The 57,671-nt window shown below is 32.7% G+C and carries 57 protein-coding genes (2 of these 57 running past the window's edge); 14 read left to right on the top strand and 43 right to left on the bottom strand.

Annotated elements, in window-relative coordinates; all coding sequences use genetic code 11:
* Positions 1-2,323, bottom strand: the 5' end (the start) of a protein-coding gene (locus Q0876_RS02570) for an immunoglobulin-like domain-containing protein (RefSeq protein WP_299223709.1). 2,387 nt of this gene lie to the left of the window's left edge; 2,323 of the gene's 4,710 nt are visible here — the first part of the coding sequence; the start codon lies at positions 2,321-2,323; its stop codon lies off the left edge, out of view.
* Positions 2,324-2,482: 159 nt separating this feature from the next.
* Between Q0876_RS02570 and Q0876_RS02565 the strand changes: the two genes are divergently transcribed.
* Positions 2,483-4,174, top strand: a complete 1,692-nt coding sequence (locus Q0876_RS02565; RefSeq protein ID WP_299223707.1) for an ABC transporter ATP-binding protein — start codon at positions 2,483-2,485, stop codon at positions 4,172-4,174.
* A 389-nt stretch (positions 4,175-4,563) separates the two neighbouring features.
* Here the strand turns inward: Q0876_RS02565 and Q0876_RS02560 are convergent, their stop codons facing one another.
* The 7 genes from Q0876_RS02560 to Q0876_RS02530 form a co-directional block, all read right to left on the bottom strand.
* On the bottom strand, positions 4,564-5,217 hold the full coding sequence (locus Q0876_RS02560; RefSeq protein ID WP_299223705.1) for a CoA transferase subunit B: 654 nt from the start codon (positions 5,215-5,217) through the stop codon (positions 4,564-4,566).
* 2 nt (positions 5,218-5,219) lie between these two features.
* Positions 5,220-5,921 carry a CoA transferase subunit A gene (locus Q0876_RS02555; protein ID WP_299223702.1) on the bottom strand — a complete coding sequence of 234 codons (702 nt, stop codon included), beginning with the start codon at positions 5,919-5,921 and terminating at the stop codon, positions 5,220-5,222.
* A 94-nt stretch (positions 5,922-6,015) separates the two neighbouring features.
* Positions 6,016-8,370 (bottom strand): transglycosylase domain-containing protein, encoded by a 2,355-nt coding sequence (locus Q0876_RS02550; protein WP_299223700.1) that lies wholly within the window; start codon positions 8,368-8,370, stop codon positions 6,016-6,018.
* A 2-nt stretch (positions 8,371-8,372) separates the two neighbouring features.
* Positions 8,373-8,873, bottom strand: coding sequence for a gliding motility lipoprotein GldH (locus Q0876_RS02545; RefSeq protein ID WP_299223698.1), 501 nt, complete (start codon positions 8,871-8,873; stop codon positions 8,373-8,375).
* Complete coding sequence (locus Q0876_RS02540; protein WP_299223697.1) at positions 8,860-10,032, bottom strand: regulatory iron-sulfur-containing complex subunit RicT; 1,173 nt, start codon at positions 10,030-10,032, stop codon at positions 8,860-8,862. Before Q0876_RS02540 ends, Q0876_RS02545 begins: the two co-directional genes overlap by 14 nt.
* A gap of 200 nt (positions 10,033-10,232) precedes the next feature.
* Positions 10,233-11,237 carry a radical SAM protein gene (locus Q0876_RS02535; protein WP_299223695.1) on the bottom strand — a complete coding sequence of 335 codons (1,005 nt, stop codon included), beginning with the start codon at positions 11,235-11,237 and terminating at the stop codon, positions 10,233-10,235.
* The gene (locus Q0876_RS02530) at positions 11,238-12,308 is read right to left on the bottom strand and encodes a rhodanese-related sulfurtransferase (protein WP_299223693.1); all 1,071 of its coding nucleotides are present in this window, start codon (positions 12,306-12,308) and stop codon (positions 11,238-11,240) included.
* Between the two features lie 446 nt (positions 12,309-12,754).
* Here Q0876_RS02530 and recA point away from each other — a divergent pair, with 446 nt between their 5' ends.
* The 4 genes from recA (at position 12,755) to Q0876_RS02510 (ending at position 16,466) form a co-directional block, all read left to right on the top strand.
* Complete coding sequence (gene recA / locus Q0876_RS02525) at positions 12,755-13,759, top strand: recombinase RecA (RefSeq protein WP_299223691.1); 1,005 nt, start codon at positions 12,755-12,757, stop codon at positions 13,757-13,759.
* Between the two features lie 118 nt (positions 13,760-13,877).
* A complete protein-coding gene (locus Q0876_RS02520; protein ID WP_299223689.1) occupies positions 13,878-14,291 on the top strand; it encodes a hypothetical protein in 414 nt (137 codons plus the stop codon).
* A gap of 31 nt (positions 14,292-14,322) precedes the next feature.
* Entirely contained in the window at positions 14,323-14,865 is a 543-nt protein-coding gene (locus Q0876_RS02515) for an RNA polymerase sigma factor (protein ID WP_299223687.1), read from the top strand.
* The gene (locus Q0876_RS02510; RefSeq protein ID WP_299223685.1) at positions 14,865-16,466 is read left to right on the top strand and encodes a hypothetical protein; all 1,602 of its coding nucleotides are present in this window, start codon (positions 14,865-14,867) and stop codon (positions 16,464-16,466) included. Before Q0876_RS02515 ends, Q0876_RS02510 begins: the two co-directional genes overlap by 1 nt.
* Positions 16,467-16,540: 74 nt before the next feature.
* Here the strand turns inward: Q0876_RS02510 and Q0876_RS02505 are convergent, their stop codons facing one another.
* Positions 16,541-17,278, bottom strand: coding sequence for a 1-acyl-sn-glycerol-3-phosphate acyltransferase (locus Q0876_RS02505; RefSeq protein ID WP_299223683.1), 738 nt, complete (start codon positions 17,276-17,278; stop codon positions 16,541-16,543).
* Between the two features lie 111 nt (positions 17,279-17,389).
* Between Q0876_RS02505 and trpS the strand changes: the two genes are divergently transcribed.
* Positions 17,390-18,358: a tryptophan--tRNA ligase gene (trpS, locus tag Q0876_RS02500; protein ID WP_299223681.1), complete on the top strand. Its 969-nt coding sequence runs from the start codon at positions 17,390-17,392 to the stop codon at positions 18,356-18,358.
* Between the two features lie 10 nt (positions 18,359-18,368).
* Here the strand turns inward: trpS and dprA are convergent, their stop codons facing one another.
* Positions 18,369-19,469 carry a DNA-processing protein DprA gene (gene dprA / locus Q0876_RS02495; RefSeq protein WP_299223679.1) on the bottom strand — a complete coding sequence of 367 codons (1,101 nt, stop codon included), beginning with the start codon at positions 19,467-19,469 and terminating at the stop codon, positions 18,369-18,371.
* A gap of 104 nt (positions 19,470-19,573) precedes the next feature.
* On the opposite strand from dprA, the gene Q0876_RS02490 reads away from it, so the two are divergent.
* The 3 genes from Q0876_RS02490 (at position 19,574) to Q0876_RS02480 (ending at position 21,396) form a co-directional block, all read left to right on the top strand.
* Positions 19,574-20,512 (top strand): SPOR domain-containing protein, encoded by a 939-nt coding sequence (locus tag Q0876_RS02490; protein WP_299223677.1) that lies wholly within the window; start codon positions 19,574-19,576, stop codon positions 20,510-20,512.
* A gap of 93 nt (positions 20,513-20,605) precedes the next feature.
* The gene (locus Q0876_RS02485) at positions 20,606-21,115 is read left to right on the top strand and encodes an acyl-CoA thioesterase (protein ID WP_299223675.1); all 510 of its coding nucleotides are present in this window, start codon (positions 20,606-20,608) and stop codon (positions 21,113-21,115) included.
* Between the two features lie 65 nt (positions 21,116-21,180).
* Entirely contained in the window at positions 21,181-21,396 is a 216-nt protein-coding gene (locus Q0876_RS02480; RefSeq protein ID WP_299223673.1) for a DUF6515 family protein, read from the top strand.
* Between the two features lie 3 nt (positions 21,397-21,399).
* Here Q0876_RS02480 and Q0876_RS02475 read toward each other — a convergent pair whose 3' ends face one another.
* From Q0876_RS02475 to Q0876_RS02370, 22 genes are all read right to left on the bottom strand, one after another.
* Positions 21,400-22,626, bottom strand: a complete 1,227-nt coding sequence (locus Q0876_RS02475; protein ID WP_299223671.1) for a peptidoglycan DD-metalloendopeptidase family protein — start codon at positions 22,624-22,626, stop codon at positions 21,400-21,402.
* The gene (locus tag Q0876_RS02470; protein ID WP_299223669.1) at positions 22,616-23,395 is read right to left on the bottom strand and encodes a DUF4292 domain-containing protein; all 780 of its coding nucleotides are present in this window, start codon (positions 23,393-23,395) and stop codon (positions 22,616-22,618) included. The genes Q0876_RS02475 and Q0876_RS02470 overlap by 11 nt, the downstream gene beginning before the upstream one ends.
* A 17-nt stretch (positions 23,396-23,412) precedes the next feature.
* Positions 23,413-24,777, bottom strand: coding sequence for a tetratricopeptide repeat protein (locus Q0876_RS02465; RefSeq protein ID WP_299223667.1), 1,365 nt, complete (start codon positions 24,775-24,777; stop codon positions 23,413-23,415).
* A 39-nt stretch (positions 24,778-24,816) separates the two neighbouring features.
* Complete coding sequence (locus Q0876_RS02460) at positions 24,817-25,836, bottom strand: sugar nucleotidyltransferase (RefSeq protein WP_299223665.1); 1,020 nt, start codon at positions 25,834-25,836, stop codon at positions 24,817-24,819.
* Between the two features lie 41 nt (positions 25,837-25,877).
* Entirely contained in the window at positions 25,878-26,312 is a 435-nt protein-coding gene (gene dut, locus Q0876_RS02455) for a dUTP diphosphatase (RefSeq protein ID WP_299223663.1), read from the bottom strand.
* 26 nt (positions 26,313-26,338) lie between these two features.
* Positions 26,339-27,769, bottom strand: coding sequence for an oligosaccharide flippase family protein (locus tag Q0876_RS02450; protein WP_299223661.1), 1,431 nt, complete (start codon positions 27,767-27,769; stop codon positions 26,339-26,341).
* A gap of 64 nt (positions 27,770-27,833) precedes the next feature.
* Positions 27,834-28,340 (bottom strand): hypothetical protein, encoded by a 507-nt coding sequence (locus Q0876_RS02445; protein ID WP_299223659.1) that lies wholly within the window; start codon positions 28,338-28,340, stop codon positions 27,834-27,836.
* Between the two features lie 101 nt (positions 28,341-28,441).
* Positions 28,442-29,302 carry an ATP synthase F1 subunit gamma gene (gene atpG, locus Q0876_RS02440; RefSeq protein WP_299223657.1) on the bottom strand — a complete coding sequence of 287 codons (861 nt, stop codon included), beginning with the start codon at positions 29,300-29,302 and terminating at the stop codon, positions 28,442-28,444.
* A 52-nt stretch (positions 29,303-29,354) separates the two neighbouring features.
* Positions 29,355-30,935, bottom strand: coding sequence for a F0F1 ATP synthase subunit alpha (atpA, locus tag Q0876_RS02435; RefSeq protein ID WP_299223655.1), 1,581 nt, complete (start codon positions 30,933-30,935; stop codon positions 29,355-29,357).
* A 47-nt stretch (positions 30,936-30,982) separates the two neighbouring features.
* Positions 30,983-31,519 carry an ATP synthase F1 subunit delta gene (gene atpH / locus Q0876_RS02430; protein ID WP_299223654.1) on the bottom strand — a complete coding sequence of 179 codons (537 nt, stop codon included), beginning with the start codon at positions 31,517-31,519 and terminating at the stop codon, positions 30,983-30,985.
* 6 nt (positions 31,520-31,525) lie between these two features.
* The gene (locus Q0876_RS02425; protein ID WP_299223652.1) at positions 31,526-32,020 is read right to left on the bottom strand and encodes a F0F1 ATP synthase subunit B; all 495 of its coding nucleotides are present in this window, start codon (positions 32,018-32,020) and stop codon (positions 31,526-31,528) included.
* A gap of 77 nt (positions 32,021-32,097) precedes the next feature.
* A complete protein-coding gene (gene atpE, locus Q0876_RS02420; RefSeq protein WP_230934552.1) occupies positions 32,098-32,307 on the bottom strand; it encodes an ATP synthase F0 subunit C in 210 nt (69 codons plus the stop codon).
* A gap of 19 nt (positions 32,308-32,326) precedes the next feature.
* Complete coding sequence (gene atpB / locus Q0876_RS02415) at positions 32,327-33,409, bottom strand: F0F1 ATP synthase subunit A (RefSeq protein WP_299223650.1); 1,083 nt, start codon at positions 33,407-33,409, stop codon at positions 32,327-32,329.
* A gap of 129 nt (positions 33,410-33,538) precedes the next feature.
* On the bottom strand, positions 33,539-33,934 hold the full coding sequence (locus tag Q0876_RS02410; RefSeq protein ID WP_299223648.1) for a hypothetical protein: 396 nt from the start codon (positions 33,932-33,934) through the stop codon (positions 33,539-33,541).
* The gene (locus Q0876_RS02405; RefSeq protein ID WP_299223646.1) at positions 33,935-34,120 is read right to left on the bottom strand and encodes an AtpZ/AtpI family protein; all 186 of its coding nucleotides are present in this window, start codon (positions 34,118-34,120) and stop codon (positions 33,935-33,937) included.
* A 13-nt stretch (positions 34,121-34,133) separates the two neighbouring features.
* Complete coding sequence (locus Q0876_RS02400) at positions 34,134-34,565, bottom strand: polymer-forming cytoskeletal protein (protein WP_367276628.1); 432 nt, start codon at positions 34,563-34,565, stop codon at positions 34,134-34,136.
* Positions 34,566-34,608: 43 nt separating this feature from the next.
* Positions 34,609-37,164 carry a hypothetical protein gene (locus tag Q0876_RS02395; RefSeq protein WP_299223642.1) on the bottom strand — a complete coding sequence of 852 codons (2,556 nt, stop codon included), beginning with the start codon at positions 37,162-37,164 and terminating at the stop codon, positions 34,609-34,611.
* A 123-nt stretch (positions 37,165-37,287) separates the two neighbouring features.
* Entirely contained in the window at positions 37,288-37,995 is a 708-nt protein-coding gene (locus Q0876_RS02390) for an ABC transporter ATP-binding protein (RefSeq protein ID WP_299223640.1), read from the bottom strand.
* A 23-nt stretch (positions 37,996-38,018) separates the two neighbouring features.
* Positions 38,019-39,494, bottom strand: a complete 1,476-nt coding sequence (locus tag Q0876_RS02385; protein ID WP_299223638.1) for a DUF5687 family protein — start codon at positions 39,492-39,494, stop codon at positions 38,019-38,021.
* A 68-nt stretch (positions 39,495-39,562) separates the two neighbouring features.
* A complete protein-coding gene (locus Q0876_RS02380) occupies positions 39,563-40,255 on the bottom strand; it encodes a hypothetical protein (RefSeq protein ID WP_299223637.1) in 693 nt (230 codons plus the stop codon).
* Entirely contained in the window at positions 40,252-40,911 is a 660-nt protein-coding gene (locus tag Q0876_RS02375) for a hypothetical protein (protein ID WP_299223635.1), read from the bottom strand. Before Q0876_RS02375 ends, Q0876_RS02380 begins: the two co-directional genes overlap by 4 nt.
* Positions 40,912-40,913: 2 nt before the next feature.
* A complete protein-coding gene (locus Q0876_RS02370; RefSeq protein ID WP_299223633.1) occupies positions 40,914-41,249 on the bottom strand; it encodes a PadR family transcriptional regulator in 336 nt (111 codons plus the stop codon).
* Positions 41,250-41,357: 108 nt separating this feature from the next.
* Between Q0876_RS02370 and Q0876_RS02365 the strand changes: the two genes are divergently transcribed.
* Positions 41,358-42,413 carry a ferredoxin--NADP reductase gene (locus tag Q0876_RS02365; protein WP_299223631.1) on the top strand — a complete coding sequence of 352 codons (1,056 nt, stop codon included), beginning with the start codon at positions 41,358-41,360 and terminating at the stop codon, positions 42,411-42,413.
* 172 nt (positions 42,414-42,585) lie between these two features.
* On the opposite strand, the gene Q0876_RS02360 is transcribed toward Q0876_RS02365, so the two are convergent.
* Together Q0876_RS02360 and Q0876_RS02355 are read right to left on the bottom strand one after the other, a co-directional pair.
* Positions 42,586-43,620, bottom strand: coding sequence for a glycosyltransferase family 9 protein (locus tag Q0876_RS02360; RefSeq protein ID WP_299223629.1), 1,035 nt, complete (start codon positions 43,618-43,620; stop codon positions 42,586-42,588).
* A gap of 49 nt (positions 43,621-43,669) precedes the next feature.
* Positions 43,670-44,278, bottom strand: coding sequence for a DUF4254 domain-containing protein (locus tag Q0876_RS02355; protein ID WP_299223627.1), 609 nt, complete (start codon positions 44,276-44,278; stop codon positions 43,670-43,672).
* Between the two features lie 73 nt (positions 44,279-44,351).
* On the opposite strand from Q0876_RS02355, the gene upp reads away from it, so the two are divergent.
* The gene (upp, locus tag Q0876_RS02350; protein WP_299223625.1) at positions 44,352-45,011 is read left to right on the top strand and encodes a uracil phosphoribosyltransferase; all 660 of its coding nucleotides are present in this window, start codon (positions 44,352-44,354) and stop codon (positions 45,009-45,011) included.
* On the opposite strand, the gene Q0876_RS02345 is transcribed toward upp, so the two are convergent.
* Positions 45,000-45,923: a DUF6427 family protein gene (locus Q0876_RS02345; RefSeq protein WP_299223623.1), complete on the bottom strand. Its 924-nt coding sequence runs from the start codon at positions 45,921-45,923 to the stop codon at positions 45,000-45,002. The two genes, upp and Q0876_RS02345, sit on opposite strands and share 12 nt — an antisense overlap.
* A gap of 123 nt (positions 45,924-46,046) precedes the next feature.
* On the opposite strand from Q0876_RS02345, the gene Q0876_RS02340 reads away from it, so the two are divergent.
* Positions 46,047-46,274 (top strand): uracil phosphoribosyltransferase, encoded by a 228-nt coding sequence (locus Q0876_RS02340; RefSeq protein ID WP_299223621.1) that lies wholly within the window; start codon positions 46,047-46,049, stop codon positions 46,272-46,274.
* On the opposite strand, the gene purD is transcribed toward Q0876_RS02340, so the two are convergent.
* Positions 46,269-47,540 (bottom strand): phosphoribosylamine--glycine ligase, encoded by a 1,272-nt coding sequence (purD, locus tag Q0876_RS02335; RefSeq protein ID WP_299223619.1) that lies wholly within the window; start codon positions 47,538-47,540, stop codon positions 46,269-46,271. The genes Q0876_RS02340 and purD overlap by 6 nt on opposite strands.
* A 56-nt stretch (positions 47,541-47,596) precedes the next feature.
* Between purD and Q0876_RS02330 the strand changes: the two genes are divergently transcribed.
* Positions 47,597-48,928 carry an AMP-binding protein gene (locus tag Q0876_RS02330; RefSeq protein ID WP_299223617.1) on the top strand — a complete coding sequence of 444 codons (1,332 nt, stop codon included), beginning with the start codon at positions 47,597-47,599 and terminating at the stop codon, positions 48,926-48,928.
* Complete coding sequence (locus Q0876_RS02325) at positions 48,929-50,092, top strand: glycosyltransferase family 4 protein (protein WP_299223615.1); 1,164 nt, start codon at positions 48,929-48,931, stop codon at positions 50,090-50,092. It begins immediately after the preceding gene.
* Here Q0876_RS02325 and Q0876_RS02320 read toward each other — a convergent pair.
* The 7 genes in view from Q0876_RS02320 to Q0876_RS02290 are tightly spaced (at most 37 nt apart) and all read right to left on the bottom strand, a layout consistent with a single transcriptional unit that may run on beyond the window.
* Positions 50,089-51,444, bottom strand: coding sequence for an exopolysaccharide biosynthesis polyprenyl glycosylphosphotransferase (locus Q0876_RS02320; protein ID WP_299223613.1), 1,356 nt, complete (start codon positions 51,442-51,444; stop codon positions 50,089-50,091). The two genes, Q0876_RS02325 and Q0876_RS02320, sit on opposite strands and share 4 nt — an antisense overlap.
* A 1-nt stretch (position 51,445) precedes the next feature.
* Positions 51,446-52,432 (bottom strand): UDP-glucuronic acid decarboxylase family protein, encoded by a 987-nt coding sequence (locus tag Q0876_RS02315; RefSeq protein ID WP_299223611.1) that lies wholly within the window; start codon positions 52,430-52,432, stop codon positions 51,446-51,448.
* The gene (locus Q0876_RS02310) at positions 52,429-53,742 is read right to left on the bottom strand and encodes a UDP-glucose/GDP-mannose dehydrogenase family protein (protein ID WP_299223609.1); all 1,314 of its coding nucleotides are present in this window, start codon (positions 53,740-53,742) and stop codon (positions 52,429-52,431) included. Before Q0876_RS02310 ends, Q0876_RS02315 begins: the two co-directional genes overlap by 4 nt.
* A 37-nt stretch (positions 53,743-53,779) precedes the next feature.
* Positions 53,780-55,030, bottom strand: a complete 1,251-nt coding sequence (locus tag Q0876_RS02305; protein ID WP_299223607.1) for an O-antigen ligase family protein — start codon at positions 55,028-55,030, stop codon at positions 53,780-53,782.
* The gene (locus Q0876_RS02300; RefSeq protein ID WP_299223605.1) at positions 54,996-56,105 is read right to left on the bottom strand and encodes a DUF1972 domain-containing protein; all 1,110 of its coding nucleotides are present in this window, start codon (positions 56,103-56,105) and stop codon (positions 54,996-54,998) included. Before Q0876_RS02300 ends, Q0876_RS02305 begins: the two co-directional genes overlap by 35 nt.
* Complete coding sequence (locus tag Q0876_RS02295; RefSeq protein ID WP_299223603.1) at positions 56,068-57,327, bottom strand: O-antigen ligase family protein; 1,260 nt, start codon at positions 57,325-57,327, stop codon at positions 56,068-56,070. The genes Q0876_RS02300 and Q0876_RS02295 overlap by 38 nt, the downstream gene beginning before the upstream one ends.
* On the bottom strand, positions 57,324-57,671 hold the 3' portion of the coding sequence (locus Q0876_RS02290) for a glycosyltransferase family 4 protein (protein WP_299223601.1). 834 nt of this gene lie beyond the right edge of the window; the window shows 348 of its 1,182 coding nt (coding positions 835-1,182); its start codon lies beyond the right edge, outside the window; it ends in the stop codon at positions 57,324-57,326. Before Q0876_RS02290 ends, Q0876_RS02295 begins: the two co-directional genes overlap by 4 nt.

Raw genomic sequence — 57,671 nt, 5'->3', positions numbered from 1 at the left:
AAATTCCTGTAAAATCAGAATAAAACTGAGGTCCAGAACTATTATCAATTGTATTCAATTGTACTCTACTGATGTATTCATCATTTGTATTTGTACTAGCAGAATTACAATAATTCAACTGAACATCTGTAGTAGTGAAATTTATCGAATTACTGTACGCAGAGTTACTTCCACCAGAACATTTACTTCTTACTTGTGCTTCATATTGAGTTAAAGCTGTTAAACCTGTAAGGTTAGATGAAGTTCCGGTGACCGAAGTTGTAATCCAACTTGGTGCGCCTACTTCTCTATATCTTAAATCGTATGTTGCTCCTGGAACAGCAGTCCAGTTCAAGGTTGCAGAAGTAGTAACTACATTAGATGCAGCTAAACCGGAAGGAACATCCGCATTACAAACAACTGGTGCTCCAATGGTAAAATTAGCGTTTGAAATATCAAAAAAGATATTATTGCTGCCTTTAACCATAACTCTATTCTGATTGCCTTGATTATTAGGCACTATGATATCGTGAGAGCCATCATTAGTTACTCCAGATGCTAAGATTATAGGATACGTATTACCTCCATCTGTTGATAAGAAGATATCTACATTAGCAGCATTAATTCCGTTACCAGTAGTTCCTGCTACATCCCAGGTTACCGTTTGTGTGGTTCCAGCATCCAAAGTTACATTTGTATTTGGTGAATTCACAACAAATGGACCTGCAGTTCCATTTACAGTGACACGCATATCGTCACTATTGTTTGTAGCTCCTCCTGCTCTATTGTCGCGAACAGTTAATCTAAAATTCAAATTACGTGCAACATTAGGTATTGCTTCCCATTGCCAAGAAGTTGCTCCTGTTTTAATTGTAGCTAACCTTGGAAAGTAGCGTTTTGTATCTGTAGATGGATTAAAGGATCTAAATGCAACTCCGCTAGAGGCATTTACGCTTGGAAAAGTACTTGATGCATTATTTTCATCAATTTGTTCCCAACAATAGGTAAGTACATCACCGCCATCAGCATCAGTAGCAGTTCCGTCAAGAACAAATGGTGTTCCTCTAGGTATTGTATAATTACTTCCAGCATCCACTACGGGAACAGCGTTTCCTGTATTAGTGTTGGTTTGGCAACTAGTTGTTTTAATATAATCTGTGACTTGTTCTACAGAAATAGCATGAAAATAAGGATCTACATTTGGTTGTACATCTGTATTTCCAGTAATCCCAGCATAACTCATAATGGTAGAACCACTTCCAGGTTCCATTTGAACATTAGTGCCTTCATTTCCTCCATGAGTCCAAGTATGATTGGCGCCAAATTGATGTCCCATTTCGTGAGCAACATAATCTACATCAAAAAAGTCTCCTTCAGGAATTGTTGCTGAAGTCCAACCGCTACCTTTTTGATTGTTTACACAAACACAACCTATACAACCTGCATTACCATTGTTTTGTAAATTGGCAAATAAGTGTCCAATATCATAATTTGATTCTCCTATAACACTTGTGAGCGTTGATTGTAATTGACTATTAAAACCCGAACTCGTATTACCATAAGGGTCACTTCCTGAGTTTGTATAAATAACATTATCAGTATTATTGATTAATACCATGGTTACATTAAAATCTGTTTCAAAAATACTATTTACACGAGTCATTGTAGCATTGATTGCAGCCAAAGCTAATGCTTTTGTGCCTCCGTGATATGATGTATATTCTCCTGTTGTTGAAACTGCCAATCTATAAGTTCTTAGTATACTATCATCTGCATTTCTATAAGTATTTCCACTGTTTGAATTGATTAGATTATTCATACTTTCAGTTACTGAACATTCGAAATCATCATTAAAATTGTTTCGATTTGATCTAGAGAAAACTGTATAGATCAAATCATCTTCAGATATAGCTTCAATAAACGACGCTTCTTGATTTGTGGATAACTTCATACTTTGAAATCCAAGTGGAGATAGGCTAAACCTAATTATTGAAGTTGGATCGTCTAGGCCTTGACCAGCATAAGACTTAATTTCTGGATATCTGGCTGAGAGTTCAGAATCTAGTACTGAAGCTTCAACTATTTTGAATCGTTCAAACTTGCCATCAGCATTTGGAAATGATAAAATGACATTTGAGTCTGAACCACGCTGAGGCGTGTTTATCAAGGCTTGACGTAATGCTTGAATGTTTAAAACAAATGTGTGTGTTGTTGGTAAATTCTGTTTACTGAATTTAACTTTTGTGTCGTTTTTAATTGATTGTCTGTTCCAAAGTGAGTTACTTTGCGACATAACAACATTTGCACTCATCAATGCGATGAGCAATACTAATCTAATTTTCATTTTAGAGGGGTTGTAATGGTTAATTAATAGCTTAAAAAATCTAAATCAAAATATGTATTTTTTTCAAAGAAAATATCAAATTGTTGATAAGTTCGCATCTAAAATGCCATATTTACGGTTTTTCCGTATCATTTTTGAAGAAAATTACTACATTTACAAATGAAAAAGCAATTCTTACTAGACGTAAAAGATCTTTCTATTTCGTTTTTTTCAGAAGGAAAAGAACGTGAAATCATACATGATATTTCTTATCACTTGAACACAAACGAAATTCTTGGAATAGTTGGCGAATCTGGATCTGGAAAATCTATTTCTTCTCTTGCGATTTTGGGTTTGCTTCCAAAGAACATCTCTAAAATTACAGAAGGGACAATCACATTTTTAGATAAGGAGCTTACAACGATTAGTAACAAACAGTTTCAAAATATTCGGGGCAATGATATTGCAGTCATATTTCAAGAACCTATGAGTTCTTTAAATCCATCTATGACTTGTGGTAAGCAGGTTACTGAAATACTATTACAACACACGAAACTAAATAAAAGTGAAGCAAAAGCAGAGGCTTTATCATTATTTGAAAAAGTAAAGTTACCATTACCTATACGAGTATTTGATGCTTATCCACATGAGATTTCAGGTGGACAAAAACAACGTGTAATGATTGCCATGGCAATAGCATGTAAGCCTAAACTTTTAATTGCAGACGAACCAACTACAGCATTAGATGTTACAGTGCAAAAAGAGATCATCCAGTTACTAAAAACACTTCAGTTTGAAGAAGGCATGAGTATTATTTTCATATCTCACGATTTGGCATTGGTTTCTGAAATTGCAAATCGTATCTTAGTCATGTATCAAGGAGAAATAGTTGAGCAAGGTATTGTATCATCTATCTTTAACGACCCAAAACACATCTATACTAAAGCTTTGTTGAGTTCAAAGCCTTCACTAGATATTAGGTTAAAACGATTACCTACCGTTAAAGATTTTATTGAAAAGAAACCAAACAGCACAACTATCACAAAAGCACAACGTGAAGAGAAGCATACTATCCTATACAGCAAGCCTCCAATACTAGAAGTTAAAAATCTTGAAAAAGAATATTTTTCAAAATCAGGATGGTTTTCGAAACCTGAATCTTTTAAAGCTGTTAATCAAGTGAATTTTAAGCTTTATGAAGGAGAAACTTTAGGTTTAGTAGGAGAATCTGGTTGTGGGAAATCTACATTATCAAACGCTATTCTTTTGCTAGATAAACCCACATCTGGACAAATAATTTATAATGGTTTAGATATTACTAAACTTAATACACCTCAAATTCGTAATCTCAGAAAAGATATTCAAATTATTTTTCAAGACCCTTATGCTTCATTGAATCCAAGAGTTTCCATTGGAAAAGCAATTATGGAGCCGATGAAAGTTCATCATATTGGGGCCTCGGACGATGAAAGAAAAGAAAAGGTTGTGGGGTTATTGGAAAAAGTGGGTTTAGACAGTGATTGTTTTAACCGTTATCCACATGAGTTTTCTGGAGGCCAACGCCAGCGCATAGGCATTGCAAGGGCAATAGCTTTAGAACCTAAACTAATTATTTGTGATGAGTCTGTATCTGCATTAGATATTTCTGTTCAAGCTCAAGTGCTAAATTTACTTAATGACTTAAAAGATAATTTTGGGTTTACGTACATATTTATATCTCACGATTTGGCAGTCGTAAAATATATGTCTGATCAATTGTTAGTTATGAACCAAGGAAAAATAGAAGAAATAGGTGATGCAGATACAATATATAATAATCCGAACAAAGCTTATACTAAAAAACTTATTCATGCTATTCCGAAAGGATTATAGCATGAATATTTTTTTAGTTAGGGTTAAGATATTTTTGAGCAATCTTAAAGTGTTTTGAAAACCAGAAAAAAACTTGTTTTCAAAAAAAGTAGGTTTTGGTAGATGTGGGGCAAAAAAAGTCATAAGTTAAAATTCATGATAGATTTGGGGCAAATCATAAAATTAGGTTTATGGTAAATTTGGTTAATTAGGTTTCTTTCGATTTGGTTTAGCTAATATGAAGCTTTTTTTTAGTCAATCAGTTAAAATACATAATAAATCGATGAAATACATTAAATTTTAACATTTAACATGTGTTTAACAGATTTTTCTTACAAATTATATAACTCTTTAAATTTTCAGAAATAAAAAACCACTTAGAAAAGTGGTTTTATTTTTTTGATAATTATCTATAATTTCATTTCTGGAATCTCACCTTCAATAATCAAATGACCTTCGGTTGCATTTTTAACCTCCTCTATGCTAACACCTGGAGCCCTTTCTAATAACTTAAACCCAGAATCAGTAATTTCAATAACAGCTAAATTTGTTACTATTTTTTTAACACAGCCAACTCCAGTTAGTGGTAGTGAGCAAGCTTTTAAAAGTTTTGAAGCTCCTGCTCTGTTTGTATGCATCATTGCAACGATAATATTTTCTGCACTGGCAACAAGATCCATTGCACCTCCCATACCTTTGACCATTTTTCCAGGAATTTTCCAATTAGCTATATCGCCATTTTCAGCAACTTCCATAGCACCTAATATGGTCAAATCAACATGTTGACCTCTTATCATAGAAAAACTAGTTGCTGAATCAAAAAAACTTGCTCCTGGTAAAGTCGTAATCGTTTGTTTTCCTGCATTGATGATATCTGCATCTTCTTCACCTTCGAATGGAAAAGGGCCCATACCGAGTACGCCATTTTCACTTTGAAACTCCACTTCAATATCATCGCGTACATAATTAGCCACCAAAGTAGGTATTCCTATACCTAAGTTTACGTAATAGCCATCTTGAACCTCTCTAGCAATACGTTTTGCAATTCCATTTTTGTCTAACATAATTAATCTCTTTGTCTTACAGTTCGTTGTTCAATTCGTTTTTCATAATGTGCTCCTTTAAATATTCGCTGAACAAAAATACCTGGAATATGAATTTGATTCGGGTCTAGTTCGCCAACAGGAACCAATTCTTCTACCTCAGCAACAGTAACATTAGCCGCACCACACATATTGGGATTAAAGTTTCTAGCTGTACCTTTAAAAATTAAATTCCCAGCTAAGTCTCCTTTCCATGCTTTTACGAATGCGTAATCTGCTTTAAAAGCGTGTTCAAGCACATACATTTTACCGTCAAATTCTCGTGTTTCTTTTCCTTGAGCAACCTCAGTACCATAACCAGCTGGTGTGTAGATAGCTGGAAAACCTGCTTGAGCTGCTCGACAGCGCTCGGCTAATGTGCCTTGAGGAATAAGCTCAACTTCTAGCTCACCAGATAACATTTGTCTCTCAAATTCATCATTTTCGCCAACATAAGAAGATACCATTTTTTTTATCTGCTTTTTTTGAAGTAATAACCCTAATCCAAAATCGTCTACGCCTGCATTATTTGATATACATGTCACTTCTTTTACATTCAATCTCACTAATTCAGCTATGGCATTTTCTGGAATACCTGACAAACCAAAACCGCCTAACATAAACGTCATTCCATCTTTCACACCTTGCAAAGCTTCAGTAACATTTGCTACTTTTTTATTAATCATTGTCATTAAATTTTGATATCGAAAAGTACAAAATAAAAAAGCCATTCTAAAATGAATGGCTTCTGTTTTTATACCTTATTTAAAATACTCGCATTTAAAAATCTAGCACATCTTTTAACTTATCTACTGGGTCGGTATCAGCATTATCTTCTGCTCTTAATTTACTACAATCTACTTCAATTGTTAAATTCTGAGGTTTTTCAAATTCCTCTTTAGATATATTTAAATCAGTATCTTCATAACATGCTTTCATATATAAAGCCCAAATCGGCAATGCCATTGAAGCTCCTTGTCCATAAGTGATACTACTAAAATGGGCTGCTCTATCTTCAGCGCCAACCCAAACACCAGTTACTAAATTTGGAACCATACCCATAAACCATCCATCACTTTGGTTTTGAGTTGTACCTGTTTTTCCTGCAATTGGATTTGTAAGTTCGTAAGGATAGCCCGTTATTATTTCTTTATATACTGGCTGTTTAGATGCCCAACTGTGACGTAATCTTTGTCCAGATCCACTTTGAGTAACGCCTTCCATTAAATTTATAGTGGTATAAGCAACCTCATCGCTAAGCACATCTCTACTTTCTGGAGTGAATTGATATAAGACTGTTCCATTCTTATCTTCAATACGTGTAACCATCACTGGTTTGTTATACACCCCTTTATTAGCAAAAGTAGCGTATGCAGCTACCATTTCGTAAACACTTAAATCTGGTGTTCCAAGAGATATAGCAGGAACAGGTGGAATATTTGATTCTACACCCAATCCTTTAGCCATATCAATCACTGGCTGAGGACCAACTTTATCCATAAGTCGAGCTGTAATTGTATTGACTGAATTAGCTAAAGCAGCTTTTAAGGTTAAGAAGCCATCATAACGTCCATCTGAGTTTTTCGTGGTCCAAGGTTCAGGGTTACCATACTTATTGGCCTCAATAGTAATTTGTTGTCTTGGTAAAGTATCACATGGCGAAAGGTGCAATTGATCTATTGCAGTGGCATAAACAAATGGTTTGAACGTTGACCCAACCTGTCGCTTTCCTTGTTTAACATGGTCATACTGAAAGTGTCTGTAGTTCATGCCTCCAACCCAAGCCTTAACATGTCCAGTTTTTGGATCCATAGACATCATTCCTGGATGCAAGAATGATTTATAGTAACGCATAGAGTCTATAGGCTTCATAACTGTGTCTATTTCTGTGGCTTGACCGTTTTCCCAAGCAAACACACTCATTTGAGTAGGTTTATTGAATGAATCTTCAATTTCTTTTTCCGATTTACCTTGACTTTTAAGAACTCTCCAGCGTTCAGATCTTCGCATTGAGGTTCTCATCAAAGCTTTAATTTCGTTTGCATCTAGTTCTAAAAATGGTGCCGTTTTATTTCTGTCAGGTGTATTTTGATGATCAAACTCTGCTTGCAGTCTTGGCATGTGCCTTTGTACAGCTGCCTCAGCATATTTTTGCATTCTAGAGTCTATGGTGGTATAAATTTTTAATCCGTCGTTGTATAAATTGTATTTTTCTCCATCAGGTTTTGGATTATTATCTATCCAGTCTTTCATAAAACCATCAAGATAAGCTCTAAAATATGTTGCTATTCCTTCACGGTGTGACTCGGGTGAATAATTCAAATCTAACTCGGTGTTTTGAAGAGAATCTTTTTGAGCTTCAGTAATGAACTCATACTTTTCCATTTGACTAAATACAACATTTCTTCTGTTTTTAGTACCAACAGGATTTCTATGTGGTCTTGGGTTGTACAATGAAGAGTTTTTAAACATACCAACCAACATTGCTGATTCTTTCACATCTAATTCTTTAGGCTCTTTCCCAAAATAAATTCTTGCTGCGCTTCTAATACCATCTGCATTGTTTCCAAAGTCATAAATATTGAAGTACATTGCTATAATTTCTTCTTTGGTATATTGTCTTTCTAATCGTATTGCAATAACCCATTCTCTAACTTTTTGAAATAACCGTTGTAATTTGTTAGATGATACTTGCTTGGTGAATAATTGTTTAGCTAATTGTTGAGAAATGGTACTAGCACCTCCTCCACTGCCTAATTTCACGACAGCTCTTAGTGTTCCTCTTGCATCAATGCCAGCATGATCGTAATATCTGATATCTTCGGTAGCAACTAATGCATCTACTAAGTGTTTGGGAAGTTCACTATAATCAACAGGTGTTCGGTTGTCATTTAGATAAAATTTTCCGAGCGTTTTATTATCTGAAGAAATAATTTCTGTAGCCAAATGCGTTTTTGGGTTTTCTAAAATAGTATGGTCTGGCATTTCACCTAAAAATCCCCATGACGCTAATAGAAACATTAAGACAAATAGCAAGACGCCTCCAGAGAACGTCATCCAAAACCAACGAATATATTTTGAAAAATCTTCAGTTTTAGCTGAAGTAGATTTTTTTTTAACTGTTTTTTTTGCCATAATCAATTTGTATTACCTCGCTCAACTCTAAACCCAATATCGGTTATCCCTTCTAAATTTAAAACTCCATTAACTTCTCCATTCTTTCTCATAGCGTGTTGAATATTAACTTCATACGTTCCAGATTCATCAAAAACAAAAGGGGTTTCATTGCCCTTATACCATAATTTGTTTTCTTTTAAATCTGTAAAACCTGTACCTAAAAAAGTTCCGTCAGGCTCTGTCATTCTATACTCTAACGTATCCTTGATGGTTTTACCATTTGGATAGTTCAACTCAACAATTAAATATAAGTTACTGTATTTAAAATCATTTGTATTTCTCAAGTTTACAAACAAATTATAGTTGTTAATTGTGTCTGGAGGAGAAACTTTAAATGAAACTATAGAATCTTTATGCCATTTATCTGGTACAGACTTGTACACATCAAAAACATGATTGGAATCACAAGAGACACCAATAAAAAACAATAAAAAAACAATACAATAACTACTTCTTTGCATTATTATGAGGCTTATGACGTCGTCTTTGTTTCCCTTTATTATTTCTACGTTTATTTTTTCGTTTTGGACTATCAAAACGTGTTAAGCTGTCTTGACCAACAACGTTTTCAAATTCGGTTTTAGTATCTTCAACAAGTAATGATGCATATTCTTCAAGGCTAGCCACTTTTTCTTTGGCTTTATTTTTTTCAATGATTTCTGCAACCTGATCTGTAGTTAATACATGCCAATTCATCCACTCACCTTCGTAAGCATACCAAAGATGACCTTTAAAAATATCGGTTTTTTGGCATACGGCTGTTCCTTTTTCTGTGTATAATTTAGTATCATTTTTAGGAAAGGCTTTCAAAGCGTCTAAGTAGGCATCTAACTCATAATTTAAACAGCATTTTAGTTTTCCGCACTGACCTGCAAGTTTAAGTGGGTTTAAAGATAACTGCTGGTATCTCGCTGCCGATGTACTTACAGACCTAAAGTCGGTTAGCCAGGTTGAACAACACAACTCTCGACCACAAGAACCAATACCTCCTAATCTAGCAGCTTCTTGACGAAAACCAACTTGTTTCATTTCAATTCGTGTTCTAAACTCACGTGCAAAGACTTTAATAAGCTCTCTAAAATCTACGCGTTCTTCGGCTGTATAATAAAATGTAGCTTTACTTGCATCACCTTGATATTCAATATCAGAAATTTTCATTTTTAGCTTGAGGTCTATTGCAAATTGACGAGCTTTGACTTTCATAGGCTCCTCTTTGTCTCTTGCAGCAGACCAAATATCTATATCCTTTTGCGATGCTTTTCTATAGATCTTTAAGACATTTTCTTCGTCATTTATGTCTATTTTTTTTCGTTTCATTTGAACTCTTACTAATTCTCCTGTAAGAGTGACCATTCCAATATCGTGACCAGACTTTGCTTGAGTAGCAACGATATCGCCAATACTAAGAGTTAGGTTTTCAGTATTCTTGTAGTATTGTTTTCTTCCGTTCTTAAAACGCACCTCAACACCAACAAAAGGTTCTTCACCCTGAGGTAGTGACATGTTAGCCAACCAATCAAAAACAGTGAGTTTATTGCAGCTATCTGTACCGCATGTTCCATTGTTCTTACATCCTTTTGGCTGTCCGTCTTTTCCAGTTGAGCAACTGTTACAACTCATAAAATTTTATATAATAGATTCTGAAAGAAAGCTTTCAGAAGGCGATTAAAACTAATTTTAAGTAAAGATTTTCCTTACCAATTACATTCAAAACGTAAAGATAAGATTATTTATTCAGTAAACTAAAATGAAATATTTATTGAAATTATAAACACCATTTTATAGCTTTTCTCCCATATTTATATCGCTATTTTAATAAATCAACCAAATTCAATCTCGTAGTTCAACCTGTTAGATAGCGATTTGAGTTCTGCTTTAGATCTAAATATATTTGAGAATAACGTTTGGCTCCATTTTATTTTTCTAGAATATTCATTAAAGCTTTCTTCTCTCCAGTTGAAACCTTGTTTCCAAAACTTATTTGGAGATATGTAGCAAAACGTATACTCGAATATAAAACTAGATTGATTTTCTGTCTTTAAATCTGATATTGAACTAGGAGCCATTAATATGATTCCATTATTTTTACAGGTTGCTCTAGTAGAATCAATAAGTTTAGGGTAGTCCTCTTCTAATGTTGAAATATCAAAATCGTTATACTCTGTATTTCCAATCTTTTGAATAGGACGAATTTGAAGAATATCAAAGGCTTTAGCATCGAAATGGTCAAAAAAATCATTCAATTCATAAAAATTGTCTTTATTAAAGGTGTAATTGATTCTAACCTTAAAGTCATAATTTGCTTTTAATTTAGCAAAAGCTTTGAATGCATTTTGGAATTTTTCATAACTGGCTTTCTTCATAAAGCTCTCATAGCTTTCTTTTGTGACGCCATGAAGAGAAATTGTAAACTCATTTAATCCAGCTTTTAATAGTGCTTCAATTTTTTCTTCAGTTAATAAATTAGCATTGGTTGTTATTGAAATATAAGGCACATTATATTGCTTCCCTAATTCAACTATCCTTACTAGGTTTTTATACAATGTCGGCTCTGTACCACAACCTATTTGTAGCTTTAATGCTCTTTTAAAGATCGTTTTTGCTACTAAGTTTAAATCCTCATCTTTAAATTGCCCTTTAAGTGTTTTTAAATAATCGGCATCAGTGAAATAGCACATTTTACACCGTAAATTACACGCCATGACTGGATCAAGGTTTACTGCCAAATATCGTTTATTAAACTTATGAAGTAAATAAAGCGCTAAGAATTTAATTCTGTGGCTTTTAATTTTTCTATTAAGTTTTAAAAGTTTATAGACGTTCATTTACGCTTTTTTCTGAAAGGTATCAAATATATTCCTTAAATCTTTTTTATATGGTAAATGATCTGCTCTTCCTTTTTTAAAGATATCGTTACTATTGCCTTGACCTTTACGTAATGCTTTTTGTTGGTCATAAGGTAGCCTGTTAATTTCCATACAACTTGAAGAACAGCAGTTCTCCATTTTTTCTTTACAATCGTCGCATTGAATAAACAACAAGTGACATGCTTCATTGGCACAGTTTGTATGCATATCTGCAGGTTGACCGCATTGGTGACAATTAGCAATAATGTCATCTGAAATACGCTCTGAACGTCGTTGATCAAAAACAAAGTTTTTTCCTAAAAACTTATTTTCTAATCTATTGGCTTCTATTTGCCTTACATAGTTTATAATACCACCTTCTAGTTGGTATACATTCTTAAACCCTTTGTGTTTATAGTATGCGCTTGCCTTCTCGCATCTAATACCTCCAGTACAATACATTACCAGATTTTTATCTTCCTTGTGTGCTTTTAAATCTGCTTCAATAAGATCTAAAGACTCTCTAAAAGTATCAACGTCTGGTGTTATTGCATTTTTAAAATGACCTATTTCACTTTCGTAATGATTTCGCATATCTACCAATACCGTATTAGGATCTTCAATGAGCTCATTGAACTTTTCTGCATCAACATGAACTCCTTTATCAGTTACATCAAAAGTGTCGTCATTTAAGCCATCAGCAACTATCTTCTGCCGAACTTTGACCTTCAATTTCAAAAAAGCAAAATTATCATGCTCTACAGCAATATTCAACCTTACATTTTCTAAAAAAGTAATCGTATCTAGGTGCATCTTAAAGTTTTGAAAGTTGTCTGCAGGCACAGAAAGTTGAGCATTAATGCCTTCATTGGCTACATATATTCTACCTAAAACATCAAGCTCATTCCAAGCAATAAACATATGGTTTCTAAAAATTTCGACATTGCCAATTTTGGCATACTTGTAGAAAGAGATCGTCAAGCGGTCTTTTCCCGCTTTCTCAATAAGCTCAGCTCTTTCTTTAGCACTTAAGTTATTGTACAGTTGCATGCTATACTAATTTTTTTGTGTGTTAAGAAATTGAGCTGCAAAGATATAAAAAGTATCGAGTAAACAATGATTGGATTGATGGTAACAAAAAAGCTCTATGGAAACACCACAGAGCTTTTTTCAGACTAACTCGTTATTAATATTTTTAATTTATTCTTAAAAATATCTTCCGAGTTAGCCTCCATCGGCTTTACAGTTACTGTTTATATGTACGGCAACTGAAACACCTAATGCGTTGTTAAAAATAATTTTTCTAAAAAATTTCATTCTATCTAGTAAGAATTAAATTTAATTTGGATATGTCATTTTTAATGACCTTTTCATAGCAAGATTTCCCAATCTCAATTGGTAGATGCAAAAAGTTCAAAAAGGTTGCGTCATGCTATTGAAAAAATTAAAAGATGTTGTAATTTAGCAGACCTATCAAATTTAAAAACACAGAAAAAATGAGCAGTGAAAAAGACGCTAAATTGAAAGCCTTAAAGTTAACTTTAGATAAGCTAGACAAGGCTTATGGTAAAGGTACAGTAATGAAAATGAGTGACCAAGCGGTCGTAGATGTTGATGCTATATCTTCTGGGTCATTAGGTTTAGATATTGCTCTAGGTGTTGGTGGTTATCCAAGGGGTAGAGTAATAGAAATTTATGGTCCAGAATCATCAGGGAAAACAACATTAACACTTCATGCCATAGCTGAAGCTCAAAAAGCTGGAGGTATAGCTGCCTTTATTGATGCAGAGCATGCTTTTGATAGAACATATGCAGAAAAACTTAATGTTGATATAGACAACCTCATTATTTCCCAACCAGACAATGGGGAACAAGCACTTGAAATTGCGGATAACCTCATTCGCTCAGGAGCAATCGACATTGTTGTTATAGACTCTGTTGCTGCTTTAACTCCTAAAAGTGAAATTGAAGGAGAAATGGGAGATTCTAAAATGGGACTCCACGCAAGGCTCATGTCTCAGGCTCTTAGAAAATTAACAGGTTCAATAAGCAAAACCAATTGTACTGTTATTTTTATTAATCAATTACGCGAAAAAATTGGTGTTATGTTCGGAAACCCTGAAACTACCACTGGTGGTAACGCATTAAAATTTTATGCCTCAGTTCGATTAGATATTAGACGATCAACTCAAATAAAAGAAACTGATGGTAATGTTGCTGGTAATAAAACTAGAGTGAAAGTGGTCAAAAATAAAGTAGCTCCTCCATTTAAAATGTGCGAATTTGACATTATGTATGGTGAAGGAATTTCTAAAGTTGGTGAAATATTAGATCTTGCTGTTGAGCATGAAATTATTAAAAAAAGTGGGTCTTGGTTTAGTTATGGCGAAACAAAATTAGGGCAAGGACGAGACGCTGTAAAAGCTCTCATAAAAGACAATCCGGAACTCATGGACGAACTTGAAGAAAAAGTTAGAGATATCATTAAGTCTAACACATAATTTACTCCTGTAAAATTAAAATCCCATTTTTTGGGATTTTTTTTATTTTTAGACGCAACCTTTATTATAGAAATGCATCTACTTTATGAAATAAAGAGATGTCTCAAATAAATAATTTATGAAGAAATTAATATTATTTGGCTTTTTGATGTTTGGTTTATGGTCATGTAGCCCAGACGACGATAATTTGCCAAGTTTTTATTTAGAAACTTTACCTATTGAAAGTGTCAACATACCTGAAGTGTTTGTTTTTGGTTCTACTTATGAAATATCAATGACCTACTTAAGACCTACAGGCTGTCACTTATTCAATGATTTTTATTATGTAAGTGAATTAAACCAGAGAACCATTGCTATTATCAATACTGTATTTACAGATCAACCCTGTACAGATCTTGAAGATGAATTCATAACTGTATCGTTCGATTTTCAAGTGACAAGTATGGATAATTATGTATTTAGATTCTGGTTAGGACCAGATGAAAGTGGAAATGACACTTATCATATTGTAGAAATTCCTGTGATAAATTAATTAAGTTTTTGATCATTAAACACCATGACATTTGAGTTTAAAACAACTCATAGAACAATGTAAAAAAAATGATGCTCAAGCTCAAAGTCAAATATATAAGCTCTATGCGAGTAAACTGTTTTCGATTTGCTTGAAGTATTCGCGTAACTATGCAGAGGCAGAAGATAACTTGCAAGATGCATACATTACCATTTTTAAAAAAATAAAGCAATACAAAAACAAAGGCTCATTTGAAGGTTGGATAAAACGAATCACTATAAATACAGCATTACAGAGGTATAGAAGTGTTCGTGTTTTTGATATTATTAACGAAGAACAAATTGAGGATGTTTCGGTAGAGATTGATGAAGATACAGTAGATATGGGTTTTTTATTACGAATTATCCAAGAGTTGCCTGACCGTTATCGGTTAGTTTTTAATCTTTATGCCTTAGATGATTTTTCGCATAAAGAAATCGCTGAAATGTTAACCATTTCAACAGGAACATCAAAATCAAATCTTGCAAGAGCAAGACTGATTTTAAAAGAAAAAATAGAACAATACAAAGCGAATCCAAATTCGCAAAGCTTATAATGAACGAAAAAAAGAATATAGATAAACTCTTTAAAGAACAGTTCAAAAACTTTGATGTTGAGCCAAAAGATAGTGTTTGGGATAACATTTATAAAGAACTGCATGAGAAAAAGCGTAAACGTCGTGTAATTCCTATTTGGTGGAAGTATGCTGGTGTTGCGGCAGCTTTAGTATTACTTTTCACAATTGCCAATACTTTTTTTGATGAATCTCCTGAAGGTAACTCAATACCAGACATTATAGTTAATGATACTAAAACTATTGAAAGCTCTGAATCTGATAACCAAGATAAAAACACTTACAAATCTTCTGAAGAAATTATAAAAGGGGAGCAAGTAGATCAAATTGTAAATGAGAATGATATTAAAACCAAGGCCGATGATAAAACTAAAACTTCAACTAACAAGAATGAGAGTAAAGTAGTTAATTCAGCTACTAAAAACATTCTTGTTAGTGAATCTGTTAGGCAAGAAGAGTTGGTTCGTAATAACACACAAAATAAAAAAGATGCTATTGTTTCTAATACAAATACAAATCTTTCAAAGCGTCATCTAGATAGAACTAATAAGCTTTCAAAAAATGAAAAGCAGAACTCAACCACAGTTACTAATAACACTAATATCACAACTACTACATCTGAGAGCGAAGCATTATTAAGCACAAAAAAAGAAAAAGAAGCTATTGACGCACTAATAAAGTCTTCAAAAACTGAAACAGATAATGCTGTAACACAAACCAGTACTAATGAAGAAAGTCAAATTCAATCTGATACTCAAAACACAACTACGTCTGAAGATTTAGAAAAAGAAAAGAATGCTATTGAAGAAGCGATTGCAGAAGCTGAAAACGAAGTTGAAGAGGAAACAGATAAAAAATTGAATAGATGGAGTATTTCACCTAATGTAGCTCCAGTATATTTCAGTTCATTAGGGAATGGCTCTGCTTTAGACAATCAATTTGTTGATAACAATAAAGAAGGTGAAATTAACATGAGTTATGGTATTAATGGTAGTTACGCTATTAATGAAAAAATTAAAGTAAGGGCTGGCATTAACAAAGTTCAGTTGGGCTATAAAACCAATAATGTGCTTTTATTAGGAAATGCCAACAGTCTTTCTCGTAATAGTGCTCGAATTGCTAATGTAAATACTGGAGGGAATAATACAAGTAGTCCTAATGTATTCAGCGCAGAAACTTTTCAGTTCGGTACTGCTCCTGCCACTTTATTTACTAAAGAACAAGCTTCATTAGATCAACAACTTGGTTTTATTGAAATTCCTATTGAGCTAGAGTATAATTTGATTAATAAAAAAATTGGTATTAATCTTATTGGAGGATTTAGCACTTTATTTTTGAGTGATAATGAGGTGTTTGCTGTAAGGGATAATGGGGAAAGAACACGCTTAGGAGAAGCAACAAATATTAAAGATATGAGTTATAGTGCTAATTTTGGGATTGGTTTGGACTATAATTTTTCAAATCAGTTTCAATTTAATCTTGAACCTACATTCAAGTATCAAATCAATACTTTTGATAATACGTCTGGTGATTTTCAACCATTCTTTATTGGTATTTATACTGGTTTGAGTTTTAAATTTTAGGTTTTTTAGTTGGTTAGATAGTTATTGTTAAAACAATAGCAAGTTAAAGCTGCCCTGTGCCAAGGGCAGCTTTTTTATTTATTATATACATTTAACTGATTCAATAATAACAGTCTTGCCTCTTGGTTAATACGTTTAGTATCATCAATCTGTAACCCTTCGGTTGATATAAACTTATGTACTTTTACTCGCATTTTTCCAGGACTCCCACTAAAGAATGTATATGAGAATCGTTTCTTATTATCGCCAAATGTTATTGGGACTATGGAAATTTGATGATTAATGGCCATTCTAAATGCACCATCTTTAAATTCGTCCAATGCAATAGCTTCATCTGGCACACCACCTTCAGGAAAAATACAAATACTCATTCCTTGCTTAAGTCGACGTTGTGCTCTTAAAAATACGGCTTGCCTGCTTTTTGCACTACTCCTATCAACCAAAATACTTGTTCGTTTATAGAAAAAACCAAATAGTGGGATTTTGGCTAACTCTTTCTTGCCAACAAATACAAATGGATTCTTTACAGTAACCAGCATTAACATTATATCTGCCATCGATGTATGATTAGCAATAAACATGTAGCTCTTATTTATGTCTGGTGTTTGCTCTCGTTCGATCTTTACTTTGAATCCCATTCCAAAAAGAATAAACCGAGCCCATAAACGAGCCAACTTAAAAAAGAAAGGGTACCATGATTCTTTAAGAATAGAAATGACTAATATTGGAAATAATAAGAGTATGGGTAATGCCACCAAAACATAGAACCATATTCGATATAAAATCCAAAAAATGTATTTGAACGGTTTCATTTGCCTCAAAACTACTCAAATTAATTCAACAATTCTACTAAAAAAATTACCTTTGCTGACGATATAAGTTTAATCTATAAAGCAATTTTCGTTTTATACGAAAAAGTAACCATGGCAAGAATACTCACAGGCATACAAAGCACAGGAACACCACATTTGGGTAATATTTTAGGTGCCATACTACCAGCAATAGAAATGGCGAATGATGAAAAAAACGACTCATTCTTATTTATTGCCAATTTACATACACTTACTCAAATTAAAGAGGCGAACACCTTACGTGAAAACACCTACTCTACTGCTGCAACATGGTTAGCTTTTGGTCTCGATGTAAATAAAACTGTATTCTATAGACAAAGCGATATTCCTCAAGTAACTGAACTAGCCTGGTATTTAAGTTGCTTTTTTCCTTATCAACGTTTAACTTTAGCGCATAGTTTTAAAGATAAAGCAGACCGATTAGAAGATGTTAACTCAGGACTATTTACCTACCCAATGCTTATGGCTGCTGATATCTTATTATATGATGCTGAAATTATTCCTGTGGGTAAAGACCAGCTACAACATATTGAGATGACTCGCGATGTGGCTTCAAGGTTTCATGCTAAAATGGGAAACGCTTTTGTATTGCCTGAAGGTAAAGTTCAGCAAAATACAATGCTTATTCCAGGAACTGATGGTGAAAAAATGAGTAAAAGTAGAGGTAATATTATTAATATATTTTTACCAGAAAAGAAACTACGTAAGCAAATCATGTCTATCGAAACTGACAGCACACCTCTTGAAGATCCTAAAGATTGGAAAACCTGTAATTGTTTTGCTCTATATAGTTTATTAGCATCTGAAGAAGAGATTACTAAGATGAAGACCAACTATGAAAATGGTGGATATGGTTATGGCCATGCCAAACAAGCTTTATTTGAATTGATCTTAGAGAAATTTTCCAAACAACGTGAGCGTTATGACCATTACATGAGCAATCTCAATGAGGTTGATGCAGCTTTAGCAATTGGAGCTGAAAAAGCTAAAAAAGTGGCCAATGAAGTTCTGCAACGCGTAAGAGAAAAAGTTGGTTATTAGTTTAGAGATATCATATTAGTTCAAATTGTTTACCTGGTAAGGGTCTAACAATACCTTTTAACTCCATATTTAGCAATGCACTAGCAACTTTAAAAATTGGTATTTGACATTCTAAGGCAATAATATCTAGTAGTTGTTTCTCATGATCTTTGAGGTAGCTATAGATTAATTTTTCGTTTGGCGTTAATTCAACAAATAATTGTTTTTGTACACTTGGTTGTTGTTTGGTATCTAATTCCCAATTCAAGATATAAGGAATATCTAAAGGGGTTGATAAGGTGTGAGCCTGTTGTGTTTTAATTAAATTATTACAGCCTGCACTTTGACTATCTGTAACACGGCCAGGAACAGCAAAAACATCTCTGTGATATGAATTTGCAATATCGGCTGTAACTAGGCTTCCACCCTTTTCTGCAGATTCTATAACTATAGTAGCTTCACTTATACCAGCTATTATTCGATTCCGTTTTAAAAAATTAGTTCTATCAAAGGTATCAGTACTCCAAAAATCGGTTAGAAATCCACCTCTTTTTTCCACATCTGCCATATATTTCTTGTGAGATCTTGGGTAGATTTGATTTAAGCCATGTGCTAAACAACCAATAGTTTGTAAGTTATTTTTCAATGCAGCCTTATGAGCTGTAATATCTGTTCCATAAGCAAAGCCAGAAACAATAATAGGATCAAAAACAGCAAGTTGTTCTACTAGTTTTTCACAAAATGCAATTCCATAAGTTGTGATTTTCCTTGTACCAACAACACTAATAATATGCTTTTGCTTTAGACTTACATGTCCAGCCTGAAATAGTAATATTGGGCTATCTATACATTGCTTTAATCGTTTAGGGTAATCTATGTCTTCAAAATACAAACTCACAATTTTCTGATCTGTGATAAACTTTAACTCTTCTTCGGCTGCCTTCATATGCTCAGAACTAAAAAGGTTCTTGATCGTTGTAAGTCCAATACCATCAATTTTAAGAAGATTCGCTTTCTTTTCTTTTAGAACTGCTTCTGCTGAACCACAATGACTTATCAATTTCTTAGCAATTACATCTCCTATTTTAGGCACATGCTGTAAAGCTAAAATATATATTAAGTCTTGAGTCATTGCTTTGTAGTAAATTTTCTATATGCAAGAAACAAAAATTTGCTTGTTAATAAATACTTATGTGCATATTTTATTCGCATTTAAAAATTTTTAACTTTGTTTCTATGCAATTAGAAACCTACATCAGCGATTTACTCTACAGATACGATTGTGTAATCGTACCTCAATTTGGTGCATTTTTAACTCATCGTGTTTCAGCTAAAGTTCATGAGACAACACATTCGTTCTATCCGCCTAAAAAAGTATTGTCATTCAATGAGCAATTACAAAATAATGATGGCCTACTAGCTAATTATATTGCTGAAGTTGAAAAGGTCCCTTATCAGGTTGCAGTAGAAAAAATTGCCAAGCAAATCAAAACAATAAAATCTTATTTAATTGAAGGTGAAACAATTGCTTTTCAAAATATTGGAGACCTTTTGCTAAATAAGGAAGGTAAGATTAATTTTGAACCATCGCTTCACATCAATTATTTGACTAACGCTTTTGGGCTATCGCAGTTTACATCTATTGACATTACTAGAGAAACTCACAAAGAGGTTGTTGAAGAGCTTGAAGAAGTGACGCCTTTGATCATTACTCCTGAAAGACGAAAAGCTAGACCATACCTAAAATATGCTGCTATTCTACTAGTTACATTAACTGCTGGTAGTTTTTATGTGTCTAATTACCTCACGAATCAAATTGAAGCTCATAATCAAATTGCTCAAGAAGAAGCTAATAACCAATTAGATACTAAAGTACAAGAAGCCACTTTTATAATTGAAAGTCCTTTACCTGCTGCAACGCTTTCTATAGAAAAACAAAGTGGAAACTATCATATTGTTGCTGGAGCATTTAGAGTAGAAGCCAATTCTGACAAGAAAGTACAACAACTAAAGGCTAATGGTTATAAAGCACGAAAAATTGGTGTGAATAAATATGGTCTTCATGAAGTTATCTATGCTAGTTATACAGATAGAATAGAAGCACTTAACGCCTTGAGGCAAATAAAGAGAGAGCATAATAGTGATGCTTGGTTATTAGTAAAAGCATTAGACTAAACGTCTTCTTTTTATTTCTTTATAATTTCTTAAATCATTTAACTAACATTTAAATTCATCTTACCTTTGTGTGAAATTAAATTTTAAGTTTTAATGGATTCAAAAACTGCTTTTCAATCTAAAACAATCATGACCGATTTGGTTTTACCGAGTGAAACCAACCCAATCAATAATCTTTTTGGAGGTGAACTTTTAGCACGTATGGATCGTGCTGCAAGTATTTCTGCTAGACGACATAGCAGACGCATTGTCGTAACAGCTTCTGTGAATCATGTGGCCTTTAATAGGTCTATCCCTTTAGGAAGCGTTGTAACAATTGAAGCAAAAGTTTCTAGAGCTTTTACTAGCTCAATGGAAGTTTATCTAGATGTTTGGATTGAAGATCGAGAGTCTGGAGAATGCATTAAAGCAAATGAAGCAATATACACATTTGTTGCTGTTGATGAAACAGGCAGACCTGTGAGAGTACCTCAGCTCATAGCTGAAACAAAACTAGAAAAAGAGCGTTTTGAAGGAGCGCTGCGCCGCAAGCAATTGAGTTTAGTTTTAGCTGGGAAAATGAAACCAAGTGAAGCCACAGAGTTAAAAGCTATTTTTGAGTAGCGCACTTCTTTTTTAAACCTTTTAAAACTGTTAGGGTCTTAATGATGTAATCAAATCTAAAGATCATGAAAACTTATGTAACTATTTTTTTAATCGCTATTTGCTTCTTAAGCTTAAATTCTTGTGCTACTCGTGTTATTACGAAGCCTAACACTGTTACGGTTATAAAGACACCTCCTAAAAACTATAAAATTGTTAGAGTGAATGGAAAGCGCTATTATTTTTGGAATGGAAAACACTACAAGAAAACTAGGAGAGGCTATGTAGTAGCTCTAATATAAATTTTACATCTTATATACCCAACTTGCAGGGTTTTGCGTTTTAGAGTCTTTATAAACACCAAAACCTAGCATCGCTTCACCGTTGGATCTGCTGGTAAACACTTCACCAATAACTTGTTTAGTAGTCACCTTATCACCAGGTTTTACTTTTATATTGGTCATGTTTTTATAAACTGTAATGTAGTTACCATGACGAATCATAACTACTGGGTTTGCATTTGGTATTACCAAAATACGAGAAACAACACCTTCAAAAACAGCTCTTACTTTTGCATTTTTCTCTGTAGCTATCTTTACGCCTTGGCTGTTTATGGTTAATGTTCTATCAATTGGCGAAGGTTGTGTTCCGTATCTAACTTTAACAACGCCTTTTTCAACTGGCCAAGGTAACTTTCCTTTATTAGACTCAAAGTTTCTGGCTAATGCTTTAGCTTCAGGTGTTAATACAAATTTACTGCTTGATGATGTTTTCTTTCCTGCCTTTTTGTTAGACTCGGCAATAGCTTCTCGTATAAGACGCTCGATCTCTTTATCTATTCTGTCTATCTCCTGCTGTTTTTGCTTAGCTTGGGATGTATAAGTGCTCAAATTCCTCCTTATGGTAGCCATTAGGGCTTCCTGTTGTTTCAACTCGGCTTCGAGTTGCCGTTTTACTTGTCTATTTTCAGCAACTAATTTATCCTTATCTTTTTTCTGACGTGCTAAGTCTGTATTAAGCGCTTGTAGTTTTATTGTTTTCGCTTTTATAAGTTCGCCTTGTTCTTTTTGGTAGTTAGCATACTGTTTGATATACTGTAACCGTTTATAGGCTTGTTTAAAATTGTCAGACGACAATAGGAACATCACACGGCTTTGTTCTGATTTGCTTTTATAAGATTTAACAATCATTGCCGAATAATTATCTTTTAATTCTTTAAGTTGTTCTCTTAAACTCGAAATCTCATTTTGATTGGCATTAATTTCTCGTGTAAGTAGGTTTGCCTGATCATTGGTTATATTTATCAAATTACGTCTAACACTTACTTTATAATTAAGATCCTCTACTAATGACACTAGTGACTTCTCCTTTTTCTTATCAGAAAATAAAAGGGCATTAATTTGTCTTAATTCGTTTTGATACTTTTGACGTTTAGCTTCTAGCTCTTTTTGCTTTTGGCTTTGCGAGCTAGCTAAAAACACATTTAAAAAGCAGCATAAAATAAAGATTATGTAGGTGTTTTTATTCAGCATTTTCTAATATGATTTCTTTAAAACTAGATGGAATTTTAAAAGGAAAACGCATGTCTTGATTTAACGATACCGATTTATATTCCATTTCTATGATAGCTTCATCGGTGTTTTCAACAGCAATAATTTTGATGTTTTTTGGTATAATTTGATCTTCTATATCTTGATAAGCTAAGTAATCTATCTGAAGAAATCGATTATCTAGTGGTTGCGCTAATTGTTGCGAATCTACTTTAAAATGAGCAGGGTTAAATAGTAAAAAAAGCTCTAGTAAAGCTGATTGATTTTCAGGTTGCAAAACATATGAATTATCATTGGAGGAAGCAATATAGCTACCTTGTTTTAAGTTAAATAATGGGTTTCCCAATAATAAATTCTGAACCTTTTTATAGTTAAGATCAATACCAAGTAAATTGCTCAAAAGCTCATAACTACCATCGAAATATTGATTATTGATCTTATCATAAAAACGGACACTTTCAGGAGTGATCATTGCTCGAGCCAATCCTAAGGTAGCGCTTATCCATATGGTTTTGTCTTTTTCCATTCTTAAGTTTACGCTATAGCTTTGCTCTTGAAGATCTTGAGTATAGTCGATTTTTACTCTCGCTTGAAGTGTATTAAATTGAGCCTCTTGTTTACTATTCTGTTTAATAATTTGTTTTGCAGAAAGCTTATTGTTTATTTCGCCGGAGCTATTAATACGACTAGCTGATTTACATGATAATAAACAGGCTGTTAGTAATAATATGCTAAGCTTTAGGTATTTCATTTTTTAGTGTTTAAACATTATTGTTCTTTAGACAATGCTTCTGCCTTTTTAGAAAACGCTTCAGACTTGGTAATATTATTGATTTGCTTATATGCTTTGCTCAGTTGTCTGTAAAAATCAGCTTCCATCTTAGTATCGTCTACCAAGTAATCCAACCCAGACTCTAGATTTTCAATAGCTTTCTCAGGCTTGTTTAACTTATTGTAGGCTACACCATTAATTAAATACAAAATTGATTGAGCAGGAAAAATCTCTAAGGTTTCAGAACTTAGTTTAACTGCTTCAGAATCTTGATTCAGGTCTAAACGTAATAAAAGCACATCTCTAATAGTACTGAAATTACTAGGCTCTTGATCTAATGCTTGTTCATAATAGTTAAGTGCTTTGGTTTTATCACCTAATTTTAAATGATATTGAGCCAACTCTTTTAGTGTTTTGGTGCTTTTATCTTCATCAATTAATAATGTGATCTCAATAAGTTGCGGTTCGTATTGAGGGTTCTTAGAAACAAAATTCACAAAGTCATTAAATACCTTTGTTTTGGCATCTGGATTTATATTAGAACTAGTTAAAACGATTTTCATAGAATTAATGGCTTCATCAGTATTATTTTCATCTAAATAGAATTTATATAATGCCAAATGAACTAGTTTTGATTCTGGATTAGATTTCAAAAGGTTTTTAGCTGCATCAAATGCTTTATCTTTTTCTCCGGTTTCACTATATCTATAAATTAATCTAAGGTAGTTATCTTCATCTTCAGGGTTTTTTGCAACTCGTTCTTCTAGGTTTTCAATTCTGTCTTCGTCGTTGCCTGTTAAATCATATATTTGATTACGTAAAAAATCTCTATCTTCATTATAACCAAACTCTTTATCGAGTTGATCTAAAATTTGTAATGCATTTTTATATTTCTCTACTTTAATGTATAAGCTTGCTAAATCTTGTCTATAATCTGGATGGAATTTAACTAATTGCTTTACAGTTTTTAGAGCTTTATCCATATCATTCTGTTGAATGTAGACATCATATAGTTCATCTAAAAACCATTCATTCTCAGGAGAAATAGAAACCGCTTTTTTTAACGCATCTTCTGCAGCACCATAATTTTTGAGAATTTTATAGTTTTTACCTAATTCAAAATATAATGTTGGGTCAGAATCATCTATCTCTATACATTTTAAAAGTGCGTCTGCAGAACGTTGGTAATTTTCAATCCCTTTTTGTTTTAAAGCTTCAAAGAAATACTCTTGATAAGCGTCTTGATAATTACCTAAATCATCATCAGGTCGTTTATTAAAATCTACCTGCCCATAATCCATTTGAGGACATAAGAATATACCTAAGCTGAATAAGACTAATATGTAAGTTTTGATTTTCATTAATAAAAAGTGTCGCTAAGGTCATAAACTGTTCAATAACTATTCCAAAACAGAATAATCACCAATGCTAATACTGGTATAGTCACCATTGTACTTTACGTGATTACCAATCATTGCATTGTCTAAATTAGCATTTTTAATCTTAGTATGATTTTGAATTAAGCTATTTTTAACGCTTGAATCTTCAATAGTACAATTATCTCCTATACTCACGTTGGGCCCTATGGTTGCATTGTTCAACACAACATCTTTTCCAATAAAGCATGGTTCAATAATAGTTGAGTTGTGATTCTGTACTGAGTTTGAGATCATCTGTTCTTCGCCATCAGCTTTTATAAAGCCAAGCATTTTGGTATTAGTTTCTAATGTTACGTTTTTGTTTCCACAGTCCATCCATTCATCTACTGTACCTGTTTTAAATATTTTACCATCTAACATCATTCGCTTAATACCATCATTGATTTGATATTCGCCTCCATTCATAATGTTTTCATTAAGAATTTCTTGAAGCTTTTCTTTTAATACGCCTACGTTTTTAAAATAGTAAATTCCAATAACAGCTTGATCACTCACAAAAGTTTGTGGTTTTTCGACTAACTCAATGATTTCTTGATTATTATTTAGTTTTACTACACCATAAGCCTCTGGATTAGCTACACGTTTGGTCCAAATAACGCTATCGGCTTCATTATCTAAATCAAATTCTGCTTGTATTAAAGTATCAGCATAAGCTATTACAGCAGGGCCAGATAAGGAAGGCTTAGCACACATAATAGCATGTCCCGTTCCTAAAGGTTGGTCTTGACGATAAATCGATGGTTTAGCTCCTAAGCTAGTTGCCAAATCTTTTAGGCTTTCAACGACATCATTACCAAACCAGGCTGGATCTCCTAATACAAAAGCAATCTCTTCAATAGGCTGTTTTAAAACCTTCGCAATGTCTTTCACTAACCTATGAACAATTGGTTTTCCAGCCACTGGAATAAGAGGTTTTGGAACTGTTAAACTATGAGGTCTAAGGCGAGAACCTCGACCAGCCATTGGTACTATTATTTTCATTCTTTAAGTTGATTTATTACTGTTTAGTTGAACTTAAAATATTATTTGGTGCCTGTACTTCCGAAGCCACCTTCACCTCTATCGGTTTCAGTTAATTCTTTAACCTCTAACCATTCAGCACGTTCATGTTGAGCGATTACTAGTTGTGCGATTCGTTCGCCATTTTGAATGGTGAAATCTTCATTCGAAAGATTAACCAATATCACACCTATCTCTCCTCTATAATCAGCATCTATGGTTCCTGGGGCATTTAATACTGTAATTCCTTTTTTAGCAGCAAGACCACTTCTAGGTCTTACTTGTGCCTCATAACCAATAGGGAGTTCAATGAACAACCCTGTTCCTACTATACTACGCTCTAATGGTTTTAAAATTCTAGCTTCAGATAAGCTTGCGCGCAAATCCATTCCTGCCGAAGCAATGGTTTCATAATTAGGCAAACTATGATGTGATTTATTAATGATTTTTATTTGCATTTTTGGTTTGGTTTTAAACTTAAAATCTAGCTTCTTTTTAGTAGCATTTTTAATTCTTTTTGCTCTAAATAGACTATTAAAGCTATAAAGAATAGCAAAAATACAGTTCCTATTAATATATCTCTTTCTAAATGATAATAAGTTATAAAACTTAATATAGTACTTAATAACAGGTATATTAAAATTCTATTAACTTCATAAGGTACTGGGTAATATTTTTTTCCTAAGCCATAGGAGATGAACATCATTAAACTATACGCAATAAGTGTTGCATAAGCACAAGCCATAAAGCCGATTTTTGGAATGAAAAGAAGGTTGAAGCCGATTGTAATCGTTGCACCAATGATTGAGATGTACATTCCAAAATGAGTTCTATCAGTAAGTTTATACCAGACGGAAAGATTATGATAAATTCCTAAACATAAATTTGCTAGAAGTACAATTGGCACAATATCTAAAGCTAATAGATAGCTTTCCTTCTTAATAAATATTGGACGTAGCACATCAATGTAAATAATAACAATCATTAACCCTAGAGTGCCTACTATCGTAAAGTATTTTAAAATAGTAGCGTAGGTTTGTGTGGCATTATCTTTACTTGAGTGATTGAAGAAAAACGGTTCTGCTCCCATCCTAAACGCTTGGATAAATAAGGTCATAAACACAGCAAGTTTATAACATGCACTGTAAGCACCATTTATAAATTCGCCTTCAATTTGAGGCAATAACCATTTGTCTAGGTTTTCATTAATAACAAATGCTAGTCCTGCAACCATAATAGGCCAACCATAATTTAAGAGTTGCTTTAAAACCTTCGGATCGAAATTAAGTTTGGACTTGAAAAAGTAAGGCAATACTACTATTAACACAAACGCACTTGCTATAAGGTTAGCAATAAATATGTATTCTACATTATTCTCAACACTAAATAGAGCTCTTAAGCTATCTAGTCCATATGTTTTCGATAGTAGTAACACATTTAAGGCAACAATAATGAAGACATTAATCAGTTTAATTAACGCAAACTTAATGGGTTTTCCGGTAACTCTTAAATATGCAAACGGAATAACGACTAAGGTATCAATTAATGTGATACTTATTAATAAGGTATAGAAATCTGTGTTGATTCGTAGCGTTTCTGAAATAGGAATTCTAAATAAAAAAAGTAGAATTCCAAAAAATATAGTACTTGCTACAATTGTAATGATTGATGTAGATAGAACACGCTCTTTATCTTTGTTTTTACTAAAGAACCTAAAGAACGATGTTTCCATTCCATAGGTCAATATAACATTAAAGAATGCTGCAACCACATAAAACTCGGTATTCTCCGAATACCCTTCGTTTGGTAGTACGTCAGTATGTAATCGTACTAAAAGAAAATTGATAAGCCTAGGCAATACAATTGCCAAACCATAAATGACAGTATCTTTGAAAAAAGTCTTTAAAACGCTCAAAAAATATGTTTTATATTGCTAAAAATACGTTTTTAACAAACGTAAACCAAAGATATATTGTTGTCTAATTTTTAGGCGCACTAGGATAATTTAACGGTTGTCGCATTTCAATATTTAATATCTTATAATAGTAAGTCTTGTTTGCTTTTATGTAGCTTATAACACACTCGTTATCTTGTAAATCAAAGGGAATCTCTTGTCTTTTTTTTGGCATTGTATTATCGTGTTCTTCTTTTGAATCACTACTAAGGATAATGTCGTGTTGTTGATTACCTATTATTTTAAAACGTCCAACATATAAACGTTTATTCCCTTCTATCAAGTTAAGTTTAACTCTCTGCTCTCTAAAATACATGCTGTCTAATTGAATAGACGAATCATTAACAGTAATAAATACGTCTACACCTGACCCTCCGTCTTTAATTCCTGAAGTCCATTTTTGACTATATGCCTCATCAAAATTGATAGACGATTCTTTTTGAAGTTGATATTGTGAAGGCATGCATCGTGAAAAGCTAGTCATGATGACTAACATTAATATTAAAAAGGATATTTGCTTTAGTGATCTCATTTTAAATAACCTTTATAGGTTAAGGTAAATGTCAAAAGTAATGCCATAAAAAAACCTAACTCGTAAAAGTTAGGTTTTTATAAAAATATTTTGTGTTTCGTTTAATTATTCAAGGCTTCTGCACCACCAACAATCTCCAAAATTTCGTTAGTAATAGCTGCTTGACGTGCTTTGTTATAAGTCAATTTCAACTGATCTCTCAATTCTGTAGCGTTATCTGTTGCTTTATGCATCGCAGTCATACGTGCACCATGCTCACTTGCAAAACTGTCTCTTATACTTTTGTACAATTGTGTCTTTAGTGACTTAGGAATCAGTTGCTCAACGATTTCAACCTTAGAAGGTTCAAATATATAATCTAAGTTTACGTTTGAATCACTTTCAACAGGAACAATTGGCAAGAACTGTTCGGTCATAACAATTTGTGTTGCAGCATTTTTAAACTTGTTATAAACAACTTCGATTTTATCAAAATCACCATTAACAAATTTTTCCATGAGCATTTCAGCAATTTCTGCCACGTTGTCAAACGTTAAATCGTCAAAAACATCACTACTATTAGCAATAACTTTATTGGTTTTTTTGAAAGCATCATTAGCTTTCTTACCAATTACTACATAAGAAACCTCTTGATTTGCATAGGTTTCAGAAGCTAGTTTTGTGACTTCTTTGATAATATTTGAATTGAATGCACCTGCTAAACCTCTGTTAGAGGTGACTGCGACTAGCAATACTTTCTTAACGTCACGTTGTTCAGCAAATTTACTTCCAGAATCTGCATCTAAAGTTGCACTTAAGCTTTGTAGAAGCTCAGTTAACTTATCTGCATATGGTCGCATCGCTGTAATAGCATCTTGAGCTTTCTTCAATTTAGCAGCAGAAACCATTTTCATGGCACTTGTAATCTGCATCGTTGAAGATACCGAAGATATTCTATTACGTATTTCTTTTAAATTCGCCATATTAATAAATATGAAATAATCCTGTTCCTAATTACAGAAACAGGATAATTAATTATGCTCTATATTTTCCTGATAAATCTTTAGCTACATTACTTAATGTGTCTGTAACTTCATCAGTTAATTTTCCTGATTTCAAAGTATCTAAAACATCTCTATGTTTAGCGTTTAAGAACTCAATATAATCTCTTTCAAATTCTTTTACTTTATCTACAGGAACATCTTTTAACAAGTTTTTAGATCCTGCATAAATGATTGCAATCTGATCTTCTACTGTAAATGGATCGTTTTGAGCTTGCTTTAAGATTTCAACGTTACGCTTCCCTTTTTCAATTACGTTTAAAGTAACCGCATCTAAATCTGAACCAAACTTAGCAAATGCTTCTAATTCACGGAATTGTGCTTGATCTAATTTTAATGTTCCAGAAACTTTCTTCATTGATTTAATCTGTGCATTACCACCAACACGAGATACAGAAATACCTACGTTAATTGCTGGTCGAACACCAGAGTTAAATAAATCACCATCTAAGAAAATTTGGCCATCAGTAATCGAAATTACGTTCGTTGGAATATAAGCAGAAACGTCACCTGCTTGAGTTTCAATAATTGGTAGTGCTGTTAAAGAACCTCCACCTTTTACCATTGGCTTTAAGCTATCTGGTAAATCATTCATTTCTTTAGCAATAGCATCATCATTGATTACTTTTGCAGAACGCTCTAGTAGTCTAGAGTGTAAGTAGAAAACGTCACCAGGATACGCTTCACGTCCTGGAGGACGACGTAATAATAATGATACCTCACGATATGCAACCGCTTGTTTAGATAAATCATCATAGATGATTAAAGCTGGGCGACCAGTGTCTCTAAAGTATTCTCCAATAGCAGCTCCTGCCATTGGTGCATAAACTTGCATTGGTGCAGGATCTGATGCGTTGGCTGCTACAATAGTTGTATAAGCTAATGCGCCTCTTTCTTCTAATACTTTAGCAATGTTTGCTACAGTAGATGCTTTTTGACCTACAGCAACATATATACAATATACAGGTTCACCTGCATCATAAAATTCTTTTTGATTAAGGATGGTATCAATACAAACTGTTGTTTTACCAGTTTGACGGTCACCAATTACCAACTCACGTTGACCTCTTCCCACAGGAATCATGGCATCAATAGATTTTATACCTGTTTGTAATGGTTCAGTAACTGGTTCACGATAGATGACACCTGGAGCTTTACGCTCTAATGGCATTTGATATGTATCACCTGAAATTGGTCCTTTACCGTCAATTGGAGTACCTAGTGTATCAACTACACGACCAACAATACCTTCTCCTACGTTGATAGATGCAATTTTGTTAGTTCTTCTTACTGTAGATCCTTCACTTACTCCTACTGAAAGGCCTAACAATACGATACCTACATTATCTTCTTCAAGGTTAAGTACAATCCCTTCCAATCCACCATCGAATTCTACCAATTCTCCGTATTGTGCATTTGAAAGTCCGTAAGCACGTACAATACCATCACCAACAGTTAATACTGTTCCTACTTCATCTAATGAAGCTCCTGCTTCAAAACCTGAAAGTTGTTGTTTTAAGATTGCTGAAATTTCAGCTGGTTTTACTTCTGCCATTTTATTTAGTATTTAGAATTTTAATACTGCAGTATTAAAATACTTTTTTAATTTAATGTAAATTCTCTTTTTAACTTATTTAGTTTGTTTGCAATACTTGCATTGTATTGAATGTCTCCAACACGAAGAATGAAACCACCTATAATGCTTTCGTTAACGATATTTTCCAATTCAACAGATTTGCTAGTTAGTTCTTTGATCTTAGCCATGACTTTAATTTCTAAATCATCAGTTATAGGAACTGCAGTAGTAACTGTTGCTTTTTCTTTTCCGATATGAGCTTCGTATAATTCGTTATACTTTTGAGCCACATCTACGATAGTATCAATTCTATTGTTATCAACCAATACATCGAACAATCTTGATGACAATGCATTTAGCTTTGGAAAAACTTGATTTAAAATCTGTTTCTTCGTGCCTTGCTTTGCAATTGCATTTTTTAACGCTAAGCCTAAATCTGTATTTTCAGATATGGTATTAGCTATTAGCTTCATATCATTATATACAGCTTCAGTAGATTTTTGTTCTACAGCTAAACTTAGAACTGCTTTTGCATAACGAATTGCTGCTCTTGTTCCAGACATAATTTTCTAGTTTAATGTCGCTTCACCTAACATAGACTCAACCAATTTGATTTGCTTGTCTTTATTAGAAAGTTCTTCACGTACTACTTTTTCTGCAATATCAATTGAAAGATTTGCAACTTGTGACTTTAATTCAGCAATTGCAGCTTGTTTTTCAGTTTCAATAGACGCTTGAGCTTGAGCAACTAATTTATTAGCCTCTTCTTTAGCTTGATCTTTAGCGTCTTCAATCATTTTATTTTTGATCTCACGTGCTTCTTTAAGCATAGCTTCGCGTTCTGCTCTAGCCTCTTTCAAGATACGTTCATTGTCTGCATGAAGGTTTTCCATCTCTTTACGAGCATTTTCAGCAGATTTCAAGGCATTTTTAATTCCTTCTTCTCTATCACTTACAGCTCCAAGAATAGGCTTCCAAGCAAATTTTCTTAAGATTAAAAGTAAAAATAAGAATGTTATTGCTGTCCAAAATACGAGACCAAAATCAGGTGTAATTAAATCCATTTTTTTTTGTTTTTTAATAACTTAAATTTCAAAACACACAGAAGCAACCAACCGTTACTTCTGCGCATTTCATGTTTTTACCCTTGTAAGAAAGCAACAACAACACCAAATAGTGCTACCGCTTCTACGAAGGCTGCTAAAATTAATGCAGAAGATTGGATCTTTCCGTGCATTTCTGGTTGACGAGCCATAGCATCCATAGCTGACCCACCAATTTTACCAATACCAACACCAGCTCCAATAGCTGCTAAACCAGCTCCAATAGCTGCAATTCCAGTAATAGTCATAGTTATAAATTTAAATTAATTAATGATGATCTTCAGTCGCCATACCAAAATATAAGGCTGACAATATTGTAAATATATATGCTTGTATTGCTGTAACAATAATTTCAATAACTGTAATAAATAATGAAAAAGCTACAGATACTGGTGCGATTGCCACAGTTTTAAATACAAAAATTAATGACATTAATGCTAAAATAATAACGTGTCCTGCTGTAATATTTGCGAATAAACGTATCATTAACGAAATAGGTTTTACAAACATTCCGATAATTTCAATTGGCATTAAAAATATTTTCATTGGCACTGGAACTCCTGGCATCCAAAAAATATGTTTCCAGTAGTTAGAGTTACCGCTTAATGTTGTAATAATGAAAGTAAATACCGCAAGCGTACAAGTAAATGCAATATTACCACTTAAGTTAGCGCCGTTTAATATTGGAATTAATCCAAAAATATTATTGATCCAAATGAAGAAAAATATAGTCAACAAATATGGCATGTATCTTTTATATTTATGCTCACCAATCATTGGCTTCCCAATTTCATCCCTAACAAAAACGATAAGCGGTTCAACAAACCCAGCAATTCCGGTAGGGACACCATCACTAGATTTTTTGTAGCTTCTGGCTGCAGTAAGAAATATCAATAGCAGTACAACAACGGAAACCCACATCATGAAAACATTTCTTGTGATAGAAAAATTCAGCGGTTTATGTGCATTAATTGGGTGGTGTTCTTCATCAAATTCAATAACACTTGCATTGTCCTCTAATTGGTAAATCTTCTCGTGAAATTTCACGAACTTGTTCCCGTTTTCCTCAACAATAACTTTACCATTATCATCGTGATGAAATTTACTTGAAGAAAACGTTGTTAATCCGTTATCTGTCCAAAGTATTATAGGTAATGATAATGAAACAGGTCTACCTTTCCAGTCCCATAAATGAAATTCATGAGCATCCTTAACGTGATGCAAAATCATTTCCTTTGGATTGAACTCTTCGCCTTCTTTACTATCGCTATTTTCAAACGCATATCCAGCAAATGAAATTGCTAAAAATAAGACCGAAAATAATACGTTTTTAAAAGTGTTTAATCTCATCCTGTATTGCTTAAAAATACGCTACTTTAAATTCGGTGCAAATGTACGTACATTATATTAATTGTCAAACAATAATTTTAAGATTATTATTTGGTGCTTTTTAGATGAGAATTGCAGGTGTTAATCATTTTATTTCTGAAGAATTTTTACAACTGAAAACACTTCAAATGAAAGAAAAATAAAATATGGAATAAAGAAGTTTGCCAAATCGACACCTTTTTGTTCTGGTTTTGATAAAATCCATGGGAGTAAAAACACAATAGTTAGAATCATTTTTAAAAGCATTCCAAGTATGAAAGCATTAAAAACTTCTGTTTTTCCAATAGATGCTCTGTAATTAATTAATGTGTAAATAATAATAACAGTAATAATGTGAAACGCATAAATATGCCATAATGGAAAAAACAAGATGACTTCTTTGGCAAAATGAAAGATCAAATAGTAATGAATGCTAAATATAAGTGCGCTTAGACCCAACAACTGAATAAGAAAGTTGGTTTCTCTCTTTTTAAAAATATCGTTCATTTAACTATCTTCTTTTGAGATTGCAATAATACGTCTAATTATATAGATTATAGATATAATTACAGCTGATAATGAACAACCTAAAGTATAAAGATTATAAGTATTTGGATGTTTTTCGTCTAATTTGAAGCCTATAAACGTTCCTACAGCAATGATAGCAAACATTTGAATTGCAATACCTGACAACCGAGCATAGTTGTTAAGCCGATTGACCTTTTTCTGGGTTGCTTCCTGTTTGTGTTGGTCTTTGAATTGAGGTTTGTTGTCCTGTTCTTGGTCCATTATTGAGTTCTTTTAAAGCCCCTTTCATTACACAAGTTGCATTAAAGGTTGCGTCTATTTCAACAGCTAATTTACCTACTTCTGCCTCACCTTCAACATGAGCTGTAGATCGTAAAGACAAAACATCAGAAATCATTAACTTACCTGAAAATTTCCCTTCAATGTCTGCATTAGTGCTCTTTAAAGTTCCATTAATTACTCCACTTTTACCAATAACTACCTTTCCGGGTGTTTTGATATTTCCTTGCAATGTACCTTCTATTCTAAAATCACCATCACTTATAATATCACCAGTAATAGTAGTTCCTTTAGCAATTGTGTTTTGCTGTGAAATTGTGTCTGTTGCCATTTTTCCTGTTTTTTTATCTGAAGAAAACATAGGTTTTTCTTTTTTATTGGGATGCTAAATATTCGTCTAAATTTTTATGCCTTTGAACAATTTCGTAGTTGGGTGAAGAAATTGAATGAAAATCACGAACAATCTTATGTTTATTTTCTTCTAATATTTCAGCAAAACCTGAAGCACCTTGAATACTAGTTAGGCCATGAACAACTACAAAAACAGTATTAGGACTGTAAACATCAATTGATGTGGTTAGGTCAAAATAAGTTACTTTTGAAACCGCATCATTTAGTTGTTTAACAAACTCGTCTATCTCTTCTTTCTCACTAACATCAAAAGGATATAACACATTAAAGTGTTTGGCTTCATCATTATCTGTAAATTGTTTTTTTGCTAGAATAGGAATTGCCGTATTCATGATCTCTTCAGCTTTTTTACCTTCTTCAGAATTTGGATAGGTTAGTGCTATGAAATTAACACCTTCTTTATAAGCTTCAAAACCATATAATCTCCCTTTAGCAGATGCCTTTAAGATTTCAAACTTTGGCACAATTGGATCGCCTTCAAATTGTAAAATATAAGCTTCAGAAGCTGTAATTACTTCAGTATATTTTTGAGCATTGAATTGCTCATAAAGTTTTTCATATAAACGTTCTGGACTGTTTTCGTCTTTAGAAAATTCAGATTTAGGATTTAATAAAATTTGTGCATATCTAGATTCTGGGTAATTTGCTACAATCTCACTCTTCATGGTATTAGCCTCATTTTGTAGTCCTAACTCAACATAAATTTTATATAAATTATACTTTGAAGGTAAAACCAGACGGTCTTCTAGGTTATTACGAAGAAGGCTTTCTAACTTATCTTTTGCCAATTGATATTCTTTAAATTTTTCTTTGTAGATCACACCTAGTTGGTAGTAGGCAAAATTACGTTCTTTGGCTATGCTGTCTATTACTTTTTGATCTGTCGGAATTTTTGAAAGGTAAAATTCAGGGTCATAGGCCTCACCTATTCCTACAGCAGCTTGAGTATTAACTTGTTGATTGATATTTGCATTATTTCTAGTATCAGATAACCTCCAATTGTCTTTTAATGAGCGTTCTCCCCAAATTCTTATAAACTCATTTTTTCCAAATGCAACTGTAGTTTGGTTATAGAAATAAAAATTCTGCTTCCCATTTTTAGCTTTAGGGTCTGCTCTTAGAGATTTTCCAACTTTATTAGTGTTATTGTTATCTACATTAGCGATACCTGAATTAACCCGTTTAGCCGCTTCTTCCTTTTCTTGAGCCTCTTTTGCTTTTTCCTTTAAATCGTTAGTATATTTCGTGAAAATAGCTAACCTATCTTCATCAGACAAACTTACTAAGTTTAGAATACTATCATTAACTTGAGCGATATCTTCATAATAAATAACATCGTCTAAATTTTCTCTTTTGCGTTTAATCACTCTGTAAGGTTTAGAGTTTAGCTTTAGATTAGTCATTGTACTGTCGTAATAAGCACCAGCTTTTTTGTACTCAGCTTCATCAAAACTCATGTCTCCTAAGGTGGTATAATCATACGCTTTTAATTGCTGATCTGCTGTATTTGTACGTAATGATCTATTATAATATACTGCTGCTAAAGAGTCTGATTTATTCGCTCTATGATATTCTGCAATACGATAATATATCTTATCTAAAAATGGACGATTTTCTCGGTTTTCTTCTAAGTTGGTTAAGTATTCTTCAAACTCCAACTTATTGCCATTTTCCATATCGAAGTTTGTAGCTTTAGCTAGATGTGCATTGATATAATACGGTCTAGGTATTTTGCGATGCATATCAATAATTCTATCAAAAGCCATATTAGCACTATCAATTTTTCCAAATTCATTATAGAGTTGCCCAATGATATAATTATACCTAGCGCGTTCTTTATGCTTTTTGGTGTATTCTGCTGCAACAGCAAGCTGAGTTAACGCACTATCTTTAGATTTTATATTGATATAAGCTTGAGCTAACATTGCTGTTGCATCTGCCAGGTCTTGATCTTCTAGTTCTTCTTGATCTAATAGACGTTTTAAATTTTTGATAGCTAGCTCATTATTCTCTAATCGGATATTTGTTTTTTCTCTCCAAACCTTTGCAGTATTAATCTTATCACTGGCAGGGTATTTATATAAGATGTAGTTGAATGCCTCTAATGCAGGTACAAAGCGTTGATCAAAATAGCGCGCTTTCCCTAATAATAAATAAGCTTCATCAATTTGAGGATTATACTCTTTACCTTTGATGTTCATCCCATGCTTCTGGACAGCTTTAATTGCCTTCTCTTCCGCACGTTCAAAATCTTGATTTTTAGATTGTCCCGGTAAAATAACATCTTCTTCTATTTGCATTCGCTCAACGGTAAGAAGTTGCCAATAATTATCTGTTGCGGCATCATCAACTGTTTCTCTTCCTTTTTCTAAAGCAATATTCCCATTATAAAGAATGTTGTACTTGGTGCCTAAAGCGTGAAAGTTTCTATTGATGAATGTATCTTTTTTGCGTGAGCAGCTTGTTACAAAAAGCGTAACACAAAACAGAGCTGTAATAATTTTAGACGATCTATTCAACGTGGTTGTATTTGGTTATGGTATAACTAAAAACGACTACAAATATTATGTAATGCTGTAAAAATAAGCATCTTTTTGAATTATCGTCTAAAAATGGCCTGTTTTTAGATGTCTTGCATGACGCTAGACAACTTCAGAACCGGCAAAATGTGCTTCAAGCTCTCTTAAGGTTTCTGCACTAGTTGCTAAGTCTTTTACTATTTCTCCTTTTTCCAGAACTACGATACGTTCACAAACATCTGTAACGTGTAATAAATCATGACTGGAAATTAATACTGTAACTCCTTGTTTTTTGGCTAGATTCTTTATAATTGCTTTTAATCTTATTTGTGTTGTAGGATCTAGATTTGCAAAAGGTTCGTCTAAGATAATAACTTCAGGATTTCCTATTAGGGCTGCTACAATACCTGCCTTTTTCTGATTTCCTTTACTAAGGTCACGAAGGTATTTTTTTTGATTTAAGATTTCTCCATGGAAGAAGTCTGAAAACTGAGCAACTAATGCGTCAACGTCTGCTTTATTTTGCCCACGAAGCTCACCAATAAAGTAAAAATACTCCTCGGCTGTTAAGTACCCTATTAAAAAGCTTTCATCTATGAAAGACGAAGTAAAAGGTTTCCAGTCTTCACTTTCATGAACTAAGATGTTATTATTCTTAATATAGCCAGAACTTGGTTGAATCAAGTCTAAAAGCAAACTAAAATAAGTGGTTTTTCCAGCACCATTATTTCCAACTAAGCCAAAACTTTGTCCTTTTGGAATGTCTAAGTTTTCGATATTAAGAACTGTAATGTCATTATATTTTTTTGATAGGTTTGATGTCGTTATCATGATATTAATACGTTTAAATATGGTTAATTCTTTTCAGCAAAAGCAGCTATGGTTTTGTATTTCCCTTTTTGGTATATATCTTCAATTTTACTGAAGATGTAATTTTTAAATATAATGCCTAGCACACCACTTAAAGCTATAGCAATCAATCCCGCTTCAAAATTGATAAGCTTATATGGTATGTAAAACAAAAGCATAGGGAGTAAAATTTTAGGCATCGCAATTAACATTTGTGTAGGGTTAAATCCGTTAGTATTACTAAATGCTTTTGCCTTAACATTCAATTCGATAGGTACTCTGTTTAAAGCACCTCCAAATAGGGTAATAAAAGAGTTTAAACCGATATTAAATAGTGCTCCTGCGGCAATCATTCCGAAGATTTCCCATCCAAAATATATGTATGGGACACTTAACACAAATGAAATTGACACAGCAACGACCATAAGGTACCATTTTGATTCTAGGTACTGTCTGTACGGAATGTTCTGACTCATTAAAAGCTTATAATATTCACTATCCCATGAAGGCACTAATTGACCAAAGCTCATTAAAAAACCGCCGGTTACAAACATCGATGCAAATGCTAAAAATGCTGGCATATCCCTATATGCTTCTTGGGTATAAAATATTAAGCCATAAAATAAGAATAGAAACGACATCATCATGACTTGCTTAGGACGTGCATTACGCCATATCAACTTAATATCATTCTTTAAAAAAGGAGCCACGCTACCGAAGCGATCCATCCATGAAAGATCTGTTGCATTGACTTCTTTTATTTTTTTAGAAACCGCATCATCTAAGTAAAACCCTTTCTTTATGTATTTGAAATTAGCATAATACAATAGCACCATTAAAAGTATTGGAATAATCATTAAGTAAGGTTGATTATAAAGTGCATTAAACCCTATACCTATAGGTTTTGATATGGCGAATACTCCATAATACTCTAAGCCTATAAGACTCAATAAGGCAAGTGCAATAATGTAAAAAACAGCATTGTTCTTATTGATTAAAAAGTTTAAATAGTTAATTGAAAGTATAATGCACACAATTGATACGAACCAACACAATACGTTTATTACAGCATAACCTTTAACCAAAAGGACAATACAAAACGGTAAAAACAGAAAAACACCTAAAAAGTTAAAAAACGAAAGACTTGTTTTTCCTAATAAGTAATGAATTATCGTGCTGCGTTTTATAGGTATTGTCATTAACGGTTTCACATTCATTACAGGAAGTTGCTGCATGAAAAACCTAAATACCATTTCAAACAAAAACCAATAAATAATAAAGTTGTTTATAGTAACAATAGGGTCTACCTTTGGAAGGAATTCTTTGGCAATAGAGAATAAAAAGGCCCCTGCGAAAACTGCAAATGCTGTAAAATATAATGCCGCAAGTATTAATAATATTTTGATTGCTACTCCTTTTTGAAAATAAGAGGCTCTTAAAAACTGTTTCCATTCTAGATTAATAAAATGTTTTAGTTTCATGTTTTTTAATGGTTATTAGTGAATGATTAATATACTACGAAATGTTAGTAATCTAAAGTTCTGTTTTGTTACAAACTATATTCTGGATATGTCTCATTTAAAAGTACTTCAGATTTTTTGGGCAATAGCTCAAAGCTTATGTAAATCACCATTGTAAGAATTACAGCAACTATAGAAACACTTATAATACCATAATGACTTGTGAACAATTTATCGGAAAAATTGATGATATTAAATATTTGGGAAAAGAAGATGATTCCCATTCCTGTAGATTGCTTAAAAATAATTTCTTCGAGCAACCATTTCTTATTCGATTTTTCTTTTCGTCGTCTAAACTGTCTGTGTAGCTGTATAGATTTGTATAATGTCCATATCCCAATAAGCGCAAAAAAAGTTATGAGTAAATAACTTGAGATTATTAGTGAGAATGCTGTGTAGAATACCCAAAAAAGGGTGATTGAAACTATGATTTTTGGTAATTTAAACCATATTCTCAACTCCTTCAATAGATATTTATAATATCGTTTTTGCATTGCTTTTTGTCGTTCTGCAACAATTTCCATAAATCCAAAAATTCCAAATTTCTTAAACGCCTTTTTTCTAGCTTCGAGATAGGAAAGTGCTGGATATTTTTCCCAAATCGCCTCAATACCATTTGCCATATGGTCTACCATTTCGGTTTGTAGATCATAATGTTCAACATAATGCTTTATTGTGAATGCATAGAGGTCTTCAATATGTTCTTTTGTCAATTTCTTCATAATGGTTTAACTTGCTTATAACCCGTTCTGTATTGTTGTATAACGGAATAGGTTAGTAAGATTATATTGATACTAAAAGTAATAATCAAGGATAAGATTATAACTATTATAAGGTGGTTTGTATTCGACTCAACAAATCGTTTCAAAAAAATTACAGCTAAATTAAACAACTGAAAAAACATCATGTATACAAATGCTAAACGTTCTATCCCAGAAAATCGAGATAATCTATAAACCTTGATTGAAATGATATAAAGCACACAAAAAGGAACAATAGAGGCTATTGGAAGCATGAGTACTAGGTCTTGTAATGTGTCTTGACTTGTGTGTTGAATACATAAATTCACCAATAAAAAGGCTAGAACTACTGTTACTAGCGAAGCTGGTTTTACAATTTGTTTGAATAAACTTTTAAAGATCATACGTTCTATATTCTTTAAAAACTGCTTATTGTTCTTTAACAAATTAGCTTTGTTATGTATCATGTATGTTTTGAAAACAGTATAGAAATCTTTTTTTGGATCAGCATTCAGCTTAGACTCAATTTCTGAAGCTACATGATCTACCATCTCCATTCTAATATCGGCATAGAATACCTCAGATTGCTGTAGATAGTTATCAATAAATATGATCTCATTTTTAGATAGTTTGACCATTGTTAAATACTTAATTTAGGATTAACCAACACTTGCATGGTTTTAATGTATTCTTGTAATTCATGAAGCTTATTGATTGTTTCCTTATCTCCTTTTTCGGTTAACTTGTAATATTTACGTAATCTATTATCTACCTTTATCACTTCAACATCTAACAACCCTTTAGCCTCTAATTTGTGAAGAGCAGGATATAAAGCGCCTTCTGTAATATTCAATTCTCCTTTAGTTAAAGCCTTTACCTTTTGAGTAATTTCATAACCATACATCTTTTCACTCTCTTTTAGGAGTTTTAAAATAATTGTTACTAAACTTCCTTTATATAGTTTTGCATTTGCCATGATTCAAATATACATAATATTCTTATGCATAAAATAATTATGCGTCAATTTTTAAGGGTTTTTTAGGGTTTTTACTTCTACTGTTCCGTATTTTTGAAAAAAAAATACATGTCACAATTCCATCAATTAACTATAGAACATATTGAACGGCTCACAGACCAATCTGTGGCAATAACATTCAACGTACCAAATCATTTAAAAGCAGATTTCGAATATAAAGCTGGACAATACATCACCTTAAAAACCAACATTAATAGTAATGAGGTAAGACGAGATTATTCGTTATGTTCTTCCCCTAAAAGTGGTGTTTTAAAGGTTGCTGTTAAAGAGGTAAAAGATGGCACATTCTCATCTTATGCAAACAACCAACTTAAAGCAGGAGATGTTTTGGAGGTCTCTACACCAAATGGGCGTTTTATTTTTGAACCTAATGATTTAAAAACTAAACACATTGCTGTTTTTGCTGCAGGAAGTGGCATCACACCTATTTTAAGTATTATCAAATGTGCACTTGAAGAAGAAATACAGAGTAACGTTGTGCTGGTCTATGGAAATAAAACAACCAAAGACACTATGTTTTTAGAAGAGTTATTAGAATTACAACATCAATATAGAGATCGTTTTTCAATACAATTTGTCTTCAGTCAAGCACAAGAAGAAGATGCTATCTTTGGAAGAATTGAAAAAAGCGTTGTGAACTTGATCCTTAAAAACAAGCATAAACACCTTACTATTGATGCTTTTTATTTATGTGGCCCTGAAGGCATGATCAATACGGTAAAAGATGTACTAGCTGAACATGAAACAGATGAAAGCACTATATTTTATGAGCTTTTTAAAGCAGCCAAACAAGAACCTGTGACTCATGAGACCATAACTCAAGGGCATACAGAAATTACAATATTATTAGATGATGAAACGACTACTTTTGAAGCATCACAAAAACAATCAATTCTTGAAGCTGCGTTAGATAAAGACCTTGATGCACCTTATTCTTGCCAAGGTGGAATTTGCAGTAGCTGCATTGCTAGAATCACTAATGGTGAAGCTACAATGCGACAAAACAATATTTTAACAGATAGCGAATTGGCTGAAGGCTTAATTTTAACCTGTCAGGCACACCCAACCACTGAGCGTATTACGGTTGATTATGATGACGTATAATTGAAGTTTACCCAACAAATGAGTGTTTAGTCGTTAAAAACCAACATTTTATCGAATTTACAAAACATATTCTTACAAAGCTTTGATGCTACGTCTCAAACAAAATATTTTAGCGCCAGATTAAGAAATTATCATTATGGGATTATCTAAATTCTTAATCAGGCCTTGCTCTTTAGAGTGAGGCTTTTTTTTGTAAGATTTCATTTGTTTTAGACAAAATTTCTACGGGACTTATTGTTATAATAGCTTTATTATACCCTTCGGGTTGTTTGTTACCATAAACAGACGTTGGTATCTTAGGAAATTGATTTCTGTCTGCCAAAAGCTGGTGATCTTCAGGTTGATTAAATGGCGTAAATCCAGAATATGGATGTGTCACGCCCCAAACAGTAATGACTTTTATTCCTAACATTGCAGCTAGATGCCCATTTCCAGAATCCATTGACAGCATCACGTCCAGATTAGAAATCAAAGCTAGTTCTTCTTTCAGGCTTAATTTTCCAGCAGCAGAACATACCTTATCATACTTTGCTTCAATTGTATTTAAAAGTTCAACTTCTTTATTTCCACCACCAAATAAAATGACGTTGTAATCTTTAGACAATTCAGTAATAACCTCTTCCATCAGGTTTAGAGGATACATCTTTCCTTTATAAGCCGCAAAAGGAGCTATGCCAATGGTTTTACTTTCAGAATTAGAGATGAATGCCTTTAGTTTTGGAGTCAATTCAACCTTAGTGGGAAACTTTGGGTTACTTAAATCTATAGGAAATCCAAGCTTTTCAAAAACATCTGCATAACGCTGATGTGTTGACTTGAGTTGTTTGAAATTTTTGCCTGAAATCAATGCATTCTTTTCAGAACGTCCTTTATTTATTTGCACAACTGTTATTCCAAAGAAAAAGAACTTCAAAATCTTACTACGAAGTACATTGTGCAAATCTGCAACAGCAGCAATACCTAAAGACTTTAATGTTTTGGATAACTTATACAAGCCCATTACACCTTTATGTCTTCCATTGACCTCGGCTTCAACAACCTCTACATTTTGTAGGTTATCAAACAAAGGTTTGAAAAAGGGTTTAGTTAAAACTGTAATTTTAATCTCGGGATAGTGTTGTGTAAATGCTCTCAACACAGGTACAGCCATAGCCACATCTCCCATTGCAGAGAGGCGAATTACTAGAATGTGTTTTGGTTTGAGCATCTTAACGTGTTTGATGCAATCCTGAAATCAGCTCAGAAATGACACATGGTTACTTCTGAGAGCGTAACACAGGGTTTAACTCATCATCATTATACATCTTCATTTGCTTGTACACCTTCATATATTTATCCCCATTTTCAATATCTGTTAACAAGGTGTCTATTGCTGTTGATAGGTCTACGCGTTGTTCTAAAAGCACATCAAGCTTTTTTTGACATGCAGCTCTATGCGCATCAGATGCATCTTCACGTGTAGCTTCTTCATGCATATGATAAATTTTAAGTGCTAAAATTGAAAGCCTATCAATTCCCCAAGCTGGACTTTCAGTATTTATAGTAGCATTCGCCTTAGGCTTTACCGCTTTATACTTTTCAAGAAAATAACTATCAATGTATTCTACCATATCTGTTCGGTCTTGGTTTGATGCATCAATTTGACGCTTCAACTTCAATGCAGCAACAGGATCTATTTGCGGATCACGAATAATATCTTCGTAATGCCACTGTACAGTATCAATCCAGCATTTTCTATACAATAAATGCTCTAATAAATGTGTGTTTTTATCGTACACATTAGTAAAAGGTTGGTCTACTGTGTTTATAACATGATACATTTTAATAACGTCTTGAAATATACTGTTGGCTTTTTCAGAAAACATAATGTGAGATTTTTAGAGTGCAAATATAGGTCTAAATAATTAACTTTACGATTCAAAAAAGAGATTGAACACCATGCATATTCATAATTTATCTGAAGAAAATTCAATTTTAAATTCCTTTATTGCTGAAATTAGAGATGCATCTATTCAGCAAGATCGCATGCGTTTTAGGCGAAATATTGAACGTATTGGTGAAGTTTTAGGTTTTGAGATGAGTAAGAAACTAGACTACAAGATAACAAATGTTAAAACACCATTAGGAACTAAACAAATGTATGTTTATCAAAATGATATTGTTTTGTGTTCAATTTTAAGAGCTGGTGTGCCTTTACACAATGGCTTACTCAATTATTTTGACGACGCAGAGAACGCATTCATTTCCGCTTATAGGCATCACAAGCACCATCCTGAGTCTTTTGAAATTATAGTTGAATACCTCGCTTGCCCAGACTTAGAAGGCAAAACACTTATATTAGCAGATCCAATGTTGGCTACAGGCCAATCTATGGTAGCTACATTTGAAGCCTTAAAACCGTTTGGCACTCCAAAAGAGATTCATTTGGTAAGTGTTATTGGTGCTAGTGTTGGAGTTGATTATGTCAACCATCATTTTACAGAAAATTCACATTTATGGATTGCAACCATAGACGATAAGCTTAATAATAAAGGTTATATTATTCCTGGTCTTGGTGATGCAGGCGACTTAGCTTTTGGTAAAAAGCTACAACAATAATGTTACTACAGGAGTTAATAATAAAACCCATAGTAATGCTTCTTTAAACCATTTTTCTGAAATTACCTCTAGATAGTTGGTCATTATAATAGCCAATGGCGCAAAGAGGAAAAGAAATTCACTTCCGTTTTTAGTTGGAGCAATAATTACTATCACAATACCAATAATCGCTGATATGACGATCAATGAAAAAGAAGGTCTTAAACTTTTAGTTTTAGATTTAATGTTTTTGACGTAATAAAAAAGAGACCAAATCCCAAAAGACAATAAAATTGTAGCTCCAATAATGATACGCTTTATATTTAATGTTGTGAAGTCAAAACTAATTTCAATCAAATTATTGAAAAAATAAAGAATATCTATTCCTGCGATAATCATATAAGACGCTACTATAATAGTAACAGTTGCGACTCCAATTAATGGAATGATCCAGTTCTTTACGTCTGTTATTATATACAAAATCAACGCAGCAATAATCAACGCAAAGAAGAGAACTGACCAAAAATATAAAAGTGATGCAATAGTAATCCAAAAGGCAGCGTCAAAAAGTTTTTTCTTAACGTCTTTTTTTGTCCTTAAACTAATTATTCGACGTAAAGCAAACAGTATAAAAAGGTTAGATAAAAGAATTTTAGAGTTTAATATAGCCTCAGGTAATACAGCAATAAATAAAACAAAAAGTATAACTTTATAGCTGTTCTTTTTGGTAAGGCTATTTTTGCTTACCAAAAAATCAAAAACAAAAACTGAAAGCAAGCAAACCCCAAATAAAACGACCTGCTTAACAACTAAAAAAACATCCCATTTAGCATCTAGCATCACATATTTTGTGATTGAGAATATTACTAGCAACAATAAGCTAACAACTACAAAGTTTATAGGTTTTGACTGACCAAAAAAATTAGATATCATCTACTAAAAAATATGAATGCTGTATAATCTTGTTAAGTGTTTTCTTCTATTTTAAAATGAAAAAACGTAATTTTGCATTGTAAAGATATAATTTATACTTCAACAGTATTTAATTTTAAACTAATGAAAGACTTTTTTTACGCTATAGAAGATTTATTTGTTAACGTTTTATTTGCACCGTTTGATGCGCTACGTGCTTTAGAACTAGAAGACTGGTGGTCTGCTAATTTTGTGTCATGGCTTTTTATAGTGATAGGTTTGGTTGCATTTACCTACTGGATGCTTGAGCTTAAAAAATTCAATGCCAATGGTGAAGAAGATAAAAGCATTACATCTCATTCGTACTTATAAATCAAAACCGATATCTTTTCGATAATACATCTTATCAAAATGTAGATGCGCTATATTCTGATAAGATTTTTTTATGGCTTCTTTATAAGTTTTCCCATAGGACGTTACTGCCATAACTCGACCTCCAGAAGTAATTGTTTTTCCTTCTTTTTGTATAGCACCTGCATGAAACACTATTGAATCTTTTACATTTACTAAACCTGTTATCTCTTTTCCTTTTTCATAAGTTCCAGGATATCCTCCTGAAACTAACATCACTGTAGTTGCAGCACGTTCGTCTATTTCAATATTAATTTTATCGAGACGCTCTTCAGAGATTGCTTTAAAGATCTCAACTAGATCTGTTTTTAATCTTGGCAAAACAACTTCAGTTTCTGGATCGCCCATTCTTACATTATATTCAATAACTTTTGGGTCATCACCTACTTTTATCAATCCTATAAATACAAATCCTTTGTAAGGTAAATTATCTTTTTGCAGACCTAAGATTGTTGGTTTTACTATTTGCGTTTCAATTTTATTAAGAAAGTCTTCAGTGGCAAATGGTACAGGAGATACCGCTCCCATTCCACCAGTATTTAGACCTGTATCACCTTCTCCTATACGTTTATAATCTTTAGCGGTTGGTAATATTTTATAGTGTTTTCCATCAGTTAATACAAAGCAACTTAGCTCAATGCCATCCAAAAACTCTTCAACAACTACTTTTGTACTTGCTTTTCCAAATTTAGCCTCTAAAAGCATGTGCTTTAATTCGGTCTTAGCCTCATTTAAGTCTTTAAGTATCAAAACACCTTTACCAGCAGCAAGCCCATCTGCCTTTAACACATATGGTGGTTTTAGTGTTTCTAAAAATTTATAGCCCTCTTCTATATTTGAAACGTCAAAACTTTTGTATGCAGCCGTTGGTATATTATGCCTATACATAAACTCTTTAGCAAACTCTTTACTCCCTTCAAGTTCAGCTGCAGCCTTTTGAGGCCCGATAACAATAACATTTACTAGATCTGCATCACTTAAAAAGAAATCATGAATACCTTGTACAAGCGGATCTTCAGGGCCTACTATAACCATATCTATGGCATGAGTAATAACTACATTTTTAATTGCTTCAAAATCTGTGACCTTAACATCAATATTGTGAGCGATTGTATGAGTTCCTGAATTGCCTGGAGCTACAAAGAGCGATTTGCATAATGGGCTTTTAGCAATCTTCCAAGCGAATGTATGTTCTCTTCCTCCAGAACCAAGAATTAAAATTTTCATGTATTTCATTTGTTTACACAAAAATAATTGCTTTTCCGCTTAAAAAATAATTAGTTTTGGAAAAAGACAAGATGACATTTTATAATTGGCTTTTGAATCGTTTAATATTACCTATTGGTGATGTTATTTTCAATGGTAATTATTTAAAATATATTAATCAATGGGAGGATTTTGACAAAAAGTCTGAAACTGAATTGCAAGCTATTCAAAACAAAAGACTTCAAGACACTTTAAATTATGCAATTGAAAATATTCCGTTTTATAAATCAGTATCATCACCAAAAATCGATGCTTTTCCAATACTAACAAAAACCACTCTAAGAGCAAACACTTCAGATCTTGTTTCAACACAGTTTAACATCTCTAAATTAGATAAGCATCATAGCAGTGGTAGCTCTGGGATACAGTCGTTTACCTATATGACTCAAGACCACAAGTTTTTCTTAAGGGCTATGCAAACTCATTGGTGGACTTGGAGTGGTTATCAAATTGGTGATCCTTTACTTCAATTTGGAATTTCGCAACAACGCAATTTTGTTAAGCGCTTAAAAGATTTGTTCTACAGATGCACCTATGTTAAAGCATTTGGGCTTTCTGAAGATGAACTAAAACAAGTGTTAATTAAGGTTACTCGAAAAAAAGAATTAGTTGTTGCTGGTTACCCTTCTGTAATTAATCAGTTAGCATTAGCTAGTATTAAAACCAATATCAAGCCTCAAATAAAAAGTGTTATTTGTTTTGGTGATAAATTGTTTGATCATTATTTAAAAGCCATTAAAACTGCGTTTGGAAATGATATTCAAATCGTAGATACTTATGGTTGTGCTGAAGGGCTTTTGATAGCTTGTAAACAAGATTTAGATTACTATTATGTAATGTCGCCACATGTCTTTATCGAAATTGTTGATGATGAAGGGTCTCCTGTTGAAGATGGAAAAATGGGACATGTATTAGTGACTAGCCTAACCAATAAAGCGATGCCGTTAATTAGGTATAAATTAGGTGACTTAGCTATTAAGTTGCCTCTAAAAGATTATCCTGATAAGCGTTTAAAAAATTATCCTTTACTTCAAAAAGTTATAGGTAGAGAAACCGATATTGTAAAAACTACTAAAGGAGTTACACTAAACGTACATAGCTTTACTGGAGTGTTAGAATATTATCAAGACATAAAGCAATATAAAATTATTCAGAATAATCTAGACGCAATTATTATAGAGTATATTGTTGACCATCATTCTGAATTGAAGACCTCAATCTTAAACGATATTAAAACCAAATTAAATAAACTTACACACGACTGTCTAGAAATTGCATTTAAGCAAGTTACAGCCATCAAACCTACTCCATCTGGCAAACCCCAAATTATAGAGTCTAATCTAAAATAAATGAAAGAGATTCTTGTCATAACGAGTTATTATCCACCAGAAACTGGTGCTGCTTCAAATAGAATTTTTCATTTAGCTGAAGGTTTACATAACCATGATTATAAAATTTCGGTCATTACGCCATTACCTAATTACCCTACAGGTAAAATCTTCAAAGGTTATAAAGGGAAATTCAAGCACACCTCAACAGAAAATGGAATTCTTGTAAACCGATTATGGGTTTATGCGAGCAATTCAAAAAATAAAATACTTCGCTTATTAGCCATGTTATCCTATAGTTTTAGTTTAATTTGGTTTTTCTTTTGGAATACTATCCCTAAAACGGTAATCATACAATCTCCTCCATTATTAGTGGCTTTTACATGTACACTTTTTTTAAAATCAAGCAAAAGAAAACTCATATTGAATGTAAGCGATTTATGGCCTATAGCTGGTTTAGAACTAGGTGCTTTCAAAAAGAATTTTAGTTACAAAGTGCTTGAAAAGATAGAACGCTATAATTACAACAAAGCAGATCTAATCTTAGGTCAAAGTGAAGAGATCTTAACACATATTTTATCATTATTTCCTTATAAGAATACTTTTTTATATCGTAATTTCCCAGACATAAAACCTATTAATATTGAGCATGATACATTTGAAAACAAGAAACTAAATATTGTCTATGCTGGACTTCTTGGCGTAGCACAAGGTATTTTTAAATTGAGTCAAGAGTTAAACTATGAGCTTTTAGATTTTCATATTTATGGTTCTGGAGTTGAACAATCAAAAATTGAAGCTCTTATTAGTGATTCACCAGAGTTATCTATTACTTACCATGGGCATGTTTCTAGGGAAGAGTTGCACCAATCGCTTTTACAGTATGATTTAGTTATTATTCCTTTGCTTAATAGGATTTACGGCTCTGTGCCTTCGAAAATCTTTGAGTATGGTAAATTAGGGTTGCCAATGCTCTACTTTGGTGGAGGTGAAGGAGAAACTATTATTACATCTTACGGCTTAGGTTGGGTTGCAGAAGCTGGAAATTATAGCCACTTGAATGAGGTGATATCTAAAATAGATAAAAGCATGCTTAGCGACACCATGCGTGATAAAATTAGAGAGACAAGTGCTAACGTATTTGATTTTAACTCACAATTATTGCAGCTTAAAAAACGACTTTAATATGCCTTATCTTCTCCCCTGATAGCATTTATAAAGGTTTTTGTAATTATTTTAAGATCTAATAATAAAGACCAGTTTTCAATATAGAAAATATCATATTTAACGCGACCAATAATATCTTTATCAGACTCTACTTGCCCTCTAAAACCACTTATTTGAGCTAAGCCTGTAATGCCAGGCTTCACAAAATGCCGCACCATGAACTTGTCTATCTTTTTTGCATACATATTAGTATGACTAACCATGTGAGGTCTTGGCCCAACTACAGACATGTCTCCAAAAAGGACATTAAAAAATTGTGGTAGTTCATCAATACTTGTTTTCCTTATAAACTTTCCAATCTTGGTAATTCTTTGGTCTCCTCTAGTAGCTTGATAAAGGTGTGCGTCTTTGTTAGGCGTCATAGATCTAAACTTATAACAGTCAAATTCCTTGTAATTAAAACCGTTTCTAGATTGCTTGAAAAATACTGGCCCTTTTGATTCTATTTTAATCAAAATAGCTATTAAAGGGGTTAACCAGGATAGAAGAAATATGATCACCAAACTAGAGAAAATTATATCAAAAGTTCTTTTTACAAGCATATTGTATGACTCTTCAAGCGGAATATCCCTTAATGATAAAATTGGGATATAATCATAGTACTCATACCTAAGTTTCTTTGAGTATATTTCTTTGTTATCAGGTAGAAATTTTAATATCTTAAGATTGTTATCTGCAAAGTCTGCAATTGTACTGATTTGGTTATTTGTAAGTTCAGATATAGAACAGTAAATTTCATCAATAGACTCTTCTGTTATGTATTGAAAACATGTGTGAAGGTCTAACGATTTGTCCTTGAAGTTAAACGTCTTTTTATGAACATACCCGTATTCAGGGTTCTTGTTAAAAAAATTTTCTAGAGCTAGGGTTTTTTTATTAGCTCCAAAAATTACTGTTCTTCGGTAGTTACCGCCAAATGACACTCTATACTTCTGTAGTAAATAATAGAGCGCAAATTTAAAAGAAATAATACCCAAAAAGGCAATTAAAATGTATTTAAAAATAGTAACTGGATATATATCTAAGTCGTGATAAAAACCCGAAAAAGCAAAAATAATCAACGTGTAAAGTACCATTTGCCTTAATGCAAGAGAAAAAATGGTAACCTCTCTTGTATATCTATAAACTTCATAAAAGCTTGAATAAATAGAAAGTATTATCCAAGAAATAGAAGCAAATAAAATAAACATTTGAGGATTTATATCTTTAAAAAAATAAAGAATAGCTAGGCCGTTTATGATACTTAAATCGATTAAGTATGAAATTGGTCTTAAATATCCCGAATATCTTCCTTGTTTAAATAAGCTCAAACTATATTTTTATATGTTTAGAAAAATCTCTATGCTCACTTTTATATAGTTCATCTTGAGATAATCCTTTAAAATAACTAAATGTTTTCTCCATGCCTTCAGTTCTTTGGACTTTAGGTTCCCATTGCAATAATTTCTTTGCTAAAGAGATATCTGGCTTTCTCTGCATTGGATCATTAACAGGAAGGTCTTTATATATTATCTTTTGGTCGGTATTGGTTAGTTTAATAATCTCCTCGGCAAAATCTTTGATAGAAATTTCATTTGGGTTTCCAATATTTACGGGGTAAACATAATCGCTGAAAAGTAACTTAAAAATCCCCTCTACTTGATCATCAATATAACAAAATGATCTTGTTTGAGAACCGTCTCCAAAGACAGTAAGATCTTCTCCTCTTAAAGCCTGTCCCATAAATGCAGGAATTACCCTTCCATCATTGAGTCGCATCCTAGGACCATAAGTGTTGAATATACGTACAATTCTTGTTTCTATACCATGAAATCTATGATACGCCATTGTAATTGATTCTTGAAAACGTTTTGCCTCATCATAAACACCTCTAGGGCCAATACTATTGACATTACCATAATAATCTTCTGTTTGAGGGTGTACAAGAGGGTCTCCATAAACTTCTGATGTAGAAGCGATAAGTAGCCTTGCCTTTTTAGCTTTAGCTAATCCTAATAAATTGTGAGTTCCTAAAGACCCTACCTTTAATGTTTGTATTGGTATTTTTAAATAGTCTATAGGACTTGCTGGAGATGCAAAATGAAGAATGTAATCTAATGTTCCTGTAATGGTAATATATTTAGTAACATCATGCTCTATAAATTCAAAGTTAGGATTCTCTTTTAAGTGAGTAATATTTTTTAAATCTCCAGTTATGAAATTATCCATTCCAACCACGTGGAATCCCTCTGCTAAAAATCTGTCACATAAATGTGACCCTAAAAATCCAGCCGCACCTGTAATAAGTACTTTTTTCATATTGTAGCTGTTTTTCTGCCTATAGAAGCATAATAGAATCCTTCATTTTCAATTTCATTAAGATCGTAAAGATTTCGCCCATCAAAAATAACTGGCGCGTCCATCTTTTCTTTTAATTTGTCAAAACTTGGTGTTCTAAAGATACTCCATTCTGTACAAATAATCAATGCGTCAACATCGTTTGTTGTCTCATACATATTGGAGGCATATTTAATCTTATTACCATATTTTTTTCTAACATTTGGCATGGCTTCAGGATCAAAAACCTTTACTTTAGCTCCTTGTTTTAAAAGTTCATCGATGATATACAAGGCAGGAGCCTCTCTAATGTCGTCTGTTTCAGGTTTAAACGCAAGTCCCCAAATTGCAAAAGTTTTGTTCTCTATATTATTGTCAAAAAATGAAAGTACTTTAGGAATAAGAATTGTTTTTTGTGTACTGTTGACATTAATTACTGAGTTTAGTATTTGAAACTCATGACCGTGATCCATTCCAGACTTGTGTAGAGCCTTTACGTCTTTAGGGAAACATGATCCACCGTAACCAATTCCAGGAAATAAAAAGCGTTTTCCGATTCTAGAATCTGTTCCCATACCTACTCTAACCATATCTACATCTGCACCAACTTTTTCACAAAAATTAGCAATCTCATTCATAAATGTGATTTTGGTTGCCAAAAAAGAGTTCGCAGCATATTTAGTGAGTTCGGCTGAGCGTTCATCCATAGTTAAAATTGGATTTCCAGAACGCACAAAAGGTTTGTAGAGCTTTTTCATAAGCTTGGTTGCTCTTTCTGAACTCGATCCAATGACAATTCGTTCTGGTTTTAAGAAGTCGTCAACAGCAAAGCCTTCGCGAAGAAACTCAGGATTAGACACTACGTCAAATTCGACATCAGTTTCATTTTGAATGGCTTCTTTTACTTTATCTGAAGTACCTACTGGAACGGTACTTTTATCAACAATAACTTTGTAATCTTTTATTTGCTTTCCAATACTTTTAGCCACTCCCAAAACATAAGAAAGATCAGCTGAACCGTCCTCATCTTCTGGTGTTGGTAAGGCTAAAAAGATAATGTCTCCAAACTCTAGACCTTGAGTTAATGAGGTAGAAAATTTCAATCTATTTGCTTTGATATTTCTTTCAAAAAGAACGTCTAAATGTGGTTCATAGATAGGGACTTCTCCTTCTTGCATTTTCTTGACTTTACTTTCATCAATATCTATACAAAGAACCTCATTACCTGTTTCTGCTAAACAAGTTCCTGTTACTAAGCCAACATACCCTGTTCCTATTACTGATATTTTCATCTTTTATTAAATTATTTGCCAAAAGTATGAAATAATTCTAGTTTAATTTATTTGAATTATTTAAAATAGGAAAATCTGTTCTATTAAACAGACAATGCAAAATCGTGAATAAAAATATCCCTCTATGAACCCATAAGAATGATTCTGTAATAAAGGCCAACATCATTAAAAAATAAAAAATAAAAAATAAAAAATTCTTGCTTTTTATTGCCCTGATAATACCAATAACCGAAATTAACACTAGAGTAATTAAACCAAATATTCCTACTTCAGCTAAAATTTGAGCATACATATTATGATAATTATAACCATGATAGCCATAGTATGTATTAAAGGCTATATGTCTTTCTCTTAAATTCTCTCTAGAAGCGAATAGGCCAAACCCTTTCCAAAAAATATGATTTTCTTCTATTTGATCTTTCAAGTTTCTTAATTGTAATATTCTAATTGAAGAGCCTGTCCAAGGGTATACTCGATTAAATTTTTCTCTATGCAACACCTCTTCAAAATTGGTTGTCTTTTCGATTAAAAATCGCTCTACAACTCGACCCGAGGTAGTTGCAAAAACAATAGTGCTAATCAATAGAACGAGTAATACTTTAGGGCTTTTTATAGATGATATTCCTTTATAAAATATCAAATAGATTATGTTGCCTAAAACAAAAGACGCAATAATCATTTTTGATGATAACATTAGAATCATAGCCCCAAGAAAGCCCAACCCGAAAATCTCTATATTCCTCTTCTGTTTCTTAAATAAAAGAAAGAAAAAACTAATACTGTAAAATACAGAAACATAAATCGCATTTAAATCTAAGACGTCAACTAATTGGTGATAAACAAATACCATCAAATCTCCTGTTTTCAAGTAATTGATTATAGCAGCAATTAAAAAAAATAACCCTAACAAAATATTGGATATTGTAAACCCGTTTAAAATTAACTTAAAAGACTTAATTGTAAATTTTGGAATTAAAGAAAAAGCAAATGGTATAATCATTAGTGGAACTAGTCTACCAATGCCTTTTATTGACAGTTGCTGGTTTACAGACCAAAAATATGAAGCACAACAAAATAGGTAAAGTATAATAGGTAATATAAGAGCAATATCGAGGCTTAATTTGATCTTACTAGTTCGTATGTGGTTTATCACTAAGAATGTGAATATTCCAAGCGCAATACTACTCGCTGCATAACTAACAAGCAACGTTGAAAGTATCGATGAAATTGAATACGATAAAATGTCTTCATGCTTAATTACTGATACTATCTTTTTCTTTACATTCATAGAAAAAATCTAAATACTTTTTATTAATAATATCCCAACTGAATTTTAAATTTATTAGGTTGAAGCAATTCTCAACTTTATCAGATTCATTTATTTTTAAGGTCTTCTCAATATGAAATTTTACATCTTTAGATGTATTGAAGTAAAACGCATGACTTCCTAGTATGGATTTGTTAAAGTCGTTATCATTAGCAACTATCAAAGCTCTAGATGACATCGCTTCAAGGAGTGAAGGGTTAGTTCCTCCAACCGAGTGACCATGAAAATAAAGATTTGAATAGTACCTTAGGTTATTTAGTTTCTCTAAGTTGTATATCCCACCGACAAATCTGATGTTTTCATAGTTCTTAAATTTGTTTTTTAAGTACATCCCAAATGTATTCACATCATGTTTGCCAACTACTATAAACGTACTATCTTCATTTGACATCGCTACTCCATCTAAAATTATTTCAATATTATTTTCTGGTTCAAGCCGTGCGATCAACATATTGTAGTTGTATGCAGTTACATTATATTCGGTTAACGCATTAATATCGGGATTATCGAATTGCTCTGCGCCGTAAGCAATATATTTAGAATGAATATTATATCTTTTACTAAGATAGCTCTGAATCCCAATTGAATCAGCGATTAGATAATCACTTGACTTAACCGCTAGTTTCTCTGCATATTTTAGAAAACCTTGCACTGGTTTTGAATACTTTGAACGTTTCCATTCAAGACCATCCATATTTGTTATTAATATGGTTTTAGAGGGCAATAGCCTATGCCAAATTGTACTGCTAGTGTAGCCTAGTTGTAGTAAAATATCAAAATCTCTTTTTCTAGAATCAATAATGCAGTTTAAATCATAAATAAATTGCCCTGGAGTTCCAATCTTGTCTTCTGGGTCATAGCAATGAATGATATTAACACCATTATACGTTTTTTTTTGATAAGGATGTTTATTTGAGTTATAAACATAAACTTCATGTTCATTTTTATAGAGATACTCCGAAAAGAATTCTGCAAACTGCTCAAAACCTCCATGATGGTTAGGCACTCCTCTCGTTCCTAATATGCCGATTTTCATTATAATGATTTTTTAATGCAAATAAAGCTCCTAATACAATTCCTGATAAATCATAGGGTTTGAAAACTCCCGTGACAACCAAACTTGAAAGTGCAATATAAAATGCACATCCCACAATTAATCTGTTGATATTAAATTCAATGCTTGAATTAGAATTAAGTCTATAAAGCGAGTACAAATATATAATGTACATCATATATACCAAAAGTCCAACAATACCTGTCTTAAATAAGACATAAATAAAACCATTATGCAAAATAGGAATATACCTAACGTCTTCATTGGCTAATCGAACTTCTACTCCTAGATCGACTGTTGATCCAAAACCTCTACCAAAAGCCCAAGAAAAGTACCCTTTATCGTTCAATGTTTCAATAGCACTCTGTGCTTCATATCCTCTCCAGTGTTTCCATAGATCTCTTTTATCTCGTTTTATCTTTTCTATATCTAAAGATTCGAACATCTCACTATAAGTGTTTTGTATTTTGAATATGAAACCCTCAATCCCATCAGAATTACTGTCAACATCAAATTTATTTACAATCATCATAAAGCTTGTGAGCAAAATTGTTCCGAAAAAAATAAGTCTTAGCCCTTTTTTAGTTAATCTAAAATATCCTTTGTAAGCTAAAATAAATAAGACCAAAACAACAAACATTACCCTTGAGAAATAAAGTATAAATGAAATACTCAATAGAACTACAAAAACGTTATAGGTGAACTTTGTTAAATATAATTTAACTTTCCCTGTATTTGATGTTAATATAAAAATATACGCAATTAACTCTAGATGATTATACCTGCCTCCTTGTGTTCTTACTTCAGTAACATTTGATATTTTATTCAGGTTCATCAAGATCATTGAAATATGTGTTATCGAATAGGCAAAACCAAGTAAGATTACTACTGTAAATAAAAAGCTTTTATCACTTATTTTTTTGATAAGAAAATAGGATGCCAGTATTACAAGTATAGGTCTAGAAAAGTAAACTAAATCTTTTATATAAACTCCAACTGAATAATCAGATCTTAAAAAACCAAAAAAACCAATAGAGAAGATAATTAAAAATAAAAATAGAACAACTCCAACAGGTCTAATAACTTTATCTTTTGCTGAAATAATAAGTGATACAATCGCAAAAGCAAATGACAGCTCAACTTTAGTAGATATGAGCGTTAGCAAAAGTACAATAAATAGTATTTTATATATATTTACTTTCATTGTTCTATAGCATTATATACACTTATAAATTTTCTTGTCATGGATTCACTTGAAAATTTTTCTTTTGCTTTAAGGTATGCTTTACGTTCTAAATCTTTTTTGAGGTCAGCATCTTCTATGACTTTAGAAATAGCTTTCGTAAGTTCTTCTTTATTGTTAGGTTCAAAAAGCAAACCTGTTACATTATGATCAATGACGTCAGCTAAACCTCCTAGATTTGAAGCTATAACAATTCTTTTGGATAACATCGCCTCAACAGCAATAATTCCAAAAGATTCTGGTTCGGTAGATGGAACGACAATTATGTCTAATGAATCAATAATACTGTAAATATCTTCTTGAAA

It is taken from the genome of uncultured Psychroserpens sp., assembly GCF_947503375.1.
GTDB lineage: Bacteria > Bacteroidota > Bacteroidia > Flavobacteriales > Flavobacteriaceae > Psychroserpens.
This window is presented reverse-complemented; position numbering and strand designations above follow the sequence as displayed.

Coding starts and splice junctions, on each gene's coding strand:
- Q0876_RS02475 (WP_299223671.1), bottom strand. CDS start 22,626: ATGCTGAATAAAAACACCTACATAATCTTTATTTTATGCTGCTTTTTA.
- Q0876_RS02340 (WP_299223621.1), top strand. CDS start 46,047: ATGAAAGACTTTTTTTACGCTATAGAAGATTTATTTGTTAACGTTTTA.
- Q0876_RS02480 (WP_299223673.1), top strand. CDS start 21,181: ATGAAAACTTATGTAACTATTTTTTTAATCGCTATTTGCTTCTTAAGC.
- recA (WP_299223691.1), top strand. CDS start 12,755: ATGAGCAGTGAAAAAGACGCTAAATTGAAAGCCTTAAAGTTAACTTTA.
- Q0876_RS02390 (WP_299223640.1), bottom strand. CDS start 37,995: ATGATAACGACATCAAACCTATCAAAAAAATATAATGACATTACAGTT.
- Q0876_RS02300 (WP_299223605.1), bottom strand. CDS start 56,105: ATGAAAATCGGCATATTAGGAACGAGAGGAGTGCCTAACCATCATGGA.
- Q0876_RS02295 (WP_299223603.1), bottom strand. CDS start 57,327: ATGAAAGTAAATATATATAAAATACTATTTATTGTACTTTTGCTAACG.
- Q0876_RS02375 (WP_299223635.1), bottom strand. CDS start 40,911: ATGGTCAAACTATCTAAAAATGAGATCATATTTATTGATAACTATCTA.
- Q0876_RS02370 (WP_299223633.1), bottom strand. CDS start 41,249: ATGGCAAATGCAAAACTATATAAAGGAAGTTTAGTAACAATTATTTTA.
- Q0876_RS02345 (WP_299223623.1), bottom strand. CDS start 45,923: ATGATATCTAATTTTTTTGGTCAGTCAAAACCTATAAACTTTGTAGTT.
- Q0876_RS02505 (WP_299223683.1), bottom strand. CDS start 17,278: ATGAAACCGTTCAAATACATTTTTTGGATTTTATATCGAATATGGTTC.
- trpS (WP_299223681.1), top strand. CDS start 17,390: ATGGCAAGAATACTCACAGGCATACAAAGCACAGGAACACCACATTTG.
- Q0876_RS02520 (WP_299223689.1), top strand. CDS start 13,878: ATGAAGAAATTAATATTATTTGGCTTTTTGATGTTTGGTTTATGGTCA.
- Q0876_RS02555 (WP_299223702.1), bottom strand. CDS start 5,921: ATGATTAATAAAAAAGTAGCAAATGTTACTGAAGCTTTGCAAGGTGTG.
- Q0876_RS02490 (WP_299223677.1), top strand. CDS start 19,574: ATGCAATTAGAAACCTACATCAGCGATTTACTCTACAGATACGATTGT.
- Q0876_RS02565 (WP_299223707.1), top strand. CDS start 2,483: ATGAAAAAGCAATTCTTACTAGACGTAAAAGATCTTTCTATTTCGTTT.
- atpB (WP_299223650.1), bottom strand. CDS start 33,409: ATGAGATTAAACACTTTTAAAAACGTATTATTTTCGGTCTTATTTTTA.
- atpG (WP_299223657.1), bottom strand. CDS start 29,302: ATGGCGAATTTAAAAGAAATACGTAATAGAATATCTTCGGTATCTTCA.
- atpH (WP_299223654.1), bottom strand. CDS start 31,519: ATGTCTGGAACAAGAGCAGCAATTCGTTATGCAAAAGCAGTTCTAAGT.
- Q0876_RS02550 (WP_299223700.1), bottom strand. CDS start 8,370: ATGGCAAAAAAAACAGTTAAAAAAAAATCTACTTCAGCTAAAACTGAA.
- Q0876_RS02410 (WP_299223648.1), bottom strand. CDS start 33,934: ATGAACGATATTTTTAAAAAGAGAGAAACCAACTTTCTTATTCAGTTG.
- Q0876_RS02540 (WP_299223697.1), bottom strand. CDS start 10,032: ATGAGTTGTAACAGTTGCTCAACTGGAAAAGACGGACAGCCAAAAGGA.
- Q0876_RS02425 (WP_299223652.1), bottom strand. CDS start 32,020: ATGGATTTAATTACACCTGATTTTGGTCTCGTATTTTGGACAGCAATA.
- Q0876_RS02400 (WP_367276628.1), bottom strand. CDS start 34,565: ATGGCAACAGACACAATTTCACAGCAAAACACAATTGCTAAAGGAACT.
- Q0876_RS02465 (WP_299223667.1), bottom strand. CDS start 24,777: ATGAAAATCAAAACTTACATATTAGTCTTATTCAGCTTAGGTATATTC.
- Q0876_RS02535 (WP_299223695.1), bottom strand. CDS start 11,237: ATGAACGTCTATAAACTTTTAAAACTTAATAGAAAAATTAAAAGCCAC.
- Q0876_RS02560 (WP_299223705.1), bottom strand. CDS start 5,217: ATGTTAGACAAAAATGGAATTGCAAAACGTATTGCTAGAGAGGTTCAA.
- Q0876_RS02530 (WP_299223693.1), bottom strand. CDS start 12,308: ATGCAACTGTACAATAACTTAAGTGCTAAAGAAAGAGCTGAGCTTATT.
- Q0876_RS02485 (WP_299223675.1), top strand. CDS start 20,606: ATGGATTCAAAAACTGCTTTTCAATCTAAAACAATCATGACCGATTTG.
- Q0876_RS02385 (WP_299223638.1), bottom strand. CDS start 39,494: ATGAAACTAAAACATTTTATTAATCTAGAATGGAAACAGTTTTTAAGA.
- Q0876_RS02355 (WP_299223627.1), bottom strand. CDS start 44,278: ATGTTTTCTGAAAAAGCCAACAGTATATTTCAAGACGTTATTAAAATG.
- Q0876_RS02460 (WP_299223665.1), bottom strand. CDS start 25,836: ATGAAAATAATAGTACCAATGGCTGGTCGAGGTTCTCGCCTTAGACCT.
- Q0876_RS02315 (WP_299223611.1), bottom strand. CDS start 52,432: ATGAAAAAAGTACTTATTACAGGTGCGGCTGGATTTTTAGGGTCACAT.
- Q0876_RS02510 (WP_299223685.1), top strand. CDS start 14,865: ATGAACGAAAAAAAGAATATAGATAAACTCTTTAAAGAACAGTTCAAA.
- Q0876_RS02365 (WP_299223631.1), top strand. CDS start 41,358: ATGTCACAATTCCATCAATTAACTATAGAACATATTGAACGGCTCACA.
- dprA (WP_299223679.1), bottom strand. CDS start 19,469: ATGACTCAAGACTTAATATATATTTTAGCTTTACAGCATGTGCCTAAA.
- atpE (WP_230934552.1), bottom strand. CDS start 32,307: ATGACTATTACTGGAATTGCAGCTATTGGAGCTGGTTTAGCAGCTATT.
- atpA (WP_299223655.1), bottom strand. CDS start 30,935: ATGGCAGAAGTAAAACCAGCTGAAATTTCAGCAATCTTAAAACAACAA.
- dut (WP_299223663.1), bottom strand. CDS start 26,312: ATGCAAATAAAAATCATTAATAAATCACATCATAGTTTGCCTAATTAT.
- Q0876_RS02545 (WP_299223698.1), bottom strand. CDS start 8,873: ATGCAAAGAAGTAGTTATTGTATTGTTTTTTTATTGTTTTTTATTGGT.
- upp (WP_299223625.1), top strand. CDS start 44,352: ATGCATATTCATAATTTATCTGAAGAAAATTCAATTTTAAATTCCTTT.
- purD (WP_299223619.1), bottom strand. CDS start 47,540: ATGAAAATTTTAATTCTTGGTTCTGGAGGAAGAGAACATACATTCGCT.
- Q0876_RS02325 (WP_299223615.1), top strand. CDS start 48,929: ATGAAAGAGATTCTTGTCATAACGAGTTATTATCCACCAGAAACTGGT.
- Q0876_RS02310 (WP_299223609.1), bottom strand. CDS start 53,742: ATGAAAATATCAGTAATAGGAACAGGGTATGTTGGCTTAGTAACAGGA.
- Q0876_RS02305 (WP_299223607.1), bottom strand. CDS start 55,030: ATGAATGTAAAGAAAAAGATAGTATCAGTAATTAAGCATGAAGACATT.
- Q0876_RS02360 (WP_299223629.1), bottom strand. CDS start 43,620: ATGCTCAAACCAAAACACATTCTAGTAATTCGCCTCTCTGCAATGGGA.
- Q0876_RS02470 (WP_299223669.1), bottom strand. CDS start 23,395: ATGAAATACCTAAAGCTTAGCATATTATTACTAACAGCCTGTTTATTA.
- Q0876_RS02445 (WP_299223659.1), bottom strand. CDS start 28,340: ATGAGATCACTAAAGCAAATATCCTTTTTAATATTAATGTTAGTCATC.
- Q0876_RS02380 (WP_299223637.1), bottom strand. CDS start 40,255: ATGAAGAAATTGACAAAAGAACATATTGAAGACCTCTATGCATTCACA.